Below are 57,671 nucleotides of genomic sequence, written 5' to 3'. Positions count from 1 at the left end.
TTGGCGCGTAGACGTTTGGAAACATTAGAGTTTCAATCCCTCATAGGTACGATAAAAACCCTCGCATCCTAGCGGAACGCGAAGGAGCGAAGGCGTTTCAATCCCTCATAGGTACGATAAAAACACGGAAATGGATGCAAGAAGTCGGGATTCGAGAGTTGTTTCAATCCCTCATAGGTACGATAAAAACGGGAATAGAATCTATGTGCCTTTCTAAAGGGGGAGAGGGTTTCAATCCCTCATAGGTACGATAAAAACTGCTGATCATAAAGAGGGCTTGAAGCAGTGCCGAACCGGTTTCAATCCCTCATAGGTACGATAAAAACGCTGTCACGGGGCGCTCGAGGTGGTACATCGCGGTCTGTTTCAATCCCTCATAGGTACGATAAAAACTTTTTCGCCAATTTCCGACATTCGTATGCATCGCATGTTTCAATCCCTCATAGGTACGATAAAAACGCATTTCTGCGCCGCACTTTGAGACCTGTTCGTTTGCGTTTCAATCCCTCATAGGTACGATAAAAACCGCGATGCCCTTCGACGTCCCAACTCGTCACCGAATGTTTCAATCCCTCATAGGTACGATAAAAACTTGTTTCCTGTTTTGCGTTTTTAAATTCATTACAAAGTTTCAATCCCTCATAGGTACGATAAAAACGCAAGCGCTCTAGAGCCGCCAATAACGGTCCATGGGGTTTCAATCCCTCATAGGTACGATAAAAACCTTTAATGATCAAACGGTATATATCACCTTCTGGGAGTTTCAATCCCTCATAGGTACGATAAAAACGCAGATCCCGCTGGATGACGTCCTTAAACTGATCGACGTTTCAATCCCTCATAGGTACGATAAAAACGTAATTGGTTCATTTTGTTTTTCCCTCCACTTCGCGTTTCAATCCCTCATAGGTACGATAAAAACGATACGTCCGGATCAGCCGGTGAACGATCAAATCCGGGTTTCAATCCCTCATAGGTACGATAAAAACCCAAATAGGTGTTCTAACAAAATAATGAATCATGTGCGTTTCAATCCCTCATAGGTACGATAAAAACCCCAAAAAGTGTTGTCATAGCAACCTTTTCCCTTCAACGTCATCATCAGAATAACAAGTTTCGAAGATTCTGTCAATCAAGTTCAACCATGATGGCTGTAGGGATCAAGCGATCAAAACCAATGTCGTCGACCCCCTAGGGTTTTTGCACGATTGGAGGTCGACGACAATCAGAATGGCTCACTCGCTGATTAACCGAAACATGCCGAATCCTTGGGAATTGCGGCTGCCTAGGCCAACGTGGTATAGAAACGTCAGTTGTTCGGGAGAAGAGGAAAGAAGATAATGGCCTAACCAGCCCGTAATATACATATCTTTGAATCGTGTTACCACTCGATGACGGTGGTGGACATGGACAGGCTCGATCATCAATCTCTCTTCTGGCTCGACGCCATAGTACGCTTCGTATTTATGGCGGAAATTCAGCTCCACGAGGTGGGGAAAGACGTCGTCGTCCGGTCCGAAAAAATGCGTTTTCTTTTTTCCATCGATCGTTTCATACGTGCTGTATACGGTCAGCGGGGAGAGCATGGCCACCTCGATGGTGTTTTGGGCAATTTCCACCTTGTCCATCTTCACGCTTTTGACCTCCACCGGCTGATCGTAAAGCCAAATCTCCCGCCGCAGCAACAACTGCTGCCCGAGCTGCTCGGTCAAATCCGGGAGAATCGTGTCGATATGCCATTGGAAATCGTCCAAAAATCGGATCGTTTTCTTTCCCCTATCCACTTCATGCCTTCCAACTAGACGGCTAAATGTAAACAGTTTAAACGATCGCTTCCCATGGCGGAAGCCGATCTCATGCAAAAACGTCGCCAATCGTTCGCTTTCTAGCGACCGATACAACAGGCCTTGCAGCAAATGCTGATAATGAAGCGGCAGCGACACCGGACCCTGCCGCCCGTTCATCGTAATGGTCAGTCTCATGTGAATACCCTGCCTTCTGATAAATACCGTTTCTTCATTATGGGATGAACTCATCCCCAACCGAGTCAACGAGGCGCAACTTCAAGCAGATGAGTTCTTCTTCATTGTCATAAGATGAATTCATCCCCGCCCTTTTTCACCCCCATTTCTTCTCTTTTCGAGTACTTTTGGGTGCGAAACGTGTAAAAAATGACCGAGTCCTCATCAGGATCCATCATTTGGCGCAGTTCCATCTTTAACTTTTCATAATTCGCCGTTGTGATTTCCCCTTCAAACACCGAGTTTTGCACCCAATGAAGATATTTACGAGCAATTTTCAACGCTTTGGCCACACGCTTTTCGTTAAAATCGTACACGAGAATCACAAACACAGTGCTTCCACCTACCAACGAGCTGCATAAGGCTCGTACGTTTTTTCACCGAGAAGATGCTTTTGAACTTTATATAACTCAAGACGAATGAGACGACGATACGACACAGACTTCCCGAGATGACGATGTTGAACCGTCGTCTGCATTTTTTTCTCCAATTCACTGACAAATAACTTTCTTCCTTCTTCATTTAACAAAATGCCGTCGGTTAATTTCTCAAAATGCTTATGCGACAACATATGTCGATTCACTAAGGTGAAAATCAAGCGATCGACAATGATCGGTTTAAAAATTTCCGCAATATCCAAATTCAATGAAAAGCGGCGAAAGTTCGTGCTATGCAAAAAGCCAATGCGCGGATCTAAATACGTTTTATAAATTTCACTCAAACACATCGTGTACACAATCGAGTTCCCAAAGCTAATCAGTGCGTTCAAACGATTATGCGGCGGCCGTTTGGTCCGCTTTTCAAACACAAAATCTGGATGGCGGATGATGGTATCGAACGAAGCATAGTACGCTTCACGAATATGGCCTTCTGCCGCCATTAACTGTTCCACCGTTTCCGCCTGATTCAACCGCCCTTCTTCCCGTTCGATCAATTGCAGCGCTTTTTCCAATTCCTCCGGTTCAGAAAGGCGGGAACGGTAATACTTGAGCACCCGCTCCATTTGGCGGATGGAGCCTTGAACAAACAGACGGGCGAGCTCCAATCGTTTGGCCGGATCAATGTAATGCTCAACTTGCTTTACTATGACATGTCCGGAATTCAAATGTTCGCGCGGATAAAAGGAGCCGACGTAATAGCCATAATGATTAAAGTAATGAACGATGATCTCTTTTTGCGCCGCAAACTCCAAAAACCGTTTCGATACGTCCACTTCCCCGAAAATATAAATATCATTCGTATTTTCCACCGGTATATAACGTTTACGTCCTTCTGTTTCGAAATACAGACTATTGTCTTTGCGACGCAGCTCACCATTTTGGAAAATATAAAGCGTCTTTTTCATTTCTATTCCTCCGCCCAACAATATTCACGATAGGCGCATTTGCCGCAAAATGATATCTTTTTCGGCGGCGGCGGGACAGGCATTCGAACGATGCGGCGGATGTCGGCAATGGCACGTTCTAACTCATGCCGCCCTTCCTCGGTCCATTCGACACGTTCTTTTTTCCGCTCCTTTGGAAACAACAGTTCCCCTTTTGCGTGGATCCCCGCCTGTCTCAACGTATCTAAATAGTATAACAGCTGCATTCGAGCGCTTTTTATATAGCTTGATGACTTCTTCACTTCTCCTATAATCAACTGACCGTCTTCTTGACGGATGCGATCAATGACAATGGAACCTATCGATATTTCTTTCTTGTCCCTTTGGTAAGTTGTTTCAGAAAGAAATCTCCCAATTTCTATCGCTTCATCTTCCTGGTCTGGAGCAATCTGATGCTTCATCAGCCAAACTTCGCGCGGACAAATGTAATAGTACCAAATGTCCGTTCCCGTCACAGGCATTTCATATTCCATCGATCTCACCTACCAAATGAGCCCTTCACTTTTCGTCCGGTACCCGAGCGCTTCATCGTAAAAATCTGACAGCGAATCGTGTCCCACATACCCGATCCCATGGACAATCGGCGGCTGGTGATCTACCCGTGCTGGAATCGCAATGACATATTGAAAAAAGCGGGTTTTAATATCAGAAAATCTCTTCCTCCGCTCCCACCGATCGCTGATTCGCAAAATGGTCTCATATTCACGAAACACTTCGCTCGCTTCCTCATCCAGCTCAATAAAGACATTGAATTTTTCCCCTTCTCCTTCAATCAGGCGAAAGTGCGACACAGGAAGGCGATCAACGGTTTCTTCCCCATCAAAGTACAGCGTCATCATCCCTTTTAACAGCCGTTCGGACTCGTTATTGCTCATTCGTGCAGTCAGCGTTTCGAAATAGGCTGTAATCAACTGTAAAAATTCGCTTTCCTCTATTTTTGCTTTTCCTTTTAACAAAGTCTGTGTAATGTCTAAGCGGATCGCATCATAAATATAGCTCGCGTATAATCGCTTTTTGTTGTCTGTTAAGCGAACAATGTGCACCTCCCCTCCCCGCTGTCCATGGCGGTTGCACCTTCCAGCTGCCTGCTGGATGGAATCCAAGGGGGCAAAGTCTCGGTAGACCACATCAAAATCAATATCAACCCCCGCCTCGATCAACTGCGTGCTAACGACAATCCGATATTCCCCGTTTTTCGCCGCCATGATCCGCCGCAGGCGTTCTTTTGGCGGAATATGCGTGGACAAAAACGTCATGTCCCCCTCATCTACGCCTTCGTCTAGAAAGGCACGGTATAAAGCTTTAGCGCTCTCAATCGTATTCAAAATGAATAAATATGTTTTTTCCTCATCCCACTCGATTTGCCGAGCAAACTCCTCGATCTCTACCGGCTCGTCGATGTCTGGATGCAAGGTCACCCGGGAAAGCAGTTGAAAATAGGCCGATTCATTGACAAGGGAAACCGCTTCTGGAAACCATTTTGGATCCGTTGCCGAGCTGAAGATAAAATAACAGCCGAGTTCTTCCGCCATCGCGGCAAACAAGCGGCGAACAGCCAACCAATAACGATGAGGAACGGCCTGCACCTCATCGATGAGAATAATGGAATTAGCCAACCGATGAAATTTGCGCAGTGAAGCATTGCGGTGAGAAAAAATCGTTTCGAACAATTGCACAAAGGTAGTCACAATCAATTCCGAATGCCAACCTTCCACCAGCAGTTTCGCCGCCTCATAATCAGCGTCGTAACGCTCCTCATCTTGCCTTGTGACATAACGCATATCAGCCAGATGATGATGCGCAAGCCAAAGCTGGTGATCCTCCTGCATTCCGCTCGCGGCAAAAACGTCTTTTAGAACACTTGCCGTCTGGTCAATGATGCTGAGAAAAGGAAGACTGTAAATGATTCGGGGCGTCACCCGTTGACGGCGTTCGATTTCGTGGCGAAGACGCAAGGCAAAGTGGAGACCGGCTAACGTTTTTCCCATTCCGGTTGGCAAGTTCAACGAATACACATGATGGCGCAAATCGATCGGCGCCTGATCCACTTCTTGAAACGCCCGCTCTCTCCATTCATTCAACTTCGTTTTCGGCCACGATTGTTGCTGCTTATAGCGCAGAATCAAGTCGGCCGGAATGTCCTTGCGCCCGGAAAACGACCATGACTGCTTTTGCAAAATTCCAACTTCTGACTTATCTGCATCAATGAGCAGAGAGAAGAGAAACAACAGTTGCAAATATGGCACAAGCGAATCATTGCTTCGATTCCATTTCATGATCCAGCGGCGCAACGAGCGAGCTTCGGCAAAAAATCGTTCAATCCACGCTAACCACACTTCTTTCGTCCAAATCGCTTCTTGTCCAACACCCAAACAGGCCATCTGTTTGGATAGTGCGGAAAAGTCTGTTGCTTCAGCTTGACACTTCAACAACGTCTTGGCCTCGTCCCCCATCCGCTTCAGTTCTTCCAGCCAATCGTCTAAATTCCCATGATGCCGCTTCACGACAAGAAACGCCAACAATCGCCAAAACTCATCCATCCCCTTTTCTTGTAAAAAAACCGCTAATAGGACAGCCGACAAAAGCGCATGGCTTTTTAATGCAGGCGGATCTTGAAAGGAATCCGGTGATTGGATGTATCGCTGAAAGAAGGCATGACTTTTGCCGATATCATGAAAAAACGCAATCCACCGATTCACTTCCGCCAACTGTCCGGACTCGGCGAGACGGACGGACTTTTCAGACAAAAAGAGGGAGGAAAGCTGTTCCACCCCTCGCAAATGATCCGACAAAAAATAATGGGGATGAGAATACATCCTACTCTCCCTTTCCATTCGAATAGAAAAAGACAATCCGTTCTCCTTGCGCATTCTCCCAATAATAAGGGACCGAAGCGAGGAGCGGACGCGCCCCCGCCTCGAAAATCACTTCTTCATACCGAGAAACTACCCGGGCCGGATCCATCTCCCAAGCCACTCGTTCCTTGCGATACTCTTTTCCCGGCTCTACTTTCAGCGCTTGTATGTCTCTTCCTGGGATGACCGAACAAATAGGCACAGACTCTTTGTCGATCGCTTCAACCCGATGAAAATCGTCTACAGCGACAAACTGTACATCCGCTAAACATTCACTCAATCCTAGACACGGCGTATAGACGCTTTTGTGCTGCCGAACGAAATCAACAAGCTGCGAAAATCGCTCGTGATCGTTCATATATACGTAGCAACGGAAACGAGGAAAACGCAAAAACTCTACACGAATTTGCGTTCGTGCTCCTTCCCGCCGCTGCTTCGGAACCCATATATTCCCTTTTGTGTTGACATAGTTGATGCCGACTCTTGTTTTTCGTACAGGTTCCATCAGGCGTACAGCCACATTCGTCGTCTCATGGTTAAACACCCGCAAATAGTCATTTTCCTCTTTTCCCACTCCAACGATGGCGCCAAGCAAACCAAAAAGAGCCGTTGGGGGAATAAACGAGTACGTCAGCGGCGAGGAAGTCGAATACATTTGGCGAAAATGGCCAAAATCGGCTCGAACATCGAATACAAGCACATTCATCGCACTCATTCCCTGTTACCGAATATCGACAGTAATTCCTTCTTTGCGCAAGCGCTCAGCCAGATTCTCGCTGCACGCAAGCCTTCCGTCTTGACGCAGCTCGATGTTGGCGATGTGTTCTTTCTGTTGAACCAATACTTCAACCAATCGCGACACATCAAGCACATAATCGCTGACATCCCGAATTTCCTCTTCCGCTTTTTCGGTGTGAAGAGAAATATACTTATCCAACTCTCCGATATGGAAGTACGGCTCTTGATAGACGACGCGAAGAAGCAACCGCGGAACATGTCCAACTTTCGAACGCGAAATTAAGTTTTTCGTACCTTCCCACATCGCTTCCGTCAACAACTCCACATCTTCTTCCGTTAATCCCGTGAAGCGCGCCGCCGCCTCATTGATCATCCCGTAAAAAGCAATGAGGGAATAAGGCAACACATATTCCTCCCGGAACGTCTTTTGTGTCATTTGCCCACCTGAGGCAAACGCTCCGGTTCCTTTGATATACTCCATCTTCACCCGATGCAGCGATTGCCCCATCTTAAATTGGACCGGCCCTGTATGGGTAATTGAGCTTTTTTCCTTTTGGTTTTTTTCGATCGGCAATGTCACACCAAACAACCGCACATCAATGCATTGACGCAGCACTTCATCGTTGATGATTTTTTTCATTTCGCGTAAGGTCAGTTTCGATTTATCTAGTTTCTCGCCGTCTTTCACTAAAAAGTCTTCCGCCCGGGCCTTCGCATCTTGAATATACTCATCGTCTTGCGCAATTTCGCGGACAAAAATTTCTTGTTGACGATAGTCATATAAATAATCCCGAATCGTCCGTTTCAGCCGAACATCGGTGACAATATTCTTCCCCGTTTCCTCATCGATGCGCGGCTTGTTCCCGTCAACCGGATCGCCATTCGGGTTTGCCCATTGCACATCATACAAAAAGAGCAGCTCGGAACGTTGCTTAACCATATTATTTCTCCTCCTTGTTCGCTACGATTTCTTTGACCTTCCACGATAAGTTCATCCCGCAGGCGAAATAAAAATTCAATTCATCGACAGATAATTTCCAGCTTGGGGAAGAGGATAGGAATAAATGGGAAATTTCTTCCGCCAACTGTCGATGGCTCGCATAGTAAGACTCGTATTCTTCGAGTTTTCCGATGACCTTCGGAAGCAGCCCTTTGATCGCCTTCTCGTCCATCTTCAACCCCATTAATTGCTTCACAAATGGCTTGCTTCCTCGTTTTTGTTGCTGGATGTCAAGCAACATTTGCGTCAATGCCCCCAACAGGAAAACAGCTTGTTTTTCCGGAGACTCCAGCTGTCCCCCGTACGCATCAAACAACTGCGCAAATTTCCCTTGCACCGCCTTCTCTCCTTTCCTGACCAGCACGCCCGCCTGTTCTAAAAAAAGCACAACCGCAAGCGCTTGACGTGTTTTGTTGACAAACGACCAATCGCCAGCCTCATAATCATAAAAATCAGCCCGAAGCTGCTCCATAAAAAAGGGAGCGAAAAACGAGATCGAAAGGGGCTTCTTTTGGAATACATACTCCACCACTTGCAAAAAGTACTTATCATAGACACCCGGCCGAAAAAAGGTGCGAAGAAAGCCAAAGTGAAAAGGATGGTCCCCTTCTCTATACAAAAGAGACTCCGTCGCTTTCTTCGCTTGAAACAATTCACTAATTCGCGACGGCAATACATCTTCAATCAATAACAAAATCCGCTCGGCACTTTGAATCTTCTGCAAGAACAACAGCTGAAGCGACAGGGAATTATCATAGTCTTGCATGAGTCCAAGCAAGTCTTCCTCCGTCGTCATAAAGGAATCTGCCTGCTCTTGATGAACGCGAATGTCTTTCTTTCCGTCTGTCAAATATTGAAGCAATTCATCCAATACATCCTTGCCAGCCGGGATAAGCAATGTCGGAATGACGAAATAAGAAAAGCCGTAAAAGCGATAGTGCAAATGGGACTCCACAAACTTTCTTCCTTCTTCAATATGAGCTTTGCAAGATAAACAGACGGGGTAATTTCGCCACGCTTTGGCCTCGTCAAACCCTCCTGTAATAAATCCGGGCTTGTCCAACGTGTAAAACCGAAACACGGATAATTTTCCGATGACCGTATCTTTGCGCTCCCCACAAATAGCGCATACTTGGTCCCGAGCCGACAACTCCATATCTTTCTCGTGAACTAGATGCAAAAAAGCATCGCGAAACGGCTCACAGTCATATAAATAGGAGCCGTTCATTTTTAGCGAAATAAGGGAACGATCGGCTGAGAGAGAGAGCTTTTCCCTCAACTCCTGCAAGATCGCTTCCTTTTTTTGCACAAGCAATTGCTCAATCGCCCGAAGAACGGGATGATCCATTTTGCGGGTAACCGTTCGAAACCAGCCAATGACTTTCTGTTCATATGTATTTTCAATCGTTGTAATTTTCGCCGTCGGCGAATAGTTGGTTCCACGAGACGAACCGGAACGAAACAAATATTTTTTGTAATCGCTCCCACATTCCTCAATCTCGCAACCTTCCCAAACAACATTCCCTTCTTCGTCCGCACGCACTGCAACAAGCACACAAGCAGGATAGCCGGGGTTCTCCACCAACTGATCCACCACTGACCCCTCTCCTTGCTTTTCAAGCACTATCTTCCCAATTTGGGAGATCGCTTCAATCAATCTATCACCCCTCTGCATCATGAGAACTAATTCCATTATACCATATTTCAGTAAATATGGCATAAAAATTTATACTATTTAGTAATTATCAATCATCGCTCAAACCACGGACGAAAAAATTGACAAATAGCCCACACAAGCGTTATGCACCAAAACTCCGTAACGCTTGCCCAACTCCAAGAGGGATCCACAGAACTCCTGAAAAACTCTGTTTTATGTAAAACATCGATTAAGGAAAAAAGCCGTGGACAACCTTTTTCCTTCCCCTATAAAAATCACGTGTGGTGCGATTCCCACGGAACAAGCGGCTGAAATCGAACTTCATGAAAAAAGGCGGTGGATGACCGCCTTCTTCTTTTTCCCATACTCATTCAACAGGAAACACTAGGAGGTTGGTGAAAAACGATTGTTTCTCTTGAGCAATGGGGGGAACGTTTGAAAGGCGCTCCTGATGCAACAAGGCTTATCTATTTGAGAAACCGGTTTGACAAGCGGATTGCCTCCTTAAATCACCGGCCTTCTAGGGTGAGATCGATCACCCCTTTTCCTCTTACTCGCTCAACAAGCTTCGAACCTCTTCTTCAGAAAGATCCACCAACTGGGCTATCTCGGCGGCCGTCATCCCTTTTTGCGCCATCGTCTGAATAAGCCGTTTCATTCCTTGTTTCATTCCTTGCTTCATCCCTTGCTCAAGGCCGCGTTTTACCCCTTCTTCCAGCCCTTCTTTCTTCCCTTTTTGCTCGTAGGAGATGATCAGTTCCAGCACTTTCTCTCGTTCTTTCGTTTCCATCGCCTTCACCTCGCTTTGCAGCTGTTGTTCCTCTTGCTCCGTCAACTTCACGTACGTCTCAAAAAACCCAAGCAGCAGCCGCTGCCTCGCCTCATCGAGCTCCAACCGCACCAGCATGCGCAAAAATTCTTTTTTCAGCTCCACCTTCTCTCTTTCAGTATACCCCATTTGACTGAGCAGCGCAGCCGCAACCGGATTGTCCTGCCGGATGTACTCCCGCCACTGCTTCTTCCGCAACGCCACCGGAAAAAAGCGAAACTGCAGCACTTCGCCAAACGGAAATTCCATCGAAAACACAGACGGTTCCTCGCGGAGGGAATCATGGTGGAAGACGGCGATCGGAACGATGCGGGTCCGGTAGGTTTCATACAAGCGGCTGAAATAGAGGAACATGCGCTCGGCAAACGACGGCTGGACATACCCTTGCGTTTCCACGTGCACGGTGATCAGCCCGTCTTCGCCTTTCAGCTTCGTCTCAACCAGCAAATCAACGCGGTACTTTTCACCGGCCGTCACATCAGTAAACAGCTCTTCGGATAAAAAGGACAGATGGCGGAAATCGATATGCTCGTGCATGTTGGGGAAAAAGAGGAGCAGAAACTCTTCGAAAAACGTGCGGATCAGCTCTTTGAACAGCCGATCATGGTCAGTCGCCATTCAATCACCTCACCTTGATGGTCTCTCTTTTTCTATTCGCCGTCCCCAAGGCGACATCCTGCACACAGTGAGAAATTCGTCATAGGTGCGATAAAAACGACTACGCCACCTTCCGCGCCCGCACGGCGATGTATTGTTTCAATCCCTCATAGGTACGATAAAAACCGGTGCACGCGGTCTTCTGCTTGCGCTCGCGTTGCAGTTTCAATCCCTCATAGGTACGATAAAAACACATTACAAGCGAATTACAATCTATTGCAGAAGGCAAAGTTTCAATCCCTCATAGGTACGATAAAAACTATGACAAGACGTACTAAAAAAGAAATGGAACTCATGTTTCAATCCCTCATAGGTACGATAAAAACTTTCATGAAATCGAGCCATGCACGCTTGAAAGTTTCGTTTCAATCCCTCATAGGTACGATAAAAACTCAGTTTCGCTCCTCAACAGAAAGCATCGCAATCCGGTTTCAATCCCTCATAGGTACGATAAAAACCAAAGCTATCGAATAGATAAGGATTGTATTTTACTCGTTTCAATCCCTCATAGGTACGATAAAAACGGCAGACGGTCTATAATGGCAATTATAGCACCGATGTTTCAATCCCTCATAGGTACGATAAAAACGAAGGATAAGGTAGTTGTATACGTTCCTAGTACTGTGTTTCAATCCCTCATAGGTACGATAAAAACGGCCGCGCCGACCAACTTTTCCGCGACCGGGGCGTTGTTTCAATCCCTCATAGGTACGATAAAAACCACTTCCTCGCGGGTTACGTCCAGCGGCGCATACAAGTTTCAATCCCTCATAGGTACGATAAAAACACGGAATTAACGGCGTATGGGACGAGGAGAAGCAGTTTCAATCCCTCATAGGTACGATAAAAACAAAAGTGTTGCATTTTTTCCGTGCGCCTGAGTATAAGTTTCAATCCCTCATAGGTACGATAAAAACAAAAGTGTTGCATTTTTTCCGTGCGCCTGAGTATAAGTTTCAATCCCTCATAGGTACGATAAAAACCATCGTTGACGGCAGACCGTTTGCTATCCGCTGAAAGTTTCAATCCCTCATAGGTACGATAAAAACGCCTAGTTCAGTGGGTAGCGGCGCCGAAAAAACCAGTTTCAATCCCTCATAGGTACGATAAAAACGCGGTCGTCGATTATACGTTTGTACGCGAATATATGTTTCAATCCCTCATAGGTACGATAAAAACGATGATTGAGCAAAATCAGCTTGGATTCAGCGATAGTTTCAATCCCTCATAGGTACGATAAAAACGATAAAATCGTGTTGCCCAAAACGCAGACGATTCTGTTTCAATCCCTCATAGGTACGATAAAAACGAAGCTACAAGGATAGGCGGTATTGGAACTTGCAAGATGTTTCAATCCCTCATAGGTACGATAAAAACTGAAAAAGATGGGTCCGGAGATTGAAAAGGCCCTTCCGTTTCAATCCCTCATAGGTACGATAAAAACTACCCTCTACCATGTATGTGCGTGAGTGGGAGCAGACGTTTCAATCCCTCATAGGTACGATAAAAACGGGCAAGGTGCGGACTTGCTCATCATCGACGACCCGATGTTTCAATCCCTCATAGGTACGATAAAAACTTTGTCCGAGAGAAGTGCCACATCCGGCACATCTAAGTTTCAATCCCTCATAGGTACGATAAAAACAAATTTTAGCCCGTATGGCGTTTTTCTTGCGAGGGGTTTCAATCCCTCATAGGTACGATAAAAACAATGAATGCTCCAAAAGGATTAGTTGTAGATCATATGTTTCAATCCCTCATAGGTACGATAAAAACCCTTTTAGCAAAGGCGGTGTATCTTGGCATAAACGTGAGTTTCAATCCCTCATAGGTACGATAAAAACCCCAAAAACCGCTGCCATAACAAGCTTTCTCCTGCAGCGGCAACTTCAGCATAACACGTTTCGAAGATTCTGTCAATCAAATCTATCCTTGATGGCTGTAGGGATCAGGCGATCAAAACCAATGTCGTCGACCCCCTGGGTTTTTTGCGCGATTGGAGGTCGACGACAAGCAAAGACTGCTTCTTAGCATTTGTGGCTTGCCTTGTTTGCCGATTGCTGTTTGCCTAAGCGAGGACAAACGCTCGGCATGCGGTGAATAAGACCCGGGCGCCGCCCGCCCATCCATCGCGGGCAAGACGAATACAAACATTGGAATCCGAACACTTGCATGAACAAGGACGAGTGCTAACTTTTTATATCTCCAAGCAGTCGGCCGATGATCGCCTCTTGGTATCCCGCTTTTTCCGTTTTCGCCATCGCTTCTTTCACTGGCTGCAGCGGCGTTGACGCTACGGAGGTGAGTTTGGCGAGCCGCTCGGGAGGCAAGTGAACCGATGGGTTGGCGGCGAAGTAGTCATCGACGCTGTAGCGCCAGAGAACAGCCACCGAGCCGTATCGCTCGAGAAAACGGTCGGCCATTTTCAAACCTTCCGGGTCAAAGTCGCCGGAGTAATGCAGCTTGGCGCCTGAAGACGCGAGCAAATCAAGGAGCCGCATCGTCGCTAAATTCATTTGCCCGTTCGTGCAGACAAGCGGGGCGTGGGTGTCAAGCAAGGTCGAGAAAACGCCCGCGTTTTCGACGACGTATACGATGCCGCCGTTGGCTGGATAGGCGCGAATGAGCGACAACACGTCCCTTAGCGGTGCATTCAATGCGCTGTTGGCTTCGACGGCAGCGGTGAAGACCGGGTGAGGGCCTTTCTTCGTTTCGGCCAACAAGTTGGCGCAGGTGGCAAAGTTCAAAATATCCTCGCGGAGCAGGCCGACGGACTGCAGCAATTCATTGACGCTCTCTACAGAGGTCACATCCCACTCGCCTGGCACGGTCGCTTGCAAGGCCGACAGCAACACCTTGCCGGGGAGCGTTGACAGGTCAAAGGCGTGTGGGTCGCCGGCGATGTGCTGGGCAAACAATGGAAGCCGCTCATACGAGCCGAGCGGCAAGCGGCGAAGGGCGGCGCCGGCAAGACGGATCGCCGCCGCCAACTCTTCGCGGTTTGCCTCATATGCTGCTTGGATGAACCGTTGGCTACAAATGCCTTCAAGCCAAGGGTGCTCGTGGGCGAGGTGGCCGAAAAACCGCTCCCGCTCCTTTTCGACTGCCTGGCGTCGTTCTTTTTTCGGCACGAGCGGCTCGCCAAAATAGTGCTCGAGCAGCTCGATGAGGCCAACGCCGGCAAACCGTGTTCGTTCGAGTTGCCGTTCAAAGGCGGGCAGGGACACGCGGAAAACGTCTCGGCCGAAAAAGGCGGCGATGGTTTCGCGCTCGTTCTCGCTGAACGATGCCAAGGAGACGACGCCACCAACACGACCGAGCGACTCGTATTTCCTCTTCATCTCGACAAACAAACGGCGAAAGCCCGGCTCGGAACGGAAAAAGGCAGCGGCCTCTTCGGCCCGGTTCATGTCTCGATCAACTCCCATTCTTCCTCATTCGCTACTAACTGTTTGATGCGCCCGTTCCAATAATACTGGATGACGGTGACAAACGGCGCATTGCGCGGACGGACGAGCTCGCAAATCGATAGGGCCGGCACGGTGTCGTAGTCACCCCAAAGCGCCTGCGAGTTCATGATGTAGTTAAAGCCGAGCTGTTCAACAAGGCCGAACATCATGCGGATGTTGTTTTCATCGACGCCGGCGAACGCCTCATCAAGCGAGATGATGTACGGGGCATCATCGCCTGCTTCTTGATAGCGTGAATACGCCGCCGCAAACAGCGGAATGTACATCGCCAACGCTTTTTCCCCGCCGCTAAACCGATAAAAGCGTTGGTTTGTCAGTTCGCGCTTCGGTTCGTGTTCTTTTTCATAGTAGAGGGTAAACGAAAACCATTTCCGATAGTCGAGCACTTCTTTTATAATTTGATGAAGCGTGTTGCCTTGGCCGCGTTCCTCAAGCAGTTCGCGGGCGCGGGCGATTTTCGAGCGGAAATGGTTCGTCACCCGCTGCAAATCTTCCTCCTTGAGCAGCCGTGAATCCATCCGCAGCAACCCCACCAGCTCTTTCGTATCGAGCTCGTCTTCCGTCTCCGCCGTTTTCGGCTTCCATTGAATGGATAGGACGAGGCTTGATGACGTATCGATTTCGCTCATCCGCTTGTTCATGTCGTTCACCCATCGCTCCGCGCGTTGGATGCGGCTGCGCAAAATGCGGCCGACCGACTTTAAAATGACTTCTTCGTACAGTTCCCGGTCTTGTTCTTTCATATACTCGTGCTGCAACGCGATTTCCCGCTCAACTTCCGCCAAGACGACAGACGGCGTGGCACGATGCCCTTTGTAGTCAAGGAAAATGACGTTTCGCTCTTGTTTTTCCCTCCAATCAGCTGCTTTCATCGCCATTTCGTCATCCGGCGCCGCGGTGCTCCATTCTTTCTCCTCGAACGGCAGCAATTCGAACGTCGCCCGGTATTCGGTCAAATTGGATGACTCTTGGAAAAAGATTGTGTTCAGCCGAGCCAGCAGCGAAGAGCGGCTGTCTTTCAACGTCCCCCCATACCGCTGTTTCGCTTCGCTCGCCTGCTCGCGAAGCGGACGCGAACGGTCGAGCTCCACCAACTTGAGCGCCGCTTCACGGGCAAAGGCCTGCTCCCATGCGGCGGCCAGCTCGCGAGCGAACGTTGCCCGTTTCTCTCCTTGTTCCCGTTCTTCGGCAAGACGGGCGAGGCGCTGTTCGGTCCGCGCCCGCTCGTTGACTAGACGCGGAACTGCCTCGCGCAGAGCGCTGAGCCGCTCCCGCACGCGGACGATTTCCGCACGAATGTCATCCGCCCCCATTTGTTGGAGCGTTCGTTCGATCTCGGCCATGCGGAGCGCCAGACGTTCGTCTTCATCGAGCAGGCGGTTCCGCTCCCCTTTGGCCTCATCGATGTCGTCGCGAAGCTCCTGCAGCTGCTCGCGCTGCTGGGTGATCATCGCCGCGACATAGAGCGCTTCCCGAACATGCACTTCCAGTTCATGCAAAAAGCGGAGATACGATTTCATCGCTAATCGGGCTCGTTCGCATCCTTCCACAGAAAACGCCACGTCAAGCCCTGCCGATTGCTCGCGCAACGTTTGCTTGAGGTGCTGCCACTCGCGAGCGAGTCGGGATACCTTTTCTTGTTGCCGCTGCCAGTCGCGCTCTTTGCTTTCCGCGCGGCGGCGCGCTTCCTCCCGTTCCTCAAACGCCGCGCGCACATCGCGGTCGGATGGAAACGCGGCAAACCACTCCGCCAATGCGGCGATATGTGCTTCCACCGCTTTGTGTTCCGCCTGCAGGCGGTCAAGCGCTTGCCGCAAGGAAGCGATCTCTTCTTCCAATGAAGCGATCTTCTCCATCCGCCACCGCCGCCTTGCCGTGCGGCCGATGAACATGGCGCGCTCGCGGGCGGGCGCATGACCGCGCACGAGACCAAGCGCATAGCGTCCAGCTTCATTAAGCGTCATGCTACCGTCTTGCGCCTCATCGGCAATGACGATGCTGCGAAGCACGGCATCAATCCGCTCCGCAGCGACAGGCACACCTGCATCTGGCTGGAGATAATCGGCCAACGTATGCGCCATATGCACCGGGTTCGGGACGAGCACCCGGTCATACGTCACCGCCACATCGCGGTCAATGATCAGCGCGTCGAGCAGTCCGGCATGGGCGAGCGCCGATTCGATCCGCTCGCGGACAGGCTCCGGCACATGGTCGAAAAATTCAACCGCCGCATACAGCGGGACGGAAACAATTCCTTGCCGCTCCAACTCTGCACGCATGGCGTCCGTCTGTGGATCGCGTTCCGGTTCTGGGTCTTGTTCTGTCTGCCAATGGCGAAGCTCCTGCTCGCGCTCGGCGAGCTGGTCGCCAAGCAAGCGCATTTCGTGTTCAAGCCGCCATTTTTCATCGTTTTTCTTCCCGACGGCATCGTAATACGCCGCCGCGAACGGCTGTTTAAGGTCATCGATGGAATATTGATCATACAAGCCGTCCGTCTGTCGCAAAAACGTCTGAATGCGCGCTTCGTCCACCGTGACGCCGCCGCGCTCCAGCCAAACGAGCACCGCTTGTTCCCACCGCTCTTTTTCTTGGTCAAGCAGCTCGTCCCATTTGCGGTATTGATGCCGCCATTCGTCAACTTCCCGCTGCAGTTCGCCCGCTTCTTTGCTTGCTTCTTCATAGCGCGCTTGCAGGCCTTCATGACGCCGCCAAAGGTCGGCGAGCGCTTCGAGCCGTTCCGCATGGCGGTCCGCTTCCTGCTTCCAAACCGTAAACGGAAACTCGCGCTGTTGACGATGATGACGGAGAAAATCGTCTTCATTCACTTTATGGCCGGCAAACGCCCCTTCGTCCGCGTCGGCACGCAACTGCGCCAACGTCTCTTCCACCTTCCGTTCCAGCTCATCGAGGCGCGCTTCCGCCTCATCAATTTGATGGCGGCGCTGCCGTTCAAGCTGCTCCTTCTCTTCGATCACCCGCTCTTGCCGCTCCCGCCGTCTCGCTAGGTCGCGCTGCTGTTCCTTTAACTTTTCGTACGTTTCGGCTTGTTGAAAGACTTCATGGCCCGCAAGCTCCACTTCCCGTGCACGCAACACGTCTTCTTCCCGGCTGAGGCGGGTGATCTCCTCATCCAGCTCATCAAGCCGCTGCCGCGCTTTGTTCTCCTCTTCTGACCTTGTTCGCTGCTCAGCAGCGAGCTGTTCGGCTCGTTGGACCGCTTTCTCGTATTCCACGGCTTTTTCGGCAATCATATATTCATTGTAATGACGGTAATGGTCGCAAAGCCGCTTCAGCGCCCGCGCATCGCGCTCGAGCTGCTCCAGCTGCTGCTTTGCTTGGTCCATATTTTCAATCGTCTCGGACAAATGGCGCAATTCCTCATCGGTTAACGGTGGCAATGCGCTTTCCAAAATTTCGTAAATCACCGTCGGCTTGAAATCTTTCGATAACTTCGGGCTCCGCAATTGAATCAACAGCTCGATCAACTCTTGAAACGCCTCGAGCGATTCGAAGCGGAACACATGCTTATTGACGAGCTCCATATATTCTTTTTGCGTCTCGACCACCGTTCCCCCAGCGCCGAGCGCATCGGCGAGCTCTCGCTTTGTCAAAGGAATTTTCTCGCCCGTTTTTTCTTTTTTGTACAAGTCAACATCATGGCCGATGCGGCGGTTGTCCAAAATGACAAAACCCCAAAAGTCAAGATTTTTTTGCCGTTTCGCTCGCAAACCGATGCCGGTCGTGAGATATTGATCGGTTTCGGTCCGCTTATATTCGAGAAACAAATAGCCGGTCCGCTCATCGCGGTTGACGACATCTTTTTCCCCGAGCAAGTAATCTTCCATTCGCCGCGCCCGCGAGCCGAACGGATCGAGCCGGTCGGGCGTCTTTTTCCCGTCAAGCAGCACCGGGATCAAGCTTTGCATCGTCACCGATTTGCCCGCTCCATTGCTTCCGCGCAAAAACAACTTTCCGTCGGCAAAATGAAAATATTGTTCATCATAATACCAGAAATTGATCAATCCCGCGCGATGCAACATCCATCGATCCGCCATCATAGTTCCCTCTCTTTCGCTTGAAAATCGTCCGGGTATCGCCCACACAGCCGCCCAAGGAGCGGGTAGAGGACGACCATGCCCGTCTCGGGATCCGTGTCTGCCATTCGCCATGCTTCGAGCTCCGCCAACACCTCGCGAGCTAACTCCGCAAGCGATGCTTCGCGATGCGTCTTCCCCCATCCAGCTTCGTAGCGACGCTTCGTATCGGCGAGCCATTCAGAAAACTGCGCCGGCGTCAGCCAAAGGCGCCCGTACTCGTCCGGCGGAAAGGACGCCAACCGCTCGCGGACGACGGCGGCAAAATGAAGGATGATGTCAGACGTCCCTTTTAGATCGGGAAAGAGCGTATACGGCGCCTGCCGTTCCGGAATCGTCAACATGGCGACGTTTTTGTACAGTTCATATCGAAACGGTGTATGGGACTCAATATCCTCACGCAGCCGATGCCGGAAGTTGCGCAAGTAATAAAAATCTTGCTCGTCGCCTTCTGTTCGGTGCACAGCCGGTGATAAAAACAGCTTCCGGTACAGACGATGGCGCCGGTAATCCTGCGGCGCTGCTTTCCATTCTTCCGCCAACAGTTCGTCAATCGACGTATATTGCAGCAAGTCTTTCGGATATGTGCGCATAAAGTAGCGCGCCAACACCGGCACTTCATAAAGCGCTTCTTCGTCCGCATGTTGCGCGAACGCTTCGATCTCTCCATCCATCCGGCGGATCAGTCCGATTTGTTCCGCTGTTTTCAGCACGCGAATGAGCGCGCGCCGCTGCGAATAGTTCGTCCAATCGACCGGCACATCGCCCGGATACATGGCGCGGATTTCCTCGCATACATCGGAAAGCAAAAATTTTTCCTCAACCGCCTTGCTTTCAACATACGCCATCAAGCAGCAAAACAGCGCGTAATCGAGCGGCTCTTGAAACGACGGAATCCCCATCCACGGCTCCGGCTCAGCCGGAATTTTTTCAAGCTTCGCGAAATGCCGGTGCACGATCAAACGGTAGCCGAACTTCTCCTCGACATATCTTTTGAGCACGTGTTCGCGTTCGCGGACAAGCTGATACCGTTCCGGGTCGGCGTCGCGGACGATCCAAAATTGTTCAAATAGCGCCGCCAACGCTTCTTTTGCTTTGTCATCAAACGCCGTCTCCATCTTCGCTCCCTCCTTCCGTCATCACTTCGATTTCGTAGTTGGGCATCACAAGCGTTCCGTCTTCAGCATGCAGGCAAATCGTGTCGTCCCGACGAACAATGCGGATGTTCCAGCCGTTCTCCGTTTTCACGGTTGGCTGTTCTTTCCCCATCGCTTTGGCGATCCAGGCGAGCAATGTCTTCCGTACGTACGGGGTCACTTCTCCGAGTTCGGCCAGCACAATTTTTCCGTCTTTCACCAGCTGTTTCAGTTCGGCTTCCTCGCGTGCCTTCTCCTCCAAATAGCGGCGGCGCGCTTCTTCTTTTTCCCGCTTTTTCTCCTCGATCGCCTGCGGTTTCTTCTTTTCTCCATAATGGCGCACGCGCGGCTTCGTCACCCATTCCATCGGCACCTCGTCCCAAACATCGCGATACATATCATCTGTCGCCTCATTGTCTGCGATCAGATGTTTCGTATGGAAGCAGCCGAACACGACCGCCGACAAACAGTGCGCCTCTTCGATCGAGGACAGCTGCGAAAACCAGCGTGCCAAGTGCAAATAATCGCCTTTGCGGCTGCGAAAGTGGTGATGCCGCTCACCAAGCCGCTGCACGATGCGCGTCAAGCGACGAATCGCTTCGTTCGTCTGATGCTGCAAAAACGCCAGCTCGCTTTCGTGGCCGTCCCGACCTAAAAACCATTCGCGCAAACTGCGCCACGTCTCGCGCTTTTCTTCGATGCATTCGGCGCGCGACGGGGCGCTCTCGGCAAAGCGTGGAATCGACCGCTCATAATCGACTACGTGCTCAATGAACCGGTTCACCCCTTCGTCTGGAAGGTCTTCCAACAGCCGCTCAATTTGCATCGACGTCTTCTGTAAAGCGACGATAAAATCACGCAAATAAGCGGTAAATTGTTCCTTGTAAACGAGAAACGATTCCGCCGTCATCCGTTCTTCCAAATTTTCGCTATGCAAATAGGCGATATAATCGGCCGAATGGTGAATGATTTTTTTGAAATAATCAAACGTCTCCTCCCACACTTGGTGTATTTCGTCCGGTTTTTCTTGGAAATTAGCAGAAATGATCGTTTCCATGCGGGAAAGGGAGGCGTACAGACGGTCAAACCGCGTTTTCTCGAGCGAACCGCCGAACGAGTCGCCCAACTGTTCGAGCGTGCGAATCATTCGCTCTATTTCCACTGTGTACGGGCTGCATTGATAACGAAAGCGTTTTTTCTTAAACTCCTCGATCGTCCGTACATGAGAAGTCTCTTGACGGGCGATCAAATTGTTCCATTTGACAAGCTGATCGAGGTCTTGCTGCAACTCATCCTCAGTATAATCGGCAAATTCGGCATGCTGTTTCAAAAACGCATACACTTCTTCAGGGAACAAATATTGCCGCATCCGTTCGTGCTGAATGTAGAAATAACGCAAAATCGCGCGGTAACGGTGCGCATTTTCCGCCGACAAATACTTTGTTTCGACAATCGGCTTCAACCAAGAAGCATCCATCCTCGTCCACCTTTTCCTCTCTTTTTCCTAATTATTATTGTAACGATTTCATTCTTCCTTTGGCTAGTGAAAGCTATTTTTCTGAATTTTTCTCGCCATCCATGCGCTTTTTTTGTAAAGAAAAAGATGTGAATCGACATGGAAGCGCTATTGCGGGAAATTTTGCACGAGGTGAAAGCAACGCGTGCAGCAGTCGAGTCGCTCGAACGGCGAGTCGGCGCTTTAGAGGGACAAGTCGCTCAGCTCAATGAACGAACGAGCGCCCTCGAGACGCAAGTCGCACGGCTCAATGAACGAACAAGCGCGCTCGAGACGCAAGTCGCACGGCTCAATGAACGAACAAGCGCGCTCGAGACGCAGGTCGCCCAGTTGAATGAACGAACGAGCGCTCTTGAGCAGCAATTCGCCCAGCTCAATGAACGGACGAGCGCTCTTGAACAGCAATTCGCCCAGCTCAATGAACGGACGAGCACTCTTGAACAGCAATTCGCCCAGTTGAATGAACGGACGAGCGCTCTCGAGCAGCAATTCGCCCAATTGAATGAGCGGACGACCACGCTGGAACAGCGCATCGATTTGCTTTACGAGCGCACGACGGAAACGAAGGCGATGGCCGAAGCGCTTCGCCATGGGCAGGAAGGGCTGACCGCGAACTATGAGGCGATGGCGAACGATCTCCACCAAATGAAAGGCGACCTCACCCACGTCACTCGAAGACAAGGTGCTGTCGGCTCTCGCCGAACATGAAGCGGGACTGCACGTCCTCAACGCACGCGTCTTCAAAACCGAAAGCATTCTTCACCACCTCGTCCATGCGTAAGATGATTCCTCAACAGATCATGAACCCACTCGTTTCGATGGATCCGGCCGCTTACCGCAGCCGGTTTTTTCTTCCTATTCAGCTCGAATATCTCGAATTCGGAGGATTTAGGAGGATTGGGGAGCATTCCCGAGCATTTGTAAGCATCGCAGCGGAGAGAACGGTTCTCAAGGCGAGAAGCAGCCAAACGCGGATAGATCGGCTGATACCAAATTTGCCAACTGGACCCAATTTGCGTTACCCTATGTTTGTGACGTTTTCCCCTCCGTGTCGTTTTATTGCTTTTTCCCCCTTGCGTTAGAAGGCTGGTGATGCAAAGGGAGAACTGCTGCCCAACATTTTTCTAAATAAGGAAAACCTTGCGAAGCTATCATCCGGGTGTTTAACAGGTCGGATGGATCTTTTTATCGGCATTCCCGGATCCAAAAAGGAGGAATCGTTTTGCGTAAATGGTTCATGTCATTGCTCGCTGTCGGGCTTGTGTTCGGACTGGCCGCCTGCAGCGGGAAACGTGATGCGAAAGGGCACATTGTGATTAGCGGAAAAAAGTTTACCGAGCAGGTGATTTTGACGCATTTATTGGCTGAGTATGTGAAGGCCAACACCGATTTGGACGTGGAAGTGAAGGACAGTCTAGGCGGCGCCTTTATGCTGCAGCAAGCCATTGAAAACGGCGATGTCGACATGTACGTCGAGTACACGGGAACAGGGTATTTAAACATTCACGAGTGTTGATTATCCAAAATTATACATACGCCTTCCATAAATTTGGGCATACTCAAACAAAGCAGCGGCCATCCCGGATTTCCAATCGAGAGGAAGCTGCCCAGAGAAAAAACGGCGAACGAACGAAATGAAGGAAAGAGAGACGTTCGTCTGTTTTTTGGTTTGATCATACAGCCATCGCAGCAACACATACGCGATGAACGCCGCAAACAGTTGGTTGTATACCGCATTTTCCGTCGTGCCAAACAAGGTCGGGACATTCAGATATTGCTTCACCCAACGGAAAAAGACCTCAACAGTCCAACGTTGTTGGTACATGTCGGCAATGGTTTCCGCAGACGCATGGAAGAGGTTCGTCACGACCCGAATGTCGCGGCCATTCGCATCTCGAAAGATCACCACCCGGTGACGCTTGGTGGAGCGGCATTGTTTCGTCCCCAACTGGCACGTGAAGTCGGCTTGAACCGATGAGGATGTGCTGGAAAGGCGTTTCAAGCTTTTTTTCTGATGAAGTTCGATGTTGTCCTTCATCCGAATGACAAAGAGCTGATGCTGCTCCACAAATCGATCGAGGCGTTCGATTTTGAAATACGCCCGGTCTTCCACCAGCACTTGTTGAGCGTTCGTCAACTGTTCTCCCACCGGGCCATCATGACGCAGTCCGATGGTTTCCACCACGTCTGCCGGCAACGAGGATTCCGGCGAATACGCGACGTGCAGCTTCACTCCGGCGCGTTCGCCGTGATACGGCGCCCATGGCAGGCGGTTTTTCCCGACCGTGACGGTCGTCGAATCCACCACCCGAAGCGGTTTGGGAAACCGAAGCGAACGGCGGGTTTGGCGGTTGCACTTGGAAATGATCAACGCCAACAAGCGTTTCATGATGTCATAGGGAACTTCTTTCGCTTTCTTGGATACAGTTGAATAATGGAATCGCGGCAATCCATACAGAGGCCCCACATCGGCTCCGTGGCGAAAGCTTTTCCATTGATGCATGGCGGCCAGCAGGAAGAAGTGAATCAACTCGCGCAACGTAAAGGTTCGAGACGAATCACGATACCCAACCGCTTCGGCAATCAGTTGAATCTCTTCATCCGAAACAAGTTTTTGCATCAAATTCGGGAGTGTGGTATGCTTGTTCATAGAGAGCACCTCCTGGGTTTGTTTGTGTCGCTACTCACATTCTACAGGAAAGGTGCTCTTTTTTCTATACCCTTTGGATTTTATTGGATAATCAACACGCCTGTTAAACATTTTAAAACAGCCGTACGATCCCGCAAAAACGCCCGAACAAATCTATAATGAAACGAAGAAGTTATATAAGGAAAAATACAACATCGCTTGGCTCAAACCACTCGGATTTAACAATACGTACGCATTGGCGATGCGAAGAGACCTTGCCGAAAAGCTCGGGGTCAAAACGTACTCCGATTTAGCGAACCACTCGTCTTCCCTCACCTTTGGGTCAGACGCCGAGTTTTTTGAGCGAAGCGACGGCTATGATGGGCTTGTCGATACGTACGGATTCCAGTTCAAAAAAACGGTCAACATCGATCCGGACTTGCAATACGAAGCGGCGAAAAACGGGGAGATCGACGTTATCACAGCCTACACGACGGATGCCCGCATCAAAAAATATGACCTCGTCGTACTCAAAGACGATCAACATTACTTCCCGCCGTACCACGCCGTGCCAATCATCCGCCAAGACGTGTTGGACGCCAACCCAGGACTCGAGGAAGCGTTGAACAAACTGGCCAACATCTTAACGGACGAAAAAATGATGGAACTGAACGGCGAAGTGAATTTGGAAGGAAAACGGCCGCGCGAAGTGGCGATAGACTTTTTGAAATCGGAAGGACTGATCGACTAGAAAGCGAGGAATGTGGATGATTCGATTTGAAAACGTCACAAAACAGTATGAGGATGGATTTGTCGCCTTAAAAAATATCAACCTTGAAATCCGTAAAGGCGAGCTTGTCGCCCTCATCGGACCGAGCGGCTGCGGAAAAACGACGACGATGCGAATGATCAACCGGTTGATCGAGCCGACATCGGGAACCGTGTATATCGATGGGCAAGACATTTCTACGCTTGATCCGGTCGAACTGCGGCGCAACATCGGCTACGTCATCCAGCAAATCGGGCTGTTTCCGCACATGACGATCGCGGAAAACATCGCGCTCGTGCCGAAGCTGAAAAAGTGGGAAAAAAGCGCCTATGAAAAGCGAGTCGATGAGTTGCTTGACCTCGTCGGCTTGGATCCAGCGACGTTCAAGCACCGCTACCCATCGGAACTCAGCGGCGGCCAACAGCAGCGCGTCGGCGTCGTCCGCGCGTTGGCCGCGGAACCGGATATTATTTTGATGGATGAGCCGTTCAGCGCCCTCGACCCGATCAGCCGCGAACAGCTGCAAGATGACATCGTCCGCTTGCAAGAAGAAATTCGCAAAACAATCGTCTTTGTCACCCACGATATGGACGAAGCGATTAAAATCGCTGATCGCATTGCGCTGATGAAAGACGGGGAAGTCGTCCAATTTGCGACGCCGGACCAAATGCTTCGGCGGCCGGCGAACTCCTTTGTCCGCGAGTTTATTGGTGAAGACCGTCTGCTGACCCGCCAGACAGCCGTGCCGACAGCGGAAGATTTAATGTCCGATGCCGTTGCCACGATCGCACCGCGGCGCGGCTTGGCTGAAGCGTTCCGGCTGATGAAGGCGCGAAAGGTCGACAGTTTGGTCGTCGTCGATAAAAAGCAATCGTTTCTTGGCATCGTGACGCTCAAACAAATCGAGCAACGATACAATGAGGAACATTTGCTTGTCGCCGACATCGCCGATTACGATGTGACGACATTACAAAAAGAAGCGGATGTGACAGACGTCGCCGCCTTGTTCCAAGACCCGGACGTGCGCATCATTCCGGTGCTCGATGGCGACCGCCTTGTCGGCGGCATTACGCGCTCCAGCATGATGCGCGCGCTCGCTGAGTGGACGTTCCAGCAGCACGCATAAAGACATCAGCCATGGGCGGAGGGATGGGTTTCCGGTTCCCTCCAGAGGCCCGGTGATTTACGGGTGCATGCCGCTTCACAATATCATTTCTCAAATAAAAAACCTTGCAGCATCGGTCCTGCTTTTCACACGTTCACTCATTGGCTAGGGGGAACGGCTGTTTTTCACCAACCTTCTAGAAGGGCGGTGATTTAGTACAAAATGCTGCTATTCCATCTATTTATCAGTTAGAAAAGCCTAGCGAAATTAGCCTTCTTTTTTGGCCATATGTCGCTGATTTGCTCGTGGCAGCCGTTTTTCACCGGCCCTCTAGGAGGCTGGGGATTTAATCTTGGATACGGCTTTGCAATGTCATTTCTCAACTGGAAAAACTCTGATGCATCGGTCCTGCTTTTCACATGTTCACTCATCGTCCACAGGTACCAGCTGTTTTTCACCAACCTTCTAGTCTTGTGGACGGATGGAAGACGGCCGCACATCAAAAGCGAATCGGGTGCGATTGGCTCCATAGCCGCTCGTCTAAAAAGCGGGTGATCGGAAACCATTCGCCCGTTGGCAGCTGGCCGGCGTGGCCGCAACGTCCCCTTCAGAATAGAACGAGGCCCCATTGGCGGCTGAATTCCGCCGATGACAAGGAGGCGGTTGGCTCACCGCCTCCTTGTCACCAAAGAGGGATACCATGACAGCGGCGGCCCATCTGTCACCGTTTTTTCAATAAGGAAGACGACGATGAACGGGCCGCTGCTTTTTTCACCAAGGAGGGATACAATGGAATTATTGCAAACGTTTATTGAACGACGAGAAGAGATTTGGATCGCTTTTCAAGAGCACGTACTGTTATCCGCGATTGCCATGGGCATTGCCATCGCGGTGGCTGTGCCGCTCGGCGTCGTGTTGACACGGTATCGCAAACTCGCCGAGCCGATCATCGGCATCGCCGCCATCATCCAAACGATTCCGAGCTTGGCGCTGCTTGGGTTTATGTTGCCGATTTTCGGCATCGGCAAACTGCCGGCGATCATCGCCTTGACGCTTTATGCCTTGCTTCCGATTTTGCGCAACACGTACACCGGCATTCTTGGCGTCGACCCGGCGCTCGTTGATGCCGGACGAGGGATGGGAATGACATCGCGGCAAATTTTATGGATGGTCGAGCTTCCCCTCTCGCTTCCCGTCATTATGGCCGGCGTGCGCACCGCGACCGTGCTGACGATCGGCGTCGCCGCTTTGGCGACGTTTATCGGCGCCGGAGGGCTTGGCGACTTGATCGACCGCGGCCTGCGCATCGCCGACAAAAACTTGATTCTCGCCGGCGCCATCCCAGCCGCCATATTGGCGATTGCCTTCGACTGGCTGCTACGAAAAGTGGAAAAGAAAGTGACACCCAAAGGGCTGTGATCAGCCCTTTGGCTTCTTCCCTCTCTCGGTCGTCTCAGAAACGTCAAAAAAGTAAGCCGGGGAAACAGATTTAAAAAATAAAATCCCATCATATTGTTGTGCAGGTACAAAGGAAGTAGGCATTCCTCCGCCCTCATAGGCCCGCCACTTTTTCTGTGCCCAGTTTCCATTGCACTGAATAAAACTATTTTGATAAGGGGAATGGTCAAGAAGGCTTTCCAAATGTTTTTTATTCATTTTTTTTATTGGATATTCCTTACCTGTATAATCCAACATTTTGCCTTCCTTTGCATACAACCCCAATACAAAACTTTTCTCCTTAATCGTTTGGGAGAGGTTTTCCACAAACGATTTATAGGCAGACAGGCGCTTGGCGGAAGTATTTTTGCTAATATGCATGTTATGTGCCCAAATGATAAATTTTTCATTTGGGTATATTTCCTGCGCTAAAAACTCTAGGAGGATGGTGATTAAATCGTGCACACCGCTTCCTAGCATCGTTTCTCAAATAGAAAAGCCTTGCAACACTGTACACTTTTATTCATCGACCAAAGGAAACCAATGTTTTTCACCAGCCTTCTAGGTTTTTTGCCATTAATGCATCCCGATACTCAAAAAGTTTCGAGAAACTTTTTTCTAAATTTGCTTTCAAGTAATGGTTCTTCACCATTTTCTGTGATTTCCACTCAATCCTAGAAACATGTTAGCTGGATGAAATAGGTTCATCAGTCAGGATCCTTCTTCCGCATACAGACCACGAAGTTGGTAGAATGGAAACAGTCAAGTGCTTTCCTTGACGGGTTCCATTCTACCAACGATCATATCGATAGCGGAAGAAGGGAGCGTTTAGGCAGCCTGACTACCTGTAGTGTTCCCTGTACACTCCAGAAATACACGCAAACGAAACCGTTCCCGATTTCGATAGCCATATGCCCGGCGTTTGATGTTTTTGATCTTGTGATTCGTTCCCTCGATTCGGGCATTGGTATAGGGGCACAAAAAGTAGGAAAGAATCGGCTCCTTCCACCTTTCAAGCGTGTTGGCTGCTTCCTGAAAAGAAGCAAAAGGGCTCTGTTTGGCTAACTGAATCCATTCTTCCAAGCGTTCCTTTGCTTCATTATATCCATCGGTTCGGTAAAAATCCCGAAACAACTCTTTCAGATAATAAGCAATGGAAAGTGCCGGATACTCCTCCAAGATATCGTCTAATCGAAGCCGTTGGTCCTTACGAAGCTTTTCACAGCCTTTCAAGAGAAGATATCGAGCCTTTTTCAATGGAGAACATTCCTTTCTTGCTTGATCCAAGGCTTGTGTCACTTTTTGAACCACATGGTACTTATCGATGACAATCGAAGCAGATGGAAACAGGGCACGAACCGCCTTATGATAAGGTTCCCACATGTCAAGAATCACCGTTTGAACCCTTTCTTTCGACAGGACCTTTTGGCTCAACAAGTGGATAGCGGAGTCACATTGGCGATCGGCATGCATTCCCATGACGGATCCAGCTTTGGCACCCATCAATATGGTTTCATACTGATGTCCCTTTTTTACAGCGATTTCATCTAAGCTAAGCACCATCTCTTCTTGAGAAGATGTTTCTATCGCTGTCTGACGCTCTTTTGCTTTTTTCGATGCGATGGAGTAATAGATGCGTTCCAATGTCGTATATGGGATACGGTGCTTTCGGCTCACCTCTTGAATGGTGGAACCTTCACAAAGTTCATACAAGTACTCACAAAATCGGTTGGTGTAGTGCTGATTGGGTTGAACCGATTCCAAAGAGGCGGAAAACACTTGAGAGCAATTCCAGCACCGATAGCGCTTTATTTTTACGAACAAGTACACCGGTTGATGGAAAATCGCCAAATCCCGTACTTTTCTTGTCCGTCTGTCATGGACAGAGGAAGTGGCAAACCCACAATGAGGGCAACGTTCCTGTGTCTCTGTTTTCTCTACATGAATCGCATAACCATAGGAAAGAAGTTCTTGTTTAATCACTTTAAATTCTGGCAATCCTAGTGATATAGAAAGCACTTACGAGACCTCCTTAATGTTGATTTCACCACTAACATTATTGCCAGGATCTCGTTAGTGCTTTCTCTCTTTTGTCACTAAATCACAAAATTTGGTGATGAACCCAAGTAATTTACTCTATTTTCCATCGTACGGAGGACAATTTTATAAATCTTGCTATCCGGAAAACAATACTGTTTGAGTTCCTCAATCAATTCCATGCCCTTACTTTCCATCTCTTCCCTTATATTTTGGCGCATTGAACGCTTGATTTTCCATTTATCGGCTGCAATCAAAACCTCGATCGCCCGCTTTTCAAAATCGACAAACTTCTGTTTGGTCGGACCCGTTAAATAAGACTCGAGAAATTCCGAAAACAAATTTTCCTTTTTTCCTTGATAAACATCCACACCAGTAAAATACAGCGGCCGCTCCTGCTTCATTTTTTTCATATAGTCGAATAATCCAAGGACAAATTCATTTTGCCACACACGCCCAATGGTACCCGCCATAAAACGTTTAGAATCAAGTTGATCAGATAGATAATCGCCGATCATACATGGCCCCAATTCGCTTTCAAAGGCAAGTACATGAAACCCCAATTCTTCATGAAGATATTTAATCAGGCTTACTTTTGCTAGACTGTATTCTTTGACGCAATGGCTGCTCTCCCCAAGGAAGACAAAGCGTTTATGTTCCAAAATCGGCTGAAGAAACTCAAAATGATAGCGGTCCATATCCCCTATATCGATACTTTGATGTTTGACTTCATCGATAAAGAAAGTGATCATTGACACCCCCAAACAACGTGATGACTGCATGTATGCCCTCAACGGTTCGGTGACGAGCGGTGTGATCGAGAAATCAAGCTTTTCATGCGCCCCCATAATTGGTACAGACTAAACCCGATAACCGCTCCACTCACGTTCAAAATGATATCATCAACATCAAAGCTTCGTTCGCTAGAAGGCCGGTGATTTAGGGCAAAATACCGCTGATTTCTACTCATTTCTCAATGAGAGAAACCTCGCAGAATCAGCTTTCTTTTTGGAATGAAAATGTCGCCGATTGGTGTGTGACAGCGGTTTTTCACCAGCCTTCTAGGGTATTCAGTAAATTTTCCATCCATCAACGCTGTCAAAAATTGAACGGATTCAATGCCGCTCGAAACGAGCAGGGCAAGGAGAAGAAACGGTTTGATACGTGCAAACCGTGATCGTTTTTCGAATCATTTACTGCTTCAGCTCCTTTATTCTTTGCTTGTACTCCAGTTCTTAGCATCCACCTCCAAATGACCTTTACCACTTGGGCGATTTGAACACTACTGCTCAAACTCATCCATTTCCTTCATCTAACACCATTTAGCACATAGTCGTCTTCCTGCATAATATCCCATTGCTCCCATATAAATGGGGACTACAAAGACAAAGGATGGATAAAAAGGAAGCGACGTAATCGTTGCGATCCCTAAAACAACCGCCCAATCCCATTTAAATCCCCATTTTTTATCAACAAAAGAAACGAGCGCTTCTGTTACTATGCATATAAGCAAAACAGCCAGTAGTGCAGCTGGAAAAATGGCAACAAGAAAAGAAAAAGAGCTAAGTAATGAGAGGGAAAGGGCAAACATGGCCAATGTCAGGAAAAACTCCATTACCAATTTTTTCAATTATGCCATCTCCTTTTACTATAAGTGTATATACATGCTCATTGAAAAATGAACATTTGGCTTCTCCTGCAACAAGCTTCCTCCTCCATGGCTCAGCTTGCAGGTTGAGCCTACAGGATCCTTGGAACAAATGATGCAGCGCGTAGGGTGTGCAGGATAACGGAGAGGTGAACTCTTCATGTTGCATGTATATAAAATTATTGGTTCATAACCACAACGTGTACTTGACAGACGGTGCACTTCTCTGAACAGGTGTAGGCAAAACATGATTGGTTTCCTGTTCTTTCGCGGATGCATAAGTAAGATGTGTGATAAAAAATCAAGTACAACTTTTAGTGAAGGGCCAAATTATTTACTCACTGCTATTTTTTTATTGGGATACCAAGGGAATAAATAATTGATATTTGTACCTGCGGCATCGGGATTAAATTGATACAAAGTTTTCCACGTTCCCCCATTATCTGACCTGTAAATTTCATGCCAAGGATACTGGTCATGACTACCATTAATATAAGTAACTCCGCTCTTTTGAATATTTAAACTGTAGCTGTAATCAATATTCGGCGGAGCATCCATGTAAAACGGCAATCCAACAGAATGGGAAATTTGAAATTGTGCTTCACCAGGTGTAATCCATTCCTTTACAGCCGTTATACCTGATGTCCCAGCGTTTTTTCTTGCCAATTCCTTTGAACCACATGTACCATTATCATTCTTATTATAACGAATGGAATCGCTTGTGTATTTTGAAAATCCATAAGTCCTATCTTGCCAATAAATCGAGAGATCAAATCGAGTACGATAAGTGCTAGCAGAGGCGGAAAAACCACGATTGTCTCCCCCATAGCAATAACCATCTGGTGCGGATATTTTAGCCGGCTTAATAAATGTTGTATTGCGATAAGAAGTTACGGGTTCAACTGCGAGTGTTGAAAATGACTGGGAGAATTCCTCAAAAAGCATATTACGCTTATCAATCACTTGCTCCGCAGGTATTAAGATGACATGGTTTTTTTCGTCTTCAACTACCTTGTCTTTTTCCTTATCGAATTTTTTTATTTTTTCTACGCCTTCAATAATATACATATATTCCCTACCATATGATATATTAAAATCTTTGAACTCACTTTGTGAAACAACAACCACCGGCTTTCCATCACGATAAACCGTATAGCTTTGAACATTTGGAATATCCGACCAATCAATTTTTATCATTCTTTCATTAAAAAACATATCTACTTTCACACTATGATTTGATAGAGGATGTAATGTATTTGTGATAACATTCATCTTTGTCAATAACCGCTCATCTTTATCAAATGCAGCCAAAACATACTCATACACTTCACCCGATGTTAGGTTTTTATGAATAAACTCTCTCTTATTCCCTTCATACAAAACTTTCCCACTATTATCATATAAAACATATTTTTTAGCTTTAGAAATTTGTTTCCACGTTAAACGCAGGCTATCCTCAGACTTTTCAATTAAATAAACCTCAATATAGTCCCCTGAAGAACCATCAGCAATATTACAAAGAAATAGAAATAAAACAACACTAATTGTTAAGGAGACAGCTTTTTTCATAAAAAACACACCTCTCTTTCCATATTTTTCCATAAGTTTGTACATAGGAATGCATAATTGTACATGTAGTAAATATTGATGAAACCCATACCAACGCTGTTGTTCAAGTCCATCATTCTTAAATATAGAAAATTCTTGTTCTTGAAACCACTTACCTGCACGTGAAAACGTGAGAAGATTTGGAACCTCTTTCAGTCCACAAATACGCCGGAAACAGCCAAATCGACCGAGTATGTGAACTAACTGACATAGAGAATCAATGGAAAAATAGGTTTTTAATAAACTGTAGATGAGCATTTTTCATTACAGTAATTTCCATACCCTAAGAGACAAACAGGGGACCCCTCAGGCGACATGGAGCTGTTTTTTGATCACATCAATGGGAATATCTTGCTTTGCGGCGTCATAGATGAACTCGACGACGCTGTGCCCTTTCCGAGACCGAAGAAGCTCCAGGCCGGAAGAGAGGTCTTGTTGGGATTCCGTGATGCTGGATACGCAGGCGAACAGCACCACGGCCCAATACCGTTTCACCGCCCGAATGTGACGAACACGGTATCCATCGAGCTTCAGCTGGTCTTTGGCCTGCCGGAAAAAGCATTCGATCGTCCAGCGCTGGGCATAGTAACGCAAGATCTCTTCATCGCCTAGCTCCCGGTCGGTGCTCAAGACAACATGGAGATGATCTGGCGTCATCGGTTCATCCGCCTTCCAAGCCAGCAGCACCACCGCGTCATCAAGGCCATGGATCGCTCCCTCGTAGCGATACACGCGGTAACGCTCCTTCCCCACCGTGACGAGGCGGGTGTCGTTGGGCTCGATATAGCGGGCGAACTTCTTCGCTTGGATGGCGATGCCTTTTGGATAGAGAATTCGGTTCGTCTTGAGCATGGCGATGACATGGAATCCTTGTTTCAGGCAGGCTTCGATGAGCGCTTGGGACGGATACCACGAATCCATGAGCACATACACCGGCTGAGCCCGTTTCCCCTTGAGCGAGGAAAGCATCTCGATCGCTAGGTCGATCTTGCTTCTTCCCGCCGTCTTGTCATACAGACGAAAGGCGAACGGAAACGCTTGCGAGAAGGTATGCACCATCCGTCAAACGAGCGAATGCCCCCAGACGGATGGATGATCGTTGTGCGAGTAGTGCCAATCACACCCTTGAATGGCGCGAGCAGCCCGTGACGAAGGCTTCGTTTTTTGGCAAATGGGATCATCCATCGAAACAAAAAAGACTGATTCTCCGGTTTGGCGATTAGCTTAATGTGATCAATGAGTAATGAAATTACCACTCATATATCGACTTCTCTACTATGGCTTAACGAAAATTTTTTAGACAAGAAAGGCAACGATAAACTCGAAAGAAAACACAAAATAATCCCGCTGAAAAATGCTTTTGCCATGGATTTTGCTACATATTCTTTCGATATGTCTTCTATTTGTTTTTTTATGTTAGCAATATTTTTATCTATATTGATCAACTGTTGCTTCACTTGTTCTTCGATTTTCTTTTGCATTTCTGGAGACATTGTCCCTTTAGGAATCTTCGCCAGTGCCTCTTTTTCAATATTTTTCGCAAGTAATTGCTTACTTTCCTCGTCTAGTTCCAACACTCTATTGTTATTTTTTTCCTCAAAAAAAGTATCTCTTTGTTTCATTAAAACTTCCTGAATAGAATTTTTCGCCTCTTCAGGAATGTTTGATTTTTTTACGATCATTACTCCTTCATCGACTACGTTAGCGGAATAATGATTTAGAAAGCTTAATGTTAAAGACACAAACAAAGCTACTCCAACCGCTCCCCCCATATTTCGAACCATCGCAAAAATACCTGAACTTAAAGAAATTTGAGTTTGGGAAACGGCGGCCGTGCATACTGTCACACTAGTAATCATAATAATCCCCAAACCCGTTCCTAAAATAGCAAGAAATGAAACCAAATGTAAAACACTTATATCCGTATCAATATTGATAAGCAAGATCAACCCCATTACACTTATGATATATCCTATTACCATAGGAATAAGATAACCAATTTTATCAATTACTCTCCCAATAATTGGTGCTACGATAAGCATAACTCCGGAAAGGGGGGTAATTGCAAATGAAGCTTCTAATGTACTAAATTCCTTCACTCGAATGAGAAATATAGGAAGTAAAATTAATGTTCCCATTAATAATATGCCACCGAGGAAATTCGAAACTAACCCTGAAACATACAAACGATTCCTAAAAATAGAAAAATCGAGAATAGGGTTTTTTACTTTTGTTTCAACAAAAAGAAATAGGGCTCCGCTCATAACGCTAATTAGGAAATAAAGAACGATTTTATAAGATGTCCATCCAATTTCTTCCCCTTGCAAAATGGCATACGTAAGAAAAAACAAACTCAAACTCATCAACAAAATCCCCAATGGATCGAGTTTAAACTTATGAATGGGTTCATTTTGTACTCGAATAGCAAGATATATGAACGGAAATGCCAATAACACAATGGGGACATTAATATAAAACACCCATCTCCAGTGAATATACTCTGTAATAAGTCCTCCTAAGCTCGGGCCGATAGCAACCGCCATAGCACCTACAGCTCCCCAAATACCCATTGCTAATCCCATTTTTTCTGGGGGAACAGCTGTTCTAACTAGCATCATACTTGTAGGGATGACCATTGCTCCGCCTATTCCTTGCAAAATTCGAAAAATAATAAGAGAATCTACCGTCGGTGCAATTCCACATAAAAACGAGCTAACTGCAAAAATGATGACTCCCCACAAAAAAGTGCGAACACGCCCTAACATATCAGCCATTTTACCGAGAGTAACTAATAATACTGCAAGTGTAAGAACAAACCCGTTTATGATCCATGAGGCTTTGCTCAGGTCGATTTTGTAATCATCAATAATATTAGGAATTGCAATATTTACTACAGTACTATCTAAAAACACTAGAAAAAGCCCAATGCTTACTGCAAACACTTGTTTTAATCCTCTGTGCCGTTGTTCGTTTACAGTTTCAGTCATATCCTGCTCCTCCTATTATATTGTGGTATTGTCAAAAGTTTATCCTCCACACTCACGGTTTTCCCTTGAGTTTCAACGGTTGAACGAAAAAAAGCTTGCCACCCCCATTGTTTTCGGCCATCATTGAGGTAACGACACCCAACAGCCAAAACAAAGGAGTGACAAGCTTTGTTACCTCAATTATTAGCCTATTTGTTCGAAATAATCAAGACCCAATATCAAATCATTGTGTATTTAATGGGTGTGATATTGGGAAAATCCTTGCATCTCGAGGACTGGGACGAACCCATCCAAAAGCCGTACCGGAAACTTCAGGTCGATGACCTTCCGATCATCGATGTGCCGGAAACCCTTGATTACCGGAAGCTGTTGGCAGACTATGAAGCCCAGCACAGACGTCCTTTACGGCCCATCCAGCGCCGCGCGAAGGCGAAACACCGTGTTCCGGATTCGTTGACCTGCCCTCGCTGCCAGGCTCCCTCTTCTTACCTGTACGCCAATAACGGCGGAAAAGGGCAATACCAATGCAAAGTGTGCCAATGCCGGTTCAACCACCGAAATCGGTTCACCAAGCAAGCGGTCTTTCGTTGTCCGCACTGCAAAAAGACGTTGGAAAAAATCAAGGAACGCAAGGAATACAACGTCTATAAGTGCAAGAACAACGATTGCCCGTTTTACCAGGCCAACCTTCGCCGGATGACGAAGAAAGAGCGCCAACAGTTTCAACAGAATCCTCAAGCCTTCAAGGTGCGGTATTTGTTTCGGGAGTTCTTGTTTGACTTTCTCCCGTTGGCTTCCTCGTCGCTCATCAAGCCGAAGGTCGATTTGTCCCGGCTGGCTGCGTCGCCGCACGTGTTGGGGCTCGTGTTGACGTACTACGTCAACTTTGGGATGTCCTCGAGGGAAACCGCCGCCGCCCTGAAGGACATCCATGGCGTCTCGATCTCTCATCAGACGGTGCTCAACTACGCCAACAGCGTCGCGCTTTGGATCAAGCCCTTTGTCGACCGATTCCCGTATGAGCTGTCCGGTTCGTTCTGTGGGGACGAGACATATATTCGTGTGAAGGGCCGTTGGCATTACCTATTCTTTATGTTCGACGCCGTGAAAAAGATCGTGCTGTCCTATCGCGTCTCGCCCAACCGGGACACGCTCTCGGCCATCAAGGCGATCAATGATGTCCTCAGGAAGCTGCCGTCCCTTCCAGACGACTTGTCGTTCGTCGTGGATGGCAACCCGATTTACCGGTTGGCGCAACACTTCTTTGCCCAGCACGGGATTTCGTTTGACGTCCGCCAGGTGATCGGCCTGACCAACGAAGATCCGGTCTCGGAAGAGTTTCGCCCTCTCAAGCAGATCATCGAGCGATTCAACCGGACCTTTAAAGGCAACTACCGCCCGACCCATGGGTTCGGTGCGGAAGAAGGCTCGGTGTCCTTTGTGACGCTGTTTGTGGCGTATTTCAACTTTCTGCGCCCGCATAGCGCGCTCGAAGGCCGGGTACCGGTCGTCATCCCGGAGCTCGCCGAGCTGCCGCATATGCCAGCCCGGTGGACGAAGCTCATCACCATGGCTCAGGACTTCCTTCAAAACGAGGCAGCCTAACTTTTTTGTCCTCCAGAGCCCGTTGAACAGAACTCCTGCCGGATTCGGCGAAGCGAACCCTTGACCAACCGAACACCGCCAAAGGTAACATTCGGTAAAGGCAAGGGCCGCTTTTCGATTGCCTTCTTTTTGTCCCCGTCGCCCTTGACGACTCTTCCGCACCTTTGGCGGATGTTGGTCAAGGGCGAATCCGGCTCTCTGCATGCCCCACGATGCTCAATGGGATGGTCTGTGTGGAGTTTTCATAACACTTTTGACGCTACCTATATTGTTCAAATGCTAGCCGGAATATCCAATATTATTTTCCCAATAAGTTCCTTTAATAACTCTGGAGTTGGTCCTAACACTGTTCCTGCTTTACTGTCTCTTATATATCTTTCGAGAGAAGAGTGGGCGGAATAGGCATAGCCTCCACAAACCTTCAAACACAAATTTGCTAACTTAAGTACAGCCTCACAAGCAATTATTTTAATTTCCAACAAAGTTACCATATCTAGCTTCCCTTTCTCCATTTGACAAGCCATATATTCTAAGGAGCGTTCTGCCCGGTCGCATTCAATCTTCATTTCCGCAATAATTTGTTGTATACTCTGAAAAGATGCTAGACTCTTTTCGTTATGAATATAGAATCGATTTTTTACATACTCTACTGATTCGCGATAAATAGCTTTTGCTATACCAACTTGTAAAGCTGAAATCCCTAACTGTCCTATAGGTAACAATTTTTCGCGAGAAATTTTAAATCCGTCTCCTTCATTACCGATTAAAGCTTTGCTTTCTATTCGACAATCCTTCATTTCTATAGGAGCACTATTATTGCCACGCAACCCCATTAATTTCGGCATTTCTCCAACATAAATACCTTTTTGATCCTTTGTTAACACATAAAAATTACTTTGTAAGGAATTTTTTGAATTTGACGAGCGACTGTTTACTACATATAAGTCAGCCTCCCCTGCACTAGTTACCATACTCTTCTTAGCAGACAAGGAAAACGACCCATCACATTTCAGAGATACTTGGCTAACTGGCAAAAAGAAATAGACTCCAGATTCAGGTTCACTTAGAGCAATCGTAGCTAAATATTCTCCTTTTGCGATTTTATCTAAACATTCACGTATATAAGGCTGATGCGCTCCATATAACAAAATAGAAACAGCGGAAGTATGTTGAACATATATCATAGCCGTGGATGCACATACTTTTGCTATTTCAATAACAACATCTTTATATAACGAGGGAGATCCACCTAATCCCCCTATATCTTCAGGTATTATCAATCCTAGGAAACCTTCTTTCGCTAAAGCATCAATATTTTCTTTTGGAAAATTTCCTGTTTGATCGATATCTCTTGCATTTGGAGAAATATAATCAGCAATAACATCCGCCAGAATGTCCAGAATTTCTGATTTATAACTTTGTTTAACTATATTATCCATAGCCTTTTCCTTTCCCTCCCTTAGCTAAGCATATTAATCGGAGAAAAACGATAATCTATAATAAAAGAATCTATTTGATCTTGATAGCTATCTTCCTCAATATCACAACTATCTTGCACTACTACATTGCCGTAAACGAATAAATTCCCCATCGAATCCCTAGTATGTTTAGAAATTCTTATCATCGTATCTTCAAATCTGTTCCACCGTTCCATAGGCTCCAGTTTTAAAGGCAAGTCACATAAATGCTGACACTCTCCAATCTTACCACCATAGAATCGAACACTATGACAGGATCTTGATAATGACACAATAGGGTAACCATAAAACCCACTAACTTTAAATCCCTTTTTTTTCAAATACTTAAACGATGATCTATATTGAGGAAGAAGATCAGTTTCTATTTCTTTGATATTATATTCACGTAAAAAATTAATCATTTCTTCGTTTTTTATATTCAAATCCTCCCATTCATTTCGAATGTATGGTTCTTCCTGTAAAAAAATATTTTCATACCATGGTGAATGCATATAAGAAAATACTAAACGTCTACCAAGTATAATTTCTATATCAGGAGGGAGTGGCTTTTGCTTTAAATAATACAATACACCCATATCATTCACCACAAGACCAACAGGATATTTTATCCATGTTTCTAATTCTTTTTTTAACCATTCTATATGACTATCAAAAAGAACTGGTATCTCAATTTTCACCCTTTTGTATTTATTTACTAAATAACCCAAAGTATTCATATCCATGCCAGTTAATTTATGAATACAAGATGGATGTCCAATTGAAATAGTTGCACAATTTTTAAGAAGTTTTTCATTTAATTGTTCAATATAAGTATGATGAATACGTATTTCCTTTTTTATATTCTGCATAACTTTCCTCCGAACACTACGTAATTAGCACTAAACATATGCTGCTAAAATCGGGGTATCTAGATATGTACATCTATTTTTTTCACAAAAACGGGGAACCCAACGCATAACCCACATTAAATGTTCCTGTTCCATGATTTGTATTTTTTCACCTAACTTTATCCCCTCTACTCCCATTTCAATCCATTGCCTGTATAAGTCTACTACAGCTGCTAATGTTGCAGGATTGGGAGCTTCTCGTCCAATCAGTTTAATGCCAGTTATGCCCGCTTCAGCCAATGCTTCTAAACTACACAAATTGCAATCGGTTGATGAATCCAAAATGGTTATACTTCGAAATTTTTGCCCATTAGGAAGTTCGATCTTATAGCTTGTTCTCTCCCCCTCTCCTATTTCTAAATGATTCGGGCTTTCCCATAATCGACTACTTCCGGGAATACTTCCTTTCTCAAAGTTGCCTATAGTAATCATTTCTAATCCTTCTTCTTTCCATGTTTTCAGTTCCTCTAATTTAATACAATGAGGAACAGTGATTCGAAAAACTCCCATTTCCTTTAGCAAACGAACCATATATATATTTGTTGGTCCTAACGAAGAACCAGCAACGATCGGCAGACCAATTCCAGACTTCTTTAATAATTTGATTGTTTGAATGGAAGATACAGTAATGTAATCAATCCCCATTGATACTGCCCGTTCGACAAATCGAACATAGTCATCCTGTAATGCTTCTGGCACGTAAGGGGCATTAGCCATAAAATTAATCTTAATATTTTTCTTTTTGGCTATTTCAATCATCGATTGAAGCTCTTCAAGACTTCTCACATGTGCAGAGTGTCCAGCAATAGTTTGAAATCGATCATCAAAACTTAACTGGTTAAACTTCGGAAACTTTAAACCAACATAAATTTCATTAGCTCCAGCATCCAGCATCTGATTTAGCATATACTTTGACCGCGCTGGAGCAATCAAAGTTAACTTTTTCATCATTTCACTCCCTGTATTTCTCTGGGCAATATGTTTCGTAAATGAAAAACGGTAGTTTTTAAACATTGAACAAAGTCTTGAATGTCTACATCCGTTGTAAATTTTCCAAAACTAATTCGAATAGAACTTCTAATTTGCTCTTCTGTTAATCCAATTGCTTTTAAAACATGGGAAAGATTTTTTTTTCTTGTACTACAAGCAGAACCTGTAGAAACAGCAATACCATATACTTCACTAAGCATGGTAGCGACAGCTTCTCCCCTTACGTCGGAAAGGCAGACATTAATTGTGTTAGGTAAAGTCCGTAATGGATCTTCTGATCCATTAATAGAACAATAAGGAATTTCTTCTCTAATCAACTCAATAAAAAGTTGTCTTAAGTGTCGGCAATGTTGTCTTTGCTCATAAATCTCTTGATCGGCTATTTCACAAGCTTTAGCTAGTCCCACAATAGCGAGAAGATTTTCCGTTCCACTCCTGATTCCTTTCTCTTGCCCCCCACCATGAAGCAAAGGTTCAATTTTGTCAGGATTTTTTAAATATAATACCCCTATTCCTTTAGGACCATAAAACTTATGACCAGAAAAAGACAATGCGTCTACCTCTAAACCAATTACATTTATCGGTATTTTTCCTACTGCTTGTGTGGCATCTGTATGAAAAAATATATTGTTTTCCTTTGCTATTTTTGCTATCTCTTTGATTGGTTGAATAGTTCCAATTTCATTGTTTGCAAACATCACGGAAATCAAGCGGGTCTCTTCACGAATTTCATTTTTTAGTTGATTAATATTGATATATCCATTAGAATCTACGGGAACGTATGTGACAACCGCTCCGCGTCGTTCGAAATATCGAAAAACTTCTAAGACAGAAGGATGTTCAATCGCAGAAGTAATGATATGAATGGGTTGCCCCAAAAAGTTATGGAGCCAACCCTTGATTACCATATTATTTGCCTCTGTTCCTCCAGATGTAAAAAATATATTATTAGGGGATGCACCAATCAAATGAGCTACCTGCTCCCTAGCCCTTTCTACCTTTTCTCCTGCTTCGTATCCTAGAAAATGATGGCTCGATGGATTTGCAAATATATAAAGATTTTCTTTAATTACATTGAGCACTTGAGGATCTAAAGGAGTGGTTGCATTATAGTCAAAATATCTATTTAACCTGTTCATACGAATTCCCCTCCAATTGATGAAAGTATTCAAATAACTGCTTTAATATATGGAGACAATGCATTTGTGGTGGTTCTAATTCCCCTAACATTTTTTCCTTGTATGATTCGGGTGTCTGCACAATTTGTGAAATACTTTTTCCCAAGATGTATTCACTAAAGATACTTGCCGTTGCAACAGACCCTGCACAACCATATGCTCTAAATTTTGCATCTATGACATGATTTTGTTCGAGTTTAAGATCCAAAAAAATCGTATCCCCACATACAGGATTGCCGATTTTAATCTGGTAATCTTTATCTTTAATTTCTCCTGCATTACGCGGATTTGAAAAATGATCGACAATGATTGGATTGTACATATCCATCCCCACCTTTTTAGTTATGTACTTGCTCCATTTGCTGTTTTTTCTCAACTTCATCCATGTGTTTTTCCAAATTGATGGCACAACATCCAATCTCTGCTCCTTTTACTCTTGCAAGATAGACAACTTGTTGGCTTTGACGCCCACATAAGCAGGAATGTTTTTCTTTTAAATACACTAAATCTTCTGTTTGGATAAATGCTGGATAAGAATAAGAAGTAGGGTCAAAGATCACAAGCACGCCTCTTCTTCCCGGAGCGACTTCCTTAGTTAGATCTTTAGGATCGCGAATTGAGAAGTGCATCCATGGCGGAACATGTTTATTATGGTGCTCACATTCAATAGCTAATCCATTGGCTTCTACTAAACCGTACATATCACGAACGTTATTTTCTTCTATACCAAAATATTCAGAACATTCACGATTATATTCATCTCTTGGTATCTCCATTCCGGTAAATCTCTTCCATCCCCCTAAATTTATTACCTTGCTATGCTTATCTAAGTTTAGATGAATGTTATTATTCTTCAAATACTTAATTAATCGATACACTAAAAATGGAGGACCAATAATGTGACGAGTGTGTCTTCCTTCCCAACTTTCAAGTACTTCGATCGCTGCTTGTGGTTTAAATGTTGCACGTTTTACCAAACATTTTGTAGCATCAAACAACCCTGAAAACATATTAAGAACTTTAACCATTCCCATCTCTGGCATTTCTTCAGGTGAAGGGAATAAGAATAATCCTGCACCTCTAGAAAATTTAAAGAAGTTGCGGTACATAGCATAAACCCCAAATAAACAACGGTCAATAGTAAAAGAATCTCTTCGAGAGAGACTAGGAATACCACTGGTTCCTGTGCTTCGCATTTCAAATTCAATTTCACTTAATGGTTTAGAAAGTAATAAATGGGAGTCCGTCTGTTTGAATTGACCAACCGGTATTAATGGAATTTTATTAATATCTTCAAAGGATTGTATATCATCAGGAGAAACATTATTACATTTACAAATATTTCTATAATACTCATTGTTTTCATAATGATATTTAAAGTTTTCTGCTATCAGATAGCCTTTTAGTTCTTCTTGTTTTTCTTTCTCCCACTTAAAAATTTCATCTAACGCTGTAATTGTTGCCGCTACTGGATCAATTCCTAATGCTTTCGTTTGAGATATCCAATCTACTAAGTTAACCATCTCTAAATCCTCCCTTTAATAATCTCTCTCCCTATCTCGAATTATACTCCTACTTTCTTTCCTCCTCACCGCCAACCTGTGTCGGAACCCCGCCATTTTGTGGCGGAATACCGACACGAGATGGCGAACCCCAAAAAAGAAAACGCCCTCACCGATCCGATGAAGGCGTTAACATATGGAGCCCTGGAATGAACCCTAGTTGTTTGGCTTTTTCCACGGCTTCTACCCTCGAAGATACACGCAGCTTTGTGAAAATGCGCGATAGATGCCGTTCTACACTTCGTTGGCTTATATAGTGTTTTTTAGCAATATCTTTATTGCTTAAACCGTTGGCAACCTCGAATAATATTTCTTGCTCGAACTGACTCAGCGCAACATGTTCTTCATTTTCTTCCATCTTGGCCTTGACTTCGCAAAGATGCAGTTGGCGCAATAAGCGCACAGGAATGACCGCTTCATCTCTTAGTGCACAACGAATCGCTGTAATCAATTGCTCGCTCGTTGCCGTTTTACTGACAAAACCTGTAATGCCTGATTCAATCAAATAATTCAAAAAAGGAGCAACATCATATCCAGTATAGATGACAATTTTCGCATTCGGTTGTTTTTGGAGAATTCGTTTACTTAATTCGATACCGTTCATATCTGGCATACGCCAATCAAGCAAATACACATCATAAGTTTGTTGTTCCATCATCTGTTCCGCTTCTGTGCCAGATGTCACAAGTTCTACTTGGAAATCTTGTTCGCTCTCAAGCATATTCTTTGTTCCTTCACCAACAAGGCGATGATCATCGACAACCAAAATGTGAATCATCGAGTCCTTTTTCTCCTTCCCATACCTATAATGGAATGGCAATCCGTATATCCAGCCCCTTACCTAGTTGTGACGTCATCTTGAATGTTCCACCTAAGCCTTGTACGCGCTCTTTGATCCCAAACAAACCAAGCTTTCCATCACAATGATTTAATTTTTCCATGTCTATACCTATACCATTGTCAACATAATGAAGTTGAACCTCCTCATTTTGGACCTCCAATGTGAGTTGAATATACGACGCCTGCGAATGTTTCATCGCATTGTTTAATAATTCTTGGATCATCCGATAAATAGCAAGCTCCCGTTCTTCCTCCAATTTGGCTGATAAATGAACATTCCATTCGATTTTTATATTCGCACGTAATTGGAATCGTTGGATTAACTGTACGATTGCTTCCTCTAATCCGATTTGACTCAAAAATGGCGGTCTTAATTCATAGCATATCTCCCTTGTTACATCAATCATATCTACAATTTCTTCTTCAATGTAGTTTAGCTGCTTTTTCATTTCTTCCATACGCATATTTTGAAAGCGCAAGCTCTCCACTTTCCGTTTTAAAACAATTAAATCTTGAAGAATCGTATCGTGCAAATCAATGGCTAACTTTCTTCGTTCCTTTTCCGACCATTGAAAGATCAAACGAGTGAGCCAAACAGAATTACGTCTTTGCTTTACATGGTTGAGCTCTTTTATCAAATCCTCTACTTTTACCATATTTTCCATCGTGACGCTGCCATAATAGACAATGGTGGATAACCAATCTTTTTGTTCTGACCGGAATGGAATAGGATGTTTCTTTTTTCCTATTAATAGTAAAGGACTTTGGCGGAATGAACCTACAAAAACCGCAAACAAACGCTTATTTTCAATCAGTTTTCCAATCGAAAGTGGTTGTCTATCCATCTTTTTGGTTAACTTCGTCCACTCTTTTTCATCGCAATGAAACGGGGCTTGCATACTTCTGATCGCTTGTACAAAAGCTAGATTCTCTATATCTAATACTTCTCTTACCTCTTTTTCTAGGCATTGGATCACTTCCCGCATGTTTTTCTGTTTTTTTAATGTTTCACCGATCCGATAGATACTTTCTTGATAACAGTCTTTTTGTACGTATAACTTCGCTCTTAATGTTCGATCGAAATATCCTTTTGAATAGAGAGCAAGGATATTTATTCCATAAATCAGTAAAAACAACAAAGCGAGTTCAGCAAATCTCCTAGCTTCATTAACAAATTTGGCATAAAGCAACGTAACAAAAAAAGCTGGGAGTAATGACAAAAAAGCATGGTACACAAAACGATTGATGGAAAACGGCAATCGAAATAGCCGATCCGTACAAATCAAATAAAGAAAGACGGATGGCAACACAAAAAGCGAAATAACGGTTAATTCGGCTGGTAGTACCCATTTTCCAATGATTAGAACCGGGAGACTATAAAATAACACAAATGGCGCGGCAGATAACCCTATGGACAAAAGCAAACCTTTGACTGTATGTTGCTGTTCATCTTTTTTAAGATAAACCCATCCTTTTCCTAACAAAGCAAGAATGGTACCTATATTGATAAGGAATGTCGCCAATAGAACTTCCGCTTCACTTAGTAAATGAGATAAAGAAATAACGAAGGCAACGAAGTTAAAACTATAAAGAGAAAGAACGATTTTTTTCGTAAACCATCCTTTCTTTTCTCTTTCAAAATAATGATAAACGAAATGCAGAAAGACAGCAGGCAACTGTAAAAATATAGCGTTAAACATGTAACGCCCAAACGGTACATATTTCGCTGATAAGCTGGCACTGATATAACAAAGCCCCGCCAGCAATAAAAAGTAAATGAGGACGGTCGCCGATTGGTCATTCAGCCGTAGACGAAGCAAAAACATGCTTAAACTAACAGTGAATAGAAAAAAACCCAATGGCAAGGCAATATAATATAGCCATTGTTTCGCTCCATGCGATCGATCGTCAACCGTCAATGTTTGGATTTGCTTTTCTCTCTGAATCGTGATGGTTTTCACTTGTTCAATTGTTTTGTATTTCCGGACAGTAAAATGGGAGAGCGGAGGCTTTCCATCCACTTTCAACACTTGATCATGAAGATGAATACCATGTTTTTTTGCCCAACCAAACTCGTAAATATCGTTAACAATAACATCACCATTGTTATTTTCTACCACCTCCATACCGATCAATGGATGTCTAACATTTAAAATGGTTAAATATAGTGCTACCATCAAAGCAACAATCATTACCATGACCATTCGACTCATCGTTATCTACTTCCAATATCCAAGCGGACTCACCGATTCATTGAACACTTTAACAACCGCTTTAGCCTCTAACTCACTTAAGCCGATCAAGCTCACTGTACCATTTTGTAGTTTTTCGATGACTTCCGGATGTTCGATTAAAAAGCGAATGATTTCTTGCATCGCACATCTCCCCTCCAACATTACAAATAAATGTTTTCAATGCAGATTTGTACTTATCGCCTACATCCAATTTCTCGATGTCTTGCCAAGCCTTTTCCTTGTAAATCTGGCTTATCACTTTTGCATAATAAAATGCTCCTTCCTGTTCCATTTGTTGAATTACCTTTTCCTTTCGGGCATATAGCTCACTATAATCAATATGATTGCTAAAATACTGTTTTAGTAAGTTATCCCGTTTACTTGCCAGCATGTACAAAATCGGAAGCGACTTTTTCTTTGCTTTCATGTCGTTCTTCTCATCCCAACGATACAACGCATCGATATCGTTGTCGATTTGCGCGGCGATTCCTAATATGATTGGCATAGTTCTCAATGATGACATTGTTTGTTTCCGCGCCGGCTAACACTGCTCCAACGAAGCACGCCATGGCTACTAGAGAACCTGATTTTTTCTTCACCGTCTGTAAATAATCCGTTTCCGTCTGTATGTCATTTGTGACATCCATATGCTGCCCGTCTAGGCTCTGAAGCAGTCGGGATAAAATCGATGACTGTGCCCTTACTTTTTTATTCTCATCGACAGACAAATCGGCAATGGCTTTTTGCCCGGCCAACAATAATCCAATGGCCATATGAATATGAAGTGAAGTGACAAACATCGCATCGGTCCATAGAATTTTCAAGCCATCCTGGTCAACGAAATCATCGAGCAGATCTCCAGCTAACATGATCAATTCTACAGCTGCCGCGACTCGTTCGATTTCTATGATGCTTTTAGAAAACATCTGATAATGCAAACCAGCTAAACGGCCAAACAAACAATCACTTCGCTTGGTATATTCATCTACCAATGTCAATACAGCCTCTTTGAAAGAAGGCATAAAAGAAGATGATTCGAGAATTTCTTTCATTTTTCTCTTTACGGTTTCTTTTTCCATCCTTTCACCCCAATAGAGGAATTACAACAAAATTCGCGGAGTTCCTTCTTCAAACGAATTGAAATTTATAATCTGTAGATGAGCAAATTTGCTAACATAAATTGACAACTAAACAAAAAAGGAGACATGAACCCGATTCCTTGGTTAGAATAGATGTACCACCAACTACCCACAAGGAGGTTCATGTCTCATGAATAGATTAGCACATCATCAAGGAATCCACAAGTTTTTCATGACGCTGGGATTGGCGCTTTATTTCTCGAAACCGGTCATCAAGCATCTCGTTCATATTGTGGATGCCTTGACTACCAAGGGATTTTCGGGAACATTGACCGATGTCCATCACTGGAGTTTTCATCCCAATCATCGAACCACGCTCAGCCCTTTTTTTCACGAAAAGCCCTTGGGATGAAGAGACGTTGCTTCGCAAACTCCAGCCATGGATCCTTCATCGCATCCAGCGAATCGCCAAACAGGAGAATCAACCCCTTTTTGTTTCGATTGATGATACCATTTGCCAAAAAACGAAGCCTTCGTCACGGGCAACGCACGCCATTCAAGGGTGTGACTGGCATTTCTCTCACAGCGATCATCAATGGGTCTGGGGGCATTCGCTCGTTTGGCTGATGGTGCATACCTTCACGCAAGCGTTTCCGTTCGCCTTTCGTCTGTATGACAAGACATCGGGAAGAAGCAAAATCGACCTGGCGATCGAGATGCTTTCCTCGCTCAAGGGGAAGCGGGCTCAGCCGGTGTATGTGCTCATGGATTCGTGGTATCCGTCCCAAGCGCTCATCGAAGCCTGCCTGAAACAAGGATTCCATGTCATCGCCATGCTCAAGACGAACCGAATTCTCTATCCAAAAGGCATCGCCATCCAAGCGAAGAAGTTCGCCCGCTATATCGAGCCCAACGACACCCGCCTCGTCACGGTGGGGAACGAGCGCTATCGTGTCTACCGCTACGAAGGCGCGCTCAACGGTCTTGATGACGCGGTGGTGCTGCTGGCTTGGAAGGCGGATGAACCGATGACGCCGGATCATCTCCATGTTGTCTTGAGCACCGACCGGGAGCTGAGTGATGAAGACATCTTGCGTTACGATGCCCAGCGCTGGACGATCGAATGCTTTTTCCGGCAGGCCAAAGACCAGCTGAAGCTCGATGGATACCGTGTTCGTCACATCCGGGCGGTGAAACGGTATTGGGCCGTGGTGCTCTTAGCCTGTGTATACAGCATCGCGGAATCTCAACAAGACCTCTCTTCCGGCCTGGAGCTTCTTCGGTCTCGGAAAGGGCACAGCATCGTCGAGTTCATCTACGATGCCGCGAAGCAAGAGATTCCCATTGATGTGATCAAAAAACAACTCCATGTCGCCTAAGGGGTCCCCTGTTTGTCTCTTAGGGTATGGAAATTACTGTAATGAAAAATGCTCATCTACAGTTATAATGATCCCTTGTTCTTCATCGCCCACTGATGTCGATGCTACTTTTGGGGGAATCTTCCCGCGAAACGGTTGGACTCAAAAAAAACGGGACGCTCACAAGTGAACGCCCTTTCCGTCGATTTTTAGGTTGAGTGAATCCATTTCAATACCAGCACCTGTTTTTGGATTACTTTTCCGTGAAAATGCCGAACTGGCGCGGATTTTCATCCCCGGGTGGAGGGCAGATCGCGCTGCCCATGGAACTTTTCTGTGAGGTTTCTCTCATTGAGAAATGGGTGGAACTCAGCGGTATTTTGCACGAAATCACCGGCCTCCTAGGAGGCTAGTTGATGTAATCGTGGATACGGCTTCCTAGCGTCATTTCTCAAATAGAAAAACCTTGCAACAATGCAGCATTTTGATTCATCAACCAAAGGAAATCACTGTTTTTCATCAGCCTTCCAGACAGCCGATCATTCAAGAAGGAATGCCGCTTTCATCATTTCTCAAATAAAAATGGCATTCATTCGCTGATCAACGAGAAACAGCTATTTTCCACTACTCTTCTCTTCGATAAACCAGCCATCTGTGAAAAACAGTATAAAACCTAATCCTAAGCATTTTCTAATGCCGCTGGAAACACGTTAGTTTTCGCAAGATTCCCCCCTCTCTTTACAGCCCTTTGCTCAGATCTTGGCCTATGTCCCCGGAATGCGCTATAGTCAACTCAACCGTATTATAACATATAATACACATAAAGCAAGTAGTGAGAGAAAACAAAAACGGCTGGCCTCCATTCCGACCAGCCTTTGAATGCTTGCCTACTATATCGTTATCTCGCCGCCACCCCCTGACTCTGGCGAATGGCTTGACGCAAGTCGTCCAAAATGTCGTCGATCGCTTCGGTGCCGACGGACAGGCGGACAAGGCCCGGGGTGACGCCGGCGGACAGCTGTTCGTCCGGGCTCAGCTGCTCGTGCGTCGTGCTGGCCGGGTGGATGATGAGCGATTTCGAATCGCCGATGTTGGCCAAGTGCGAGAACAGCTTGACCGAGTCGATCAATGTTTTCCCGGCTTCGACGCCGCCTTTGATTTCAAAGGTGACGATCGCACCTTGCCCGTTTGGTAAATACTTTTTCGCCAGCTCATGCGACGGATGGCTTGGAAGCCCTGGATAGCTGACCGATTCGACAGCCTCTTCCGCTTCCAAAAACTTCGCAACGGCGAGGGCGTTTTCGCTATGGCGCTGCATCCGCAAGTGAAGCGTCTCCAACCCTTGCAACAGCAAAAACGCATTAAACGGCGACAGCGCCGCCCCTAAGTCGCGCAACAGCTGGATGCGCGCTTTCGTGATGTACGCCGCTTCGCCGACGGCGTCGACATACACCAGCCCGTGGTAGCTTGGGTCGGGGTCGGTGAACTCTGGAAACTTACCGCTTCCTTTCCAGTCAAACTTGCCGCTGTCCACAATCACGCCGCCGATCGAATTGCCGTGGCCGCCGATAAACTTCGTCGCCGAATGGACGACGATATCGGCGCCGAATTCAATCGGCCGCAGCAAGTACGGGCTGGCGACCGTGTTGTCGACAATGAGCGGAATGGCGTGGCGATGGGCGATGGCGGCGACCGCTTCGATGTCGAGCACATCGTTTTTCGGGTTGCCGATCGTTTCGGCAAACACTGCTTTCGTTTTGTCAGTAATGGCTTTTTCGAAGTTTTCCGGATCGGACGGATCGACAAACTTCACCGTAATGCCAAACTTGCGCAGCGTATGGGCGAACAAGTTGTACGTGCCGCCGTAAATGGACGAAGATGACACGATTTCATCGCCCGCTGAGGCGATGTTGATGATCGAATAAAACACCGCCGCCTGCCCCGATGAGAGCGCGAGCGCCCCGACGCCGCCTTCTAGCGCTGCGATCCGCTTTTCCAGCACATCGTTCGTCGGGTTCATAATGCGCGTATAAATAAACCCTTCCTCTTTCAGCCCAAACAAGTTGGCCGCGTGCTCACTGTCGCGGAAGACATACGAACTCGTCTGGTAAATCGGCACGGCCCGCGCGCCCGTTTCTCCATCCGGTTTTTGCCCGGCGTGGATGGCGAGCGTCTCCGGGCGGAATGTGCGTTCATTGCTCATCGTTTTCCTCCCCCTCGGTTTGGTTTCTTCCTCTCCCGCTCCTCTTGGTGTTGATATCCAACTAATTCAGTTGGTTTTATATAAAAATCTACCATTCCCATCGGGGGATGTCAATCGTGTTTTTTTAAAAGTCTAAAAAATCAATGAACGAAACAAGCCTGCGAATCGCAGGCTTGTCCGATGAGTTACCGCTTGTTGATTTCCTCGATGAGCAGCTTGTTGACAAGCGGCGGGTTGGCTTGTCCTTTCGTTGCTTTCATCACTTGGCCGACGAGGAAGCCAAGCGCGCGGTCTTTGCCGTTTTTGAAGTCTTCCACCGATTGCGGGTTGGCGTCGAGCACTTCGAGTACGATTTTGCGCAGCGCTCCTTCGTCGGAAATTTGCACGAGCCCTTTTTCTTTGACGATTTTCTCTGGGTCGCCGCCGTGTTCGACGAGCTCTTTGAACACTTTTTTGGCGATTTTCGACGAAATCGTGCCGTTTTGGATCAGCTTGATCATTCCAGCCAAGCTTTCCGGCGTCAAGGCGATGTCATGGAGCTCTTTTTGCTCGGCGTTTAAGTAGCCGGATACTTCGACCATGAGCCAGTTGGACGCCAGTTTCGGGTCGGCGCCGTTGGCGACCGTCGCTTCAAAGAAGTCGGCCATTTCTTTCGTCAAGGTGAGCACTTTGGCGTCATATTCCGGCAAGCCCCATTCTTCGACATACCGCTTCCGGCGGGCATCCGGGAGCTCCGGAATCGAGGCGCGGACGCGTTCTTTCCATTCGTCGTCAATATAGAGCATGACCAAGTCCGGCTCTGGGAAGTAGCGGTAGTCTTCCGATCCTTCTTTGACGCGCATGAGCACGGTTGTTTTCGTCGCTTCGTCAAACCGCCGCGTTTCTTGGCGGATGACGCCGCCGGAGAGCAAAATTTTCTCCTGCCGTTTCGCCTCGTACTCGAGCCCCATGCGGACGAAGTTGAACGAGTTTAAGTTTTTCAATTCGGTTTTCGTGCCGAATTGGTCCGACCCGATCGGGCGGAGCGAGATGTTCGCATCGCAGCGGAGCGACCCTTCTTCCATTTTGCAGTCGGAGACGCCGGTGTATTGGATGATCGCCTTTAATTTTTCCAAATACGCATACGCTTCTTCCGGCGAGCGGATGTCCGGCTCCGAGACGATCTCAATGAGCGGCGTCCCTTGGCGGTTAAAGTCGACAAGCGAGTAGCCGTCGCCCGTGTGCGTCAATTTGCCGGCGTCTTCTTCAAGGTGAATGCGGGTGATGCCGATTTTTTTCTTTTTCCCGTTCACTTCGATTTCAATCCAGCCGTTTTTGCCGAGCGGCTGGTCGTATTGCGAAATTTGGTACGCTTTCGGGTTGTCCGGATAAAAGTAGTTTTTGCGGTCAAATTTCGTCTCAGTCGCGATTTCGCAGTTGAGCGCCATCGCCGCCTTCATCGCAAATTCGACCGCTTGCCGGTTCAAAACCGGCAGCACGCCCGGATACCCTAAGTCGATGACGTTCGTTTGCGTATTCGGGGGCGCCCCGAAGGCGTTCGGGCTGCTGGAGAAAATTTTCGATTTCGTTTTCAGCTCGACGTGGACCTCAAGTCCGATCACCGTTTCAAAATTCATCGTCGATCCCCCCTTACAACACCGGTTTTTGCTTATGGTAGTCGGTCGCTTGTTCAAAGGCGTGAGCGACGCGATAGACCGTGCTTTCATCAAAGTGCTTGCCGATGATTTGCAAGCCGACCGGCAAGCCATCGACAAAGCCGCACGGCACGGAAATCGCCGGCACGCCGGCAAGGTTGACCGGAATGGTCAAAATATCGTTCATATACATGGTCAGCGGATCGCTCGTTTTCTCGCCGATTTGAAACGCCGGCGTCGGCGTGGTCGGACCGATGATGACGTCGTATTGCTCAAAAACGTTTTCGAAGTCGCGCTTGATCAACGTCCGCACTTTTTGCGCTTTTTTGTAATACGCATCGTAATAACCTGAGCTTAAGGCAAACGTTCCGAGCATGATGCGGCGCTTGACCTCGTTGCCGAACCCTTCGCTCCGCGTCAATTTGTACATGTCGATCAAGTTTTTCGCGTTGTCGGTCCGATATCCGTAGCGAACGCCATCAAAGCGGGCAAGGTTGGCCGATGCTTCCGATGAAGCGAGCAAGTAGTATGTCGCCAAGGCGTACTTGGAATGCGGCAGCGACACTTCTTCCCATGTCGCTCCGAGCTTCTCGAGCACGTTGAGCGCGGCAAGCACCGACTGGCGCACGCCTTCGTCGACGCCTTCGCCCAAATATTCTTTCGGCACAGCGATTTTCAAGCCTTTAATATCGCCCGTCAACGCCTCGACATAGTTGGGCACCGGGATGTTCGCTGACGTCGAATCCATCGGGTCAACGCCAGAAATCACTTGCAGCAAGTAGGCGTTATCTTCCACCGTGCGCGTAATCGGGCCGATTTGGTCGAGCGATGACGCGAACGCGACGAGCCCGAAGCGCGACACGCGGCCGTACGTCGGCTTCAATCCGACAACCCCGCAAAACGCCGCGGGCTGACGGATCGAACCGCCCGTATCCGAGCCGAGCGCAAACGGCACTTCTCCTGCCGCCACCGCCGCCGCCGAACCGCCGCTGGAACCGCCCGGCACGCGCTCTAAATCCCACGGGTTGCGCGTCAGCTGAAAGCCGGAGTTTTCCGTTGACGAGCCCATGGCGAACTCGTCCATGTTCAGCTTCCCGATCGTGATTGCGCCCGCAGCGTTCAGCCGCTCCATGACGGTCGCATCGTAAATCGGGTCAAAGTTGTATAAAATTTTGCTGGCGCATGTCGTGCGCAACCCTTTGGTGACAATGTTGTCTTTAATGCCGATCGGCAAGCCGAACAGCGGGTTGGTCTCCTCGCCTTTCGCCAACTTGTCATCAAGCTCTTTCGCTTTCGCCCGCGCTTGCTCCTCGTTCAGCGTTAAAAACGCCTGCACTTTCTCTTCCACTTCGCCGATGCGGCGATACGATTCCTCCACTAAGTCGGAAACCGATACTTCTTTTTTCTGCAGCAGCGTATGTAATTCCGACACCGTATGGTCAAAGAGCGACATAAATCCCCCTCCTTACTCTAAAATAGCGGGCACGCGGAACTGGCCGTCTTGCTGGTCCGGCGCGTTTTTCAACACTTCCTCGCGCGGCAGCCCCGGTTCTGGAATATCCTCGCGCATCACGTTTCGCATATCAAGCACGTGCGAAGTCGGCGGCACGTTTTCGGTATCCAATTCATTCAACTGCTCGGCAAACGTAATGATCGCGTCGAGCTGTTTCGTAAACATCTCCGCCTCTTCCTCCGTAATTGCCAACCGCGCCAAGTCGGCGACATGCTTCACTTGTTCGAGCGAAATTCGCGACATCGTGTTCACCTCCGACATGGTCGACCTTTCACAATACTATGATGATACCAAAATAAAAGGAAATAAAGCAACATTCCGGCTAACATTTCCTTTGTTGTCCATTGACGAATTCGAACGTATGTACTATAATGGCCATAACGTAGGAAAAAAAGGGGGATGATGACGATGAGTGAAGCGCTGCTCGCTCAAGTGCTCGACCGCTTGAACGCGATGGATGGCACACTCCGACTGCTTGTTGAAGGGCAAGAGCGGCTCGAGCGTGAACAAATCGCCATTCGTCAGGAACAAGAAGAAATTCGAAAAGAACAGCAAGAAATCCGAAAAGAACAACAAGAAATCCGAAAAGAGCAGCAGGAAATCCGTCTGGAACAGCAGCGTCTGCGCCAAGAACAAGATTCGCTTCGCGCCGGGCAAAAGGAATTACACGGCATCGTGGCCGCTCTTCTCCACCGCCAAGACGAAACAGACGCCAAACTAGAAGCTCTCGCCGCCGATGTTCGCCATCTTCACCAAGAATTTGCCTCATTGAAACAAACGGTGGACCGCCTCGAACAGAAAATGGATTCCCGCTATGAGCAATTGACTGCCCAAATCGAAGACATCAAGCTGGACTTGAATTTTATCGCCCACCGCACCGTCGATAACGAACGCATCATCTACAAGCTTAAAGAAATGCTGTTCCGCTCATCTATTCCCAATACAGAAGGAGTTCGCCGCCATGAACGTCGCGTTTGACCATCTCGTCCACCTCACCGAGCGCCCGGAACAGGCGAAAGGCTCGTTTGAACAGTTAGGGTTTACGGCCATCCACGGCGGCCGCCATGAGGCATGGGGAACGTATAACGCGTTATGCTATTTCGCGCCGCTAAGCTACATCGAATGGATCGGCATCGCCGATGAGCAGACAGCGAACACCTGCCAAAATCCGCTTATTGCCCAACTTGTCGCTGACCGTCAAGAGGGGAATGGCTTCTCCCAGTTTGCCTTTCGAACGAACGATATCCAACAGCTGGCTGCACAGCTCAAAAACAAGGGATTCACTCCGATCGGCCCGCTCCCTGGCAGCCGCCAGCGCGATGACGGCAAGCGGCTGACATGGTCGCTGCTGTTTATCAACGACGATACAGACGGCGCGTTCCGCTACCCGTTTTTCATCCAGTGGGACGAGCGCGATGACGTGCGGATGAACGAGCTGGCGCCGCTCATGCGCCATGCAAATGGGGCGCCGTCGTTGTCGTCCGTCAGCGTTTATGTGCGTAGCCTCGACCGCGCCGTCAACAGCTACCGTCGGCTGTTTGATTTGCCGGCAGCGAATGTGGGGCGCGATGAGGCGGGGACCTATGCCGAACTCACGGTTGGCGGCGTCAGCCTCCGCTTTTACCAAGCGGATGAACCCTCGTCGACAAGGCCGTTTGCCTGCCGCATCGTCGGCAGCAAGCTGCAGCGCCGCCTCGAGCTGGCTGGAGGGACGTATATCTTTTCCGAATTGTGACCGCTCCCCCACATATCCTCCTTTGCCGCGGAATAGGATGGAGTAACCGCAGCTCCACCCGGGGAGCTACCCGATGGCAAAGGAGGATGGACACGTGGCGCATCCGTATGTTTCTCCGAGACTGCCGATGGAGACGATGATCTCGATCATTCGACACGGATTAAAGAAACCATCCGCTCCGAAAACGGTCGTCATTATCGGCGCCGGCATGGCCGGGCTTGTCGCGGCGTCATTGCTGAAGCAAGCCGGCCATCGCATCACCGTTCTTGAAGCGTCCGGGCGGGTCGGCGGCCGAATCTACACGCTCCGCTCGGACTTCCGCGACGGTCAGTATCTCGAGGCAGGCGCGATGCGCATCCCGCACACCCATCCATTGACATTGGCATATATCAAAAAATTTAACTTGCCGCTCCACCCATTTATCAACAGCACCCCGCGCGACATTTTCTATTTCCGTGGCATCAAAGCGCGCCTGAGCGAATACGAGCGGCATCCCGACCTCTTCGGCTTTCCCGTCGCCCCCCACGAACAGGGCAAAACCGCTTCCGGACTGTTGCAAATGGCCATTCGTCCGGTCATTCAATTCATTGAACAAAATCCAGAACAACATTGGCCGATTGTCATCGAACGGCTCGACCGCTACTCGCTGGACGCCTATTTGCGCTACAACCCATTCGGCCCTAGGCTGTCGGTAGGAGCCATCGACATGATCAAAGCCGTTCTCTCGCTTGAAGGCTTCCCGGAATTGTCGCTTCTTGAAGTGTTGCGCGAACTGATGGTCTTATTTACGCCGAACATTCGCTTTTATGAAATCGCCGGCGGCAATGACCAGCTTCCCAAAGCTTTTTTGCCGCAGCTGAAGGACGAGATTCTCTTTAGTCATAAAGTGCAAAAAATCGTCCAAACCCCAAACAGCGTCACCGTCCATGCGACCCATACGAAAATTTTTCAGCCGTTTCAAATCAACGCCGATCGGGTGATCGTGACCATCCCGTTCTCGGTTTTGCAGTTTATCGACATCGAACCGCGCCATTCGTTTTCCGAGAACAAATGGAAGGCTATTCGTGAACTTCATTATGCTGGTTCAACGAAAACGGGCATCCAGTTTAAAACCCGGTTTTGGGAAAAAGAAGGGATGTTCGGTGGAAAAAGCGTCTCCGACCTGCCGATTCGATACACCCAATATCCGAGCCAAGGCATCGGCACGGCCGGGCCAGGCGTCGTCTTGGCCAGCTATACGTGGGAAGACGACACGATCCCGTGGGACAGCTTAAGCGATGAAGAGCGGCTTGAATATACGTTAAAAAACTTAGCCGTCCTCCATGGGGAACAAGTGTACCGTGAATTTGAAACCGGAACAAGCCATAGTTGGGTGCGCGATCCGTACTCGGGCGGCGCCTTCACGATGATGAAGCCGAACCAAGTGACAGAGCTGTCGCCGTACATCGCTCTCCCCGAAGGAAGAGTCCATTTTGCCGGCGAACATGCGTCCACCCATCACGGCTGGATTCAAGGAGCGATTGAATCGGGCATCTGCGCCGCGTATGAAGTGAATGAAGCACCGGCTTGACGAATCGCTATGGCACCGTCCATTTGGCCAGCGGCGTGTGAATGAAAGGCCAGCCTGATATGCGCGGCAGCCCCACCTCTTTTGTCAGTGCTGAAACAGCGAGCGCGCCGCCGTAAATGCGCACAATGCCGCAGCGGGGAAAAACGCTCCGAGCCCCTGTGCCGATTCTTTCACTAGAGGAGCGGTGATTTCGTACAACATCCTGCGATTCCATCTGCTTCTCCGTTA

The 57,671-nt window shown here is 47.2% G+C and carries 41 protein-coding genes, 6 pseudogenes and 2 CRISPR repeat arrays (1 of these 49 only partly in view); of the genes and pseudogenes, 10 read left to right on the top strand and 37 right to left on the bottom strand.

Annotation, left to right across the window (positions count from 1 at the left end; translation table 11 throughout):
• Window positions 1–1,056: direct repeats of the CRISPR family, unit length 30 nt; unit sequence GTTTCAATCCCTCATAGGTACGATAAAAAC (it extends 569 nt beyond the left edge of the window).
• A gap of 179 nt (window positions 1,057–1,235) precedes the next feature.
• From cas6 to GC56T2_RS01710, 13 genes are all read right to left on the bottom strand, one after another.
• A complete protein-coding gene (cas6, locus tag GC56T2_RS01770) occupies window positions 1,236–1,982 on the bottom strand; it encodes a CRISPR-associated endoribonuclease Cas6 (protein WP_144972601.1) in 747 nt (248 codons plus the stop codon).
• Window positions 1,983–2,089: 107 nt separating this feature from the next.
• Window positions 2,090–2,353, bottom strand: a complete 264-nt coding sequence (gene cas2 / locus GC56T2_RS01765; protein ID WP_033022484.1) for a CRISPR-associated endonuclease Cas2 — start codon at window positions 2,351–2,353, stop codon at window positions 2,090–2,092.
• A gap of 11 nt (window positions 2,354–2,364) precedes the next feature.
• Window positions 2,365–3,366 carry a type I-B CRISPR-associated endonuclease Cas1b gene (gene cas1b, locus GC56T2_RS01760; protein WP_144972599.1) on the bottom strand — a complete coding sequence of 334 codons (1,002 nt, stop codon included), beginning with the start codon at window positions 3,364–3,366 and terminating at the stop codon, window positions 2,365–2,367.
• A 2-nt stretch (window positions 3,367–3,368) separates the two neighbouring features.
• The gene (gene cas4, locus GC56T2_RS01755) at window positions 3,369–3,878 is read right to left on the bottom strand and encodes a CRISPR-associated protein Cas4 (RefSeq protein ID WP_144972598.1); all 510 of its coding nucleotides are present in this window, start codon (window positions 3,876–3,878) and stop codon (window positions 3,369–3,371) included.
• A 9-nt stretch (window positions 3,879–3,887) separates the two neighbouring features.
• Window positions 3,888–6,221, bottom strand: coding sequence for a CRISPR-associated helicase Cas3' (cas3, locus tag GC56T2_RS01750; protein ID WP_144972597.1), 2,334 nt, complete (start codon window positions 6,219–6,221; stop codon window positions 3,888–3,890).
• Window position 6,222: 1 nt separating this feature from the next.
• Entirely contained in the window at window positions 6,223–6,966 is a 744-nt protein-coding gene (cas5b, locus tag GC56T2_RS01745; protein WP_144972596.1) for a type I-B CRISPR-associated protein Cas5b, read from the bottom strand.
• A 15-nt stretch (window positions 6,967–6,981) separates the two neighbouring features.
• The gene (cas7b, locus tag GC56T2_RS01740; protein WP_144972595.1) at window positions 6,982–7,938 is read right to left on the bottom strand and encodes a type I-B CRISPR-associated protein Cas7/Csh2; all 957 of its coding nucleotides are present in this window, start codon (window positions 7,936–7,938) and stop codon (window positions 6,982–6,984) included.
• 1 nt (window position 7,939) lies between these two features.
• Window positions 7,940–9,673, bottom strand: coding sequence for a TIGR02556 family CRISPR-associated protein (locus GC56T2_RS01735; RefSeq protein ID WP_255516130.1), 1,734 nt, complete (start codon window positions 9,671–9,673; stop codon window positions 7,940–7,942).
• A 532-nt stretch (window positions 9,674–10,205) separates the two neighbouring features.
• A complete protein-coding gene (locus GC56T2_RS01730) occupies window positions 10,206–11,102 on the bottom strand; it encodes an Rpn family recombination-promoting nuclease/putative transposase (protein ID WP_144972593.1) in 897 nt (298 codons plus the stop codon).
• Window positions 11,103–11,237: 135 nt separating this feature from the next.
• Window positions 11,238–12,985: a CRISPR direct-repeat array (repeat unit 30 nt; unit sequence GTTTCAATCCCTCATAGGTACGATAAAAAC).
• Between the two features lie 345 nt (window positions 12,986–13,330).
• Entirely contained in the window at window positions 13,331–14,551 is a 1,221-nt protein-coding gene (locus GC56T2_RS01725) for a TIGR02679 family protein (protein WP_144972592.1), read from the bottom strand.
• Window positions 14,548–18,666 (bottom strand): TIGR02680 family protein, encoded by a 4,119-nt coding sequence (locus GC56T2_RS01720; RefSeq protein ID WP_144972591.1) that lies wholly within the window; start codon window positions 18,664–18,666, stop codon window positions 14,548–14,550. The genes GC56T2_RS01725 and GC56T2_RS01720 overlap by 4 nt, the downstream gene beginning before the upstream one ends.
• Window positions 18,666–19,823, bottom strand: coding sequence for a TIGR02678 family protein (locus GC56T2_RS01715; RefSeq protein ID WP_144972589.1), 1,158 nt, complete (start codon window positions 19,821–19,823; stop codon window positions 18,666–18,668). Before GC56T2_RS01715 ends, GC56T2_RS01720 begins: the two co-directional genes overlap by 1 nt.
• Window positions 19,807–21,318, bottom strand: a complete 1,512-nt coding sequence (locus tag GC56T2_RS01710; protein WP_144972587.1) for a TIGR02677 family protein — start codon at window positions 21,316–21,318, stop codon at window positions 19,807–19,809. Before GC56T2_RS01710 ends, GC56T2_RS01715 begins: the two co-directional genes overlap by 17 nt.
• A gap of 138 nt (window positions 21,319–21,456) precedes the next feature.
• Here GC56T2_RS01710 and GC56T2_RS01705 point away from each other — a divergent pair.
• Window positions 21,457–22,138, top strand: a pseudogene (locus tag GC56T2_RS01705) (hypothetical protein).
• A 456-nt stretch (window positions 22,139–22,594) separates the two neighbouring features.
• A pseudogene (locus tag GC56T2_RS01700) lies at window positions 22,595–22,861 on the top strand (glycine betaine ABC transporter substrate-binding protein); the annotation flags it as partial.
• 12 nt (window positions 22,862–22,873) lie between these two features.
• Here the strand turns inward: GC56T2_RS01700 and GC56T2_RS01695 are convergent.
• A complete protein-coding gene (locus GC56T2_RS01695; RefSeq protein WP_015375695.1) occupies window positions 22,874–24,007 on the bottom strand; it encodes an IS4-like element IS5377 family transposase in 1,134 nt (377 codons plus the stop codon).
• 94 nt (window positions 24,008–24,101) lie between these two features.
• On the opposite strand from GC56T2_RS01695, the pseudogene GC56T2_RS01690 reads away from it, so the two are divergent.
• From GC56T2_RS01690 to GC56T2_RS01680, 3 genes and pseudogenes are all read left to right on the top strand, one after another.
• Window positions 24,102–24,737, top strand: a pseudogene (locus tag GC56T2_RS01690) (glycine betaine ABC transporter substrate-binding protein); the annotation flags it as partial.
• A gap of 16 nt (window positions 24,738–24,753) precedes the next feature.
• Complete coding sequence (locus tag GC56T2_RS01685; protein ID WP_144972585.1) at window positions 24,754–25,881, top strand: ABC transporter ATP-binding protein; 1,128 nt, start codon at window positions 24,754–24,756, stop codon at window positions 25,879–25,881.
• 768 nt (window positions 25,882–26,649) lie between these two features.
• On the top strand, window positions 26,650–27,279 hold the full coding sequence (locus GC56T2_RS01680; RefSeq protein ID WP_144972583.1) for an ABC transporter permease: 630 nt from the start codon (window positions 26,650–26,652) through the stop codon (window positions 27,277–27,279).
• Here GC56T2_RS01680 and GC56T2_RS01675 read toward each other — a convergent pair whose 3' ends face one another.
• The 8 genes and pseudogenes from GC56T2_RS01675 to GC56T2_RS01630 form a co-directional block, all read right to left on the bottom strand.
• Entirely contained in the window at window positions 27,280–27,762 is a 483-nt protein-coding gene (locus GC56T2_RS01675; RefSeq protein ID WP_255515987.1) for an erythromycin esterase family protein, read from the bottom strand.
• A gap of 363 nt (window positions 27,763–28,125) precedes the next feature.
• Window positions 28,126–29,316, bottom strand: coding sequence for an ISL3 family transposase (locus GC56T2_RS01670; RefSeq protein ID WP_144972581.1), 1,191 nt, complete (start codon window positions 29,314–29,316; stop codon window positions 28,126–28,128).
• A 77-nt stretch (window positions 29,317–29,393) separates the two neighbouring features.
• Window positions 29,394–30,182 (bottom strand): erythromycin esterase family protein, encoded by a 789-nt coding sequence (locus GC56T2_RS01665; RefSeq protein ID WP_255515986.1) that lies wholly within the window; start codon window positions 30,180–30,182, stop codon window positions 29,394–29,396.
• Window positions 30,183–30,646: 464 nt separating this feature from the next.
• Window positions 30,647–30,949 (bottom strand): hypothetical protein, encoded by a 303-nt coding sequence (locus GC56T2_RS01650; RefSeq protein ID WP_144976984.1) that lies wholly within the window; start codon window positions 30,947–30,949, stop codon window positions 30,647–30,649.
• Between the two features lie 363 nt (window positions 30,950–31,312).
• Window positions 31,313–32,551 carry a DUF3238 domain-containing protein gene (locus GC56T2_RS01645; protein ID WP_144976979.1) on the bottom strand — a complete coding sequence of 413 codons (1,239 nt, stop codon included), beginning with the start codon at window positions 32,549–32,551 and terminating at the stop codon, window positions 31,313–31,315.
• A 120-nt stretch (window positions 32,552–32,671) separates the two neighbouring features.
• Window positions 32,672–32,830: pseudogene (locus GC56T2_RS18425) on the bottom strand (ISNCY family transposase); the annotation flags it as partial.
• Window positions 32,831–32,896: 66 nt separating this feature from the next.
• A pseudogene (locus GC56T2_RS01635) lies at window positions 32,897–33,793 on the bottom strand (IS701 family transposase); the annotation flags it as partial.
• Between the two features lie 53 nt (window positions 33,794–33,846).
• The gene (locus tag GC56T2_RS01630; RefSeq protein ID WP_144972579.1) at window positions 33,847–35,577 is read right to left on the bottom strand and encodes a DHA2 family efflux MFS transporter permease subunit; all 1,731 of its coding nucleotides are present in this window, start codon (window positions 35,575–35,577) and stop codon (window positions 33,847–33,849) included.
• Between the two features lie 168 nt (window positions 35,578–35,745).
• Between GC56T2_RS01630 and GC56T2_RS01625 the strand changes: the two genes are divergently transcribed.
• Window positions 35,746–37,182, top strand: a complete 1,437-nt coding sequence (locus GC56T2_RS01625; protein ID WP_144972577.1) for a DDE-type integrase/transposase/recombinase — start codon at window positions 35,746–35,748, stop codon at window positions 37,180–37,182.
• Window positions 37,183–37,454: 272 nt separating this feature from the next.
• Here the strand turns inward: GC56T2_RS01625 and GC56T2_RS01620 are convergent, their stop codons facing one another.
• The 11 genes from GC56T2_RS01620 to GC56T2_RS17690 all read right to left on the bottom strand — a co-directional run bounded on the left by GC56T2_RS01620 (window position 37,455) and on the right by GC56T2_RS17690 (window position 47,430).
• A complete protein-coding gene (locus tag GC56T2_RS01620; RefSeq protein ID WP_144972575.1) occupies window positions 37,455–38,621 on the bottom strand; it encodes an acyl-CoA dehydrogenase family protein in 1,167 nt (388 codons plus the stop codon).
• Between the two features lie 20 nt (window positions 38,622–38,641).
• Window positions 38,642–39,508, bottom strand: a complete 867-nt coding sequence (locus tag GC56T2_RS01615) for a hypothetical protein (protein ID WP_144972573.1) — start codon at window positions 39,506–39,508, stop codon at window positions 38,642–38,644.
• Between the two features lie 30 nt (window positions 39,509–39,538).
• The gene (locus tag GC56T2_RS01610; RefSeq protein ID WP_172706368.1) at window positions 39,539–40,495 is read right to left on the bottom strand and encodes a peptidase U32 family protein; all 957 of its coding nucleotides are present in this window, start codon (window positions 40,493–40,495) and stop codon (window positions 39,539–39,541) included.
• Entirely contained in the window at window positions 40,495–41,676 is a 1,182-nt protein-coding gene (locus GC56T2_RS01605; RefSeq protein ID WP_144972569.1) for a cysteine desulfurase family protein, read from the bottom strand. The genes GC56T2_RS01610 and GC56T2_RS01605 overlap by 1 nt, the downstream gene beginning before the upstream one ends.
• Complete coding sequence (locus GC56T2_RS01600) at window positions 41,660–42,037, bottom strand: iron-sulfur cluster assembly scaffold protein (protein ID WP_172706367.1); 378 nt, start codon at window positions 42,035–42,037, stop codon at window positions 41,660–41,662. Before GC56T2_RS01600 ends, GC56T2_RS01605 begins: the two co-directional genes overlap by 17 nt.
• A gap of 16 nt (window positions 42,038–42,053) precedes the next feature.
• A complete protein-coding gene (locus tag GC56T2_RS01595) occupies window positions 42,054–43,238 on the bottom strand; it encodes a LuxE/PaaK family acyltransferase (RefSeq protein WP_144972565.1) in 1,185 nt (394 codons plus the stop codon).
• Window positions 43,239–43,386: 148 nt separating this feature from the next.
• Window positions 43,387–44,055: a response regulator transcription factor gene (locus GC56T2_RS01590; RefSeq protein WP_144972563.1), complete on the bottom strand. Its 669-nt coding sequence runs from the start codon at window positions 44,053–44,055 to the stop codon at window positions 43,387–43,389.
• Between the two features lie 25 nt (window positions 44,056–44,080).
• Window positions 44,081–46,330 carry an ATP-binding protein gene (locus GC56T2_RS01585; RefSeq protein WP_144972561.1) on the bottom strand — a complete coding sequence of 750 codons (2,250 nt, stop codon included), beginning with the start codon at window positions 46,328–46,330 and terminating at the stop codon, window positions 44,081–44,083.
• A 6-nt stretch (window positions 46,331–46,336) separates the two neighbouring features.
• On the bottom strand, window positions 46,337–46,450 hold the full coding sequence (comX, locus tag GC56T2_RS01580) for a competence pheromone ComX (RefSeq protein ID WP_255516127.1): 114 nt from the start codon (window positions 46,448–46,450) through the stop codon (window positions 46,337–46,339).
• Window positions 46,404–46,778 carry a hypothetical protein gene (locus GC56T2_RS17955; protein ID WP_255516156.1) on the bottom strand — a complete coding sequence of 125 codons (375 nt, stop codon included), beginning with the start codon at window positions 46,776–46,778 and terminating at the stop codon, window positions 46,404–46,406. The genes comX and GC56T2_RS17955 overlap by 47 nt, the downstream gene beginning before the upstream one ends.
• Before the next feature lie 10 nt (window positions 46,779–46,788).
• A complete protein-coding gene (locus GC56T2_RS17690) occupies window positions 46,789–47,430 on the bottom strand; it encodes a polyprenyl synthetase family protein (protein ID WP_172706365.1) in 642 nt (213 codons plus the stop codon).
• A gap of 190 nt (window positions 47,431–47,620) precedes the next feature.
• Between GC56T2_RS17690 and GC56T2_RS01570 the strand changes: the two are divergent.
• A pseudogene (locus tag GC56T2_RS01570) lies at window positions 47,621–48,809 on the top strand (IS701 family transposase).
• Window positions 48,810–49,686: 877 nt separating this feature from the next.
• Here GC56T2_RS01570 and GC56T2_RS01565 read toward each other — a convergent pair.
• From GC56T2_RS01565 to gatC, 4 genes are all read right to left on the bottom strand, one after another.
• Window positions 49,687–50,991: a homocysteine synthase gene (locus GC56T2_RS01565; RefSeq protein ID WP_144972557.1), complete on the bottom strand. Its 1,305-nt coding sequence runs from the start codon at window positions 50,989–50,991 to the stop codon at window positions 49,687–49,689.
• Between the two features lie 185 nt (window positions 50,992–51,176).
• Complete coding sequence (gene gatB, locus GC56T2_RS01560) at window positions 51,177–52,607, bottom strand: Asp-tRNA(Asn)/Glu-tRNA(Gln) amidotransferase subunit GatB (protein ID WP_031405925.1); 1,431 nt, start codon at window positions 52,605–52,607, stop codon at window positions 51,177–51,179.
• A gap of 13 nt (window positions 52,608–52,620) precedes the next feature.
• Window positions 52,621–54,078: an Asp-tRNA(Asn)/Glu-tRNA(Gln) amidotransferase subunit GatA gene (gene gatA, locus GC56T2_RS01555; protein WP_144972555.1), complete on the bottom strand. Its 1,458-nt coding sequence runs from the start codon at window positions 54,076–54,078 to the stop codon at window positions 52,621–52,623.
• Between the two features lie 12 nt (window positions 54,079–54,090).
• Window positions 54,091–54,381 carry an Asp-tRNA(Asn)/Glu-tRNA(Gln) amidotransferase subunit GatC gene (gene gatC / locus GC56T2_RS01550; RefSeq protein WP_031405929.1) on the bottom strand — a complete coding sequence of 97 codons (291 nt, stop codon included), beginning with the start codon at window positions 54,379–54,381 and terminating at the stop codon, window positions 54,091–54,093.
• A gap of 159 nt (window positions 54,382–54,540) precedes the next feature.
• On the opposite strand from gatC, the gene GC56T2_RS01545 reads away from it, so the two are divergent.
• The 3 genes from GC56T2_RS01545 (at window position 54,541) to GC56T2_RS01535 (ending at window position 57,443) form a co-directional block, all read left to right on the top strand.
• Window positions 54,541–55,116, top strand: coding sequence for a hypothetical protein (locus tag GC56T2_RS01545; protein WP_144976976.1), 576 nt, complete (start codon window positions 54,541–54,543; stop codon window positions 55,114–55,116).
• A complete protein-coding gene (locus GC56T2_RS01540; protein WP_144972553.1) occupies window positions 55,100–55,873 on the top strand; it encodes a VOC family protein in 774 nt (257 codons plus the stop codon). Before GC56T2_RS01545 ends, GC56T2_RS01540 begins: the two co-directional genes overlap by 17 nt.
• Before the next feature lie 94 nt (window positions 55,874–55,967).
• Entirely contained in the window at window positions 55,968–57,443 is a 1,476-nt protein-coding gene (locus tag GC56T2_RS01535; RefSeq protein ID WP_144972551.1) for a flavin monoamine oxidase family protein, read from the top strand.
• The last annotated feature ends 228 nt before the right edge of the window (window positions 57,444–57,671 follow it).

The organism is Geobacillus sp. C56-T2 (assembly GCF_007829715.1).
In the GTDB taxonomy this organism is placed as follows: Bacteria; Bacillota; Bacilli; order Bacillales; family Anoxybacillaceae; genus Geobacillus; species Geobacillus icigianus.
Note: the sequence above shows the minus strand (reverse complement) of the source record. Positions and strands in the feature narration are given on the sequence as shown.

Excerpts from the sequence above, each read along its gene's own strand:
- cas6 (WP_144972601.1), bottom strand. The coding sequence starts at position 1,982 with ATGAGACTGACCATTACGATGAACGGGCGGCAGGGTCCGGTGTCGCTG.
- cas1b (WP_144972599.1), bottom strand. The coding sequence starts at position 3,366 with ATGAAAAAGACGCTTTATATTTTCCAAAATGGTGAGCTGCGTCGCAAA.
- cas4 (WP_144972598.1), bottom strand. The coding sequence starts at position 3,878 with ATGGAATATGAAATGCCTGTGACGGGAACGGACATTTGGTACTATTAC.
- cas3 (WP_144972597.1), bottom strand. The coding sequence starts at position 6,221 with ATGTATTCTCATCCCCATTATTTTTTGTCGGATCATTTGCGAGGGGTG.
- cas5b (WP_144972596.1), bottom strand. The coding sequence starts at position 6,966 with ATGAATGTGCTTGTATTCGATGTTCGAGCCGATTTTGGCCATTTTCGC.
- cas7b (WP_144972595.1), bottom strand. The coding sequence starts at position 7,938 with ATGGTTAAGCAACGTTCCGAGCTGCTCTTTTTGTATGATGTGCAATGG.
- GC56T2_RS01735 (WP_255516130.1), bottom strand. The coding sequence starts at position 9,673 with ATGCAGAGGGGTGATAGATTGATTGAAGCGATCTCCCAAATTGGGAAG.
- GC56T2_RS01730 (WP_144972593.1), bottom strand. The coding sequence starts at position 11,102 with ATGGCGACTGACCATGATCGGCTGTTCAAAGAGCTGATCCGCACGTTT.
- GC56T2_RS01725 (WP_144972592.1), bottom strand. The coding sequence starts at position 14,551 with ATGAACCGGGCCGAAGAGGCCGCTGCCTTTTTCCGTTCCGAGCCGGGC.
- GC56T2_RS01720 (WP_144972591.1), bottom strand. The coding sequence starts at position 18,666 with ATGGCGGATCGATGGATGTTGCATCGCGCGGGATTGATCAATTTCTGG.
- GC56T2_RS01715 (WP_144972589.1), bottom strand. The coding sequence starts at position 19,823 with ATGGAGACGGCGTTTGATGACAAAGCAAAAGAAGCGTTGGCGGCGCTA.
- GC56T2_RS01710 (WP_144972587.1), bottom strand. The coding sequence starts at position 21,318 with ATGGATGCTTCTTGGTTGAAGCCGATTGTCGAAACAAAGTATTTGTCG.
- GC56T2_RS01695 (WP_015375695.1), bottom strand. The coding sequence starts at position 24,007 with ATGAACAAGCATACCACACTCCCGAATTTGATGCAAAAACTTGTTTCG.
- GC56T2_RS01685 (WP_144972585.1), top strand. The coding sequence starts at position 24,754 with ATGATTCGATTTGAAAACGTCACAAAACAGTATGAGGATGGATTTGTC.
- GC56T2_RS01680 (WP_144972583.1), top strand. The coding sequence starts at position 26,650 with ATGGAATTATTGCAAACGTTTATTGAACGACGAGAAGAGATTTGGATC.
- GC56T2_RS01665 (WP_255515986.1), bottom strand. The coding sequence starts at position 30,182 with ATGGGGGCGCATGAAAAGCTTGATTTCTCGATCACACCGCTCGTCACC.
- GC56T2_RS01650 (WP_144976984.1), bottom strand. The coding sequence starts at position 30,949 with ATGGAGTTTTTCCTGACATTGGCCATGTTTGCCCTTTCCCTCTCATTA.
- GC56T2_RS01645 (WP_144976979.1), bottom strand. The coding sequence starts at position 32,551 with ATGAAAAAAGCTGTCTCCTTAACAATTAGTGTTGTTTTATTTCTATTT.
- GC56T2_RS01630 (WP_144972579.1), bottom strand. The coding sequence starts at position 35,577 with ATGACTGAAACTGTAAACGAACAACGGCACAGAGGATTAAAACAAGTG.
- GC56T2_RS01620 (WP_144972575.1), bottom strand. The coding sequence starts at position 38,621 with ATGGATAATATAGTTAAACAAAGTTATAAATCAGAAATTCTGGACATT.
- GC56T2_RS01615 (WP_144972573.1), bottom strand. The coding sequence starts at position 39,508 with ATGCAGAATATAAAAAAGGAAATACGTATTCATCATACTTATATTGAA.
- GC56T2_RS01610 (WP_172706368.1), bottom strand. The coding sequence starts at position 40,495 with ATGAAAAAGTTAACTTTGATTGCTCCAGCGCGGTCAAAGTATATGCTA.
- GC56T2_RS01605 (WP_144972569.1), bottom strand. The coding sequence starts at position 41,676 with ATGAACAGGTTAAATAGATATTTTGACTATAATGCAACCACTCCTTTA.
- GC56T2_RS01600 (WP_172706367.1), bottom strand. The coding sequence starts at position 42,037 with ATGTACAATCCAATCATTGTCGATCATTTTTCAAATCCGCGTAATGCA.
- GC56T2_RS01595 (WP_144972565.1), bottom strand. The coding sequence starts at position 43,238 with ATGGTTAACTTAGTAGATTGGATATCTCAAACGAAAGCATTAGGAATT.
- GC56T2_RS01590 (WP_144972563.1), bottom strand. The coding sequence starts at position 44,055 with ATGATTCACATTTTGGTTGTCGATGATCATCGCCTTGTTGGTGAAGGA.
- GC56T2_RS01585 (WP_144972561.1), bottom strand. The coding sequence starts at position 46,330 with ATGAGTCGAATGGTCATGGTAATGATTGTTGCTTTGATGGTAGCACTA.
- GC56T2_RS17955 (WP_255516156.1), bottom strand. The coding sequence starts at position 46,778 with ATGAAAGCAAAGAAAAAGTCGCTTCCGATTTTGTACATGCTGGCAAGT.
- GC56T2_RS17690 (WP_172706365.1), bottom strand. The coding sequence starts at position 47,430 with ATGGAAAAAGAAACCGTAAAGAGAAAAATGAAAGAAATTCTCGAATCA.
- GC56T2_RS01565 (WP_144972557.1), bottom strand. The coding sequence starts at position 50,991 with ATGAGCAATGAACGCACATTCCGCCCGGAGACGCTCGCCATCCACGCC.
- gatB (WP_031405925.1), bottom strand. The coding sequence starts at position 52,607 with ATGAATTTTGAAACGGTGATCGGACTTGAGGTCCACGTCGAGCTGAAA.
- gatA (WP_144972555.1), bottom strand. The coding sequence starts at position 54,078 with ATGTCGCTCTTTGACCATACGGTGTCGGAATTACATACGCTGCTGCAG.
- gatC (WP_031405929.1), bottom strand. The coding sequence starts at position 54,381 with ATGTCGCGAATTTCGCTCGAACAAGTGAAGCATGTCGCCGACTTGGCG.
- GC56T2_RS01545 (WP_144976976.1), top strand. The coding sequence starts at position 54,541 with ATGACGATGAGTGAAGCGCTGCTCGCTCAAGTGCTCGACCGCTTGAAC.
- GC56T2_RS01540 (WP_144972553.1), top strand. The coding sequence starts at position 55,100 with ATGAACGTCGCGTTTGACCATCTCGTCCACCTCACCGAGCGCCCGGAA.